Origin of the sequence: Marinobacter sp. VGCF2001, assembly GCF_049943275.1 — a bacterium.
Classification (GTDB): Bacteria; Pseudomonadota; Gammaproteobacteria; order Pseudomonadales; family Oleiphilaceae; genus Marinobacter.
Window position 1 is genome coordinate 113,711 of sequence record NZ_JBNFVX010000005.1, and the last position, 44,182, is coordinate 157,892.

Genomic DNA, 44,182 nt, shown 5'->3' on the forward strand with positions numbered 1-44,182 from the left:
GGAGGCCACGGAAATCAGCAGCAGGATTTTCAGAACGGCGCTGATCAGGCCGCACAGGAAACTGTTCAGTGTCGGATCTTTTTTGCCCAGGCGACTATCGAGGACACGAACAAAACGGTTGATCAGCCAGAGGCCGATGACCAGGGTAATAATCGCCAGCAAGACTTTGGGAGCGTAAGCCATAACCAGTGAAACAGCCTGGTCGGCCCATTCGGAGGCGCGTCCGTTAGCACCGAATAAATCTTCCATAGTGAAAAAGCTCCTTTCTCGTTCGTTTTTATGAGTGAAATCGATTCAGGTTTTATTTTATATAGCAGACAAAGCCATGGTCGGCACTGCCTGTTTGTGTCGTGACTACGTATCGGAATGGCTGCCGGCCCAGGTTCTGAGCGTGTCGGGATTGCCCCGAACCAGGATTTCCCCCTGTTTTCGGGTTAACTGGTAGTCGTACATCGGGTCGTAATAATCGGTCAGCAACGACTCGATCCAGCTGTGGTGGCCCTCAAGGTTGCCGTTCGCTTCCTGCTGATCCAGTGCTTGCAGCATGAGGTGCCGGAGCTTCTGGTAGCGATCGCCCCCCAGGCGTTTGCGAATCCGCTCGAGAGCGCTCAGCAGGTAGTCCCGGAAATTCAGCCAGCCGGCTTCCTCGCCGTCCCGTTGACAGTAACTGGCTATCATGTCTTCGACGTAGTCGGCGCGGATAATGCGGATGCGTTCCGGCATGGGCTGTTCGAGAATGAGCAGCGGTGCCTGCGCCATCCTTGCGCGCAGGCTTTCCGGCAGGGCACAGCGGCCCACCAGACGGCTTTCGTCTTCAAGGTAAACGGGTCCTCCCACCTGATGCCGGGCCTTGAGCATGGCAACGGCCAACCGGTTTTCGAAGTCAATCTGGGAGGGTTGCGGCGTGACCTGGCGACCGAAACTGGAGCCCCGGTGATTGGCCAGACCTTCGAGATCGACCGGATTGGGGAGATCCATTAAAACCCGGGTTTTGCCGGTACCGGTGCGGCCGCTGAGGATTCGGAACTGGCCGGATTCGATCTGGGCCTCCAGGCTGTCGATCAGGAACCGGCGCAGGGCTTTGTAGCCGCCTTTGACCAGCGGGTAATCGATGCCGGATTCCTTGATCCACTGCTGGGTCAGCCGCGAGCGCAGGCCGCCCCTGAAACAGAACAGATAGCCGTTCGGATGGTTTGCGGCAAAGCGCTTCCAGGCTTCGATCCGTTCGGCTTTGATGTCGCCGCAGACCAGTTGATGCCCCAGCTTGATGGCTTCGTCCTGGCCCTTCTCTTTGTAGCAGATGCCCACCTGGTGCCGTTCCTCATCGTTCATGAGCGGCGCATTCTCTGCCGTTGGAAAGCTGCCTTTGGCGAACTCCACCGGAGCCCGAACGTCCATCAGCGGAACGTCGCTCAGGAACAGATTGAGGTAGTCGTCGGTATCGGGTCTGCTGGCCATATCAACGGGTCGCTGTTGCTCAGGATGAGGCGGCAGTATACCGAACCGGCGATACCCCGACATCCCGGACAAGGGTACAATCCGGCTCTTTCGGTGCTGGCGAAGGAAAAATTATGTGTCCGGACAGGCTTAACCGGCATTTACAGAAAACCCTCAGTCGTGGCCGGGTGGCGGTGTCGGCGCCCGCAGGCTGCCCGGAGATTCGGCTTTATCTGTTTGACCCCGGCGTGCTGGAGGGGCCTCTGAGCCATGAAGAGGCCCAGGCGGTGGTGGCCGAACCGGCCTATTGGTCGTTCTGTTGGGCAAGCGGACAGGTGCTGGCCCGGTGGATTTTGCAGCATCCGGAGCAGGTGGCAGGAAAGACGGTTCTGGATTTCGGGGCGGGTTCCGGTGTTGTCGCCGTCGCATCGGCATTGGCCGGTGCCGCACGATCCATTGCCTGCGATATCGATCCCGGGGCACTGGCCGCGGTGAGTGCCAATGCCCGGCTGAACGGTGTCGAGGTCGAGTTGTGTGATGACTGGGACAAGCGGCCCGGGGGCGTAGACCTGATAACCGCTGCCGATGTTCTCTACGACCCCGACAACCGGCCGTTACTGCGCGCCTTCGAGCGAGCGGCGCCGGCGGTACTGCTGGCCGATTCGCGGGTAAAGCATCTGGGGCATCCCGGGTATGTGCGGAAGGCAGTTATTGAAGCCCGAACCTGGCCGGACCTGAACGAGTTTGAGGAGTTCAATCAGGTGAGGATTTATCTGGCGGGGGATCATTAACCGGCTCGCCAAAAAAATAAAGGGTAGCCCACAGGCTACCCTCTAACAGGTACCGAACCGCCGTCCCGGGCAGTTCAGGGTCGGAACAGGTTGGCGCCTCCGTGCGCGGTGGGCAACTGCCGTGTTGCCAGTCCTTATGCCGTTCCCTGGTGCCGGCATCCTAGCCGGCAATCCGATTCGTTATCCCTCAAGCGGTGCTTCCTTGAGTCCTTGCTTCTCCCCGCGATCCTTGCCGGGGTGCATCCCGTGCGTCGTCCTTTTCCCTGTCATCCTTGACGTTGAATATAGTACCAATGCTGCGCGTGGCCTGAGTGTGATCTGTGCACGGTAGGTGTGTTTCCGGGCCCGGGAAAAATAAAAATATAACTATAAATCAATAATTTGGTTATTATTTTGAAGCGTGAAGCATGGAGAGCGTACGAAGCCTGCTGACGGGTTCCTACATATTTGTAGGAAATGTCTCACACAATATCAGGCGGTTTTCGCAAATCCGCTTCCCGAGCCAGGCGCAGTCCCGGCCAGGGCAGCAGGCCAAGTCCGATGCCGATGGCATCGGCGCCAAGGTCCGCGAGGGAAAACTCCCGATAGGGCAGGTTGGCTTGAACCAGTTCGAGCATCAGACCAAACCCGAGCAGCGCCGGGACGAACCACAGTGGCGACAGTCGCGGCCAGGCCAGGCGGCAGACCAGGGTAAGCTCGAGGAATGCAATCAGATGGTTGATTTTGTCATTGGCCGACGCCGGTATCGGGTAACTGTTGCTGGTAAAAGCGAGGTACAAGATGGCCACGACGGAGACTGCCAGCATTGTCTGCCAGAGTCTTTGCATGGTCAGTAGCCTGGTGATCATCGACCGGATTCGGGACATGGTGATATCCGAAACTCCTCGCGGGCTGTGGGAATGGTTCCGACATGATATGCTTTGCGCCCCGTTATTGTCATGGCAGCGGAGGATCACCAGGAATGCTCAAGGGTAACTTTTTTCGTGGACTGGGCTATCTGGGGGAAGGCTTCGGGCTGATTCGCCAGCCGGGCCTCAGATTGTTTGTTGTCATCCCTCTGATTATCAACATCCTGCTCTTTGGGCTGTTGTTCTATTTTCTGGCCGAACTGTTCACCGCCATGATCGCCGCGGCCATGGCCTTCCTGCCGGACTGGGCGTGGCTGCAGGCCCTCGACTGGTTGTTCTGGTTGCTTTACGGCGTGGTTATTCTGCTGATGCTGGCCTACGGGTTTGTGATTGTGGCAAACCTGATCGGGTCTCCCTTCTACGGGTATCTGTCTGAGCTCACGGAAAAGCAGCTGACCGGCCAGGAGGTTTCTACCGACGACAGCTGGTCGGCCATCATCAAGGATATTCCCCGGGCGCTCTGGCGCGAGCTTCAGAAGATTGCCTATTACCTGCCAAGGGCGCTGGGCCTGTTTATTATTGGCCTTATTCCGGTGGTCAACCTGGTGGCCGCCGTGCTCTGGTTCCTGTTCAACAGCTGGATGATGGCGCTTCAATACGTGGATTATCCGGCCGATAATCACAAGGTGAGCTTCCCTGCACTGCGTAAACTGCTGGCAGACACCCGCCTGTCTGCACTGGGCTTCGGTTTGCCGGTGGCCCTGGCAGCGATGGTGCCGGTACTGAATCTCTTTGTAGTGCCGGCGGCGGTGTGCGGCGCGACCGCCTATTGGGTTCGGGAAAACGATTCAAACACTCAGTAAACAAGCTCTGGAGGCTTCTTGGAAACATCGGAATTTGTCATCGGCCAACGTTGGGTCAGCCACAGCGATACCGCCCTGGGGTTGGGAATCGTAACGGATATTTCGGGCCGTAGGGTGACCCTGGGGTTTCCGGCTGCCGATGAGGAGCGCACTTACGCTATCGATAACGCGCCTTTATCCCGGATTGTTTACCAGCTGGGCGAAGAAATTGAGACCTTTGACGGTGAGCGATACACCGTGCGTGCGGTGGAAGACCTTGAAGGTGTTCTGGTGTACCACGCCGATGACGGTGACAATATTCAGCCGATCTCGGAAGTGAAACTGGCCGGTTCGGTAAACTTTTCCGCCCCGCATCAACGCCTGTTTGCCGGGCAGTTTGATCGCAATGGCGCTTTCCGCCTTCGCGTGGCCACCCTGAACCATATGGATCGCCTGCGCGCCTCTCCGGCCCAGGGGCTGATCGGTGCCCGTACCCAGCATCTCAAGCATCAGTTGTACATCGCCCACGAAGTTGCACGCCGACACGCGCCAAGAGTCTTGCTGGCGGATGAAGTGGGGTTGGGCAAGACCATTGAGGCCGGGCTCATCCTGCATTATCAGTTGCAGACCGGGCGGGCCCGGCGCGCGCTGATCGTGGTGCCGGATTCGCTTATCCATCAATGGCTGGTGGAAATGCTGAGGCGTTTCAACCTGCGTTTTTCCATCGTCGATCAGTCCCGTTACGACGATCTCAAAAACGAGGAAGACGATGTCGATGCACTGGTTAACCATATCTTCGGCGATGACGATGCGGTGAATCCGTTCGAGGCAGACCAGTTGGTGCTGTGCAGTCTCGATTTTCTGGTGAGCAGTGAAAAGGCCCGGAACGATGCAATGGCGGCGGGCTGGGATTTGATGGTGGTTGATGAAGCCCACCACCTGGCCTGGTCCCCGGAGCAGGCCAGCCCCGAGTATGAAGTGGTCGAGCAGTTGTCGGGTGCCAGCCAGGGGTTGTTGCTTCTGACCGCAACGCCGGAGCAGATCGGTGTGGCCAGTCATTTTGCCCGCCTGCGTTTGCTGGACCCCGCCCGTTTCCACGATCTGGCGGTCTTTCAGGACGAAGAACAGCATTACGAGGCCATTAATCAGGTGGTCCGGCGCCTGCAACAGGCGCCCGATACGCTCTCCGCGAACGATCGTGACGCACTGGCAGGATGGCTTGGGGACGAGCTGGATGAATTGCTGGCGCCGGACGATGCCGGCCAGGCCGTGATTGATGCGCTACTGGATCGCCACGGCACGGGCCGGGTGCTGTTCAGAAACACCCGGGCAGCCATTCAGGGCTTCCCGGAGCGCCAGCCGCTGCCTGAACCCCTGCCGTGCCCGGATCTGTACGATAACAGCCAGCGTTATGGCACGGTTGGGCTGGCGCCTGAACAAACCGTGGCAGAAGAGGACTGGCTGGCGCAGGATCCCCGTGTGAACTGGCTGGAGAAAAAGCTCGCAAGCCTGCGCCCGGCCAAGGTAGTGGTGATCTGCGCCAGTGCCAGCACTGCCATGGCCCTGGAGCATTACCTGCAATTGCGGGCGGGCATTCGCAGTGCGGCTTTCCACGAGCATCTGAGCCTGATCGAGCGTGACCGGGCCGCGGCCTATTTTGCCGATAGCGAACAGGGGGCCCAGGCGCTGATTTGTTCGGAAATTGGCAGCGAGGGGCGTAATTTCCAGTTTGCCCACCACCTGGTGCTGTTCGATCTGCCCGCGAACCCGGATCTTCTGGAGCAGCGCATTGGCCGGCTGGATCGCATTGGCCAGACCGAGGCGATTCGACTGCATATCCCCTATCTTCAGGGGACCAGCCAGGAAGTCCAGTACCGCTGGTTCCAGGACGGTCTGAATGCGTTTGCTGAAAGTTGTGCGGTCGGCGTGGCGGTACAGGAACACGTCCATAGCCAGTGGCAGCAGGCCCTGGATGGTGACGAAGGTCAGCTGGAACCCCTGTTGGCGGCCAGTGCTGAGGACACCGCCCGGCTGAAAGAAATGCTTCATAACGGTCGGGATGCCCTGATTGAGTTGAACTCCTGCCGGGCAGACGAGGCGGCGGAGCTGATCGAAAAGATTGAGGCGGAGGAAAATGCTGCCGAGGTTCGCGACTACATGGTCCAGGCCTTTGATATTCTGGGCGTTGACCTGGAGGATCACAGCGAACACGCGGATATTCTCAAGCCCGGGGAACAGTTCCGGTCAGGCCTGGTGGCAGAGCTTCCGGAAGACGGCCTGACGGTCACCTGGGATCGCCAGCAGGCACTGCAGCGCGAGGATATGGCGTTTATGAGCTGGGAGCACCCGATGGTGACCGGGGTTATGGACTCGGTAACCAGTTCCGGGCTGGGTAAGGCGGCACTGGCCAACCTGTCGGTCAAAGCGTTGCCACCCGGAACCTTGCTGTTGGAGGCGGTGTTCGCGGTGCATTGTCCGGCGCCGGCCGCTTTGCAGCTGACCCGATACCTGCCAGTGTCTCCTCTGCGCCTGGTGGTGGATGTGAATGGTCGTGACCTGTCCAAGGCGCTTCCTCATGAAAGGCTGAACGAGCTTTGCTCCAATATTCGCCGGCGCACTGCCCAGGCCGTTGTGCCGAAAATCCGGGCCGAGGTGGAAACCATGGTCGATCACGCCGAGACACTGGCTCAGCCGCATCTTTCGCCGTTGCGGGAGCAGGCACTGGCCGGGGTGGACGATAGCTTTACACCCGAGATCCGGCGTCTGGAGGCGCTTCAGAAAGTAAACCCGGCTATCCGTAACGAAGAAATCGATTTCCTGCGCGATCAGTACGCGGCGGCCCGGGGTGCCGTGGAGCGCGCCTCTCTGGCACTCGAGGGTATCCGGGTTATTGTAACTTCGTAAGGCAGGTGCGCCGTTTTTGCGCCCGCGTGAACACGGACTGTGATCTGGCGGGCGGACATCTGTTAGGGTAAGTTAAACGTAACAAACTGTAGTCAAAGGGCTTCGGCGGTGACCAGAGGCTCCAATCCATGGAAGACAGAGAGATCCTGAGATGACTTTGATTCTTTTCCTGCTGGCTCTGGCAGGCTTGCTGTATGTTCTGCGCCGTGAAGCCGGCGCCAAATCCGCTATCGGCGTCATGCTTGTGTTTGGTGTCTTGTCGCTGTTTATGGCGTCGGGCTGGCTGGCATTTGTCCTTCTGGCCGGTGCGGCCGTCACTGCGCTGGCGGGACTCCCGCAGCTGCGACAGAGCTGGCTGACCCCGCGGGTGTTTGCCATGTTCAAGAAAGTGGCGCCGAAGGTGTCCGATACCGAGAAAGTGGCCCTGGAAGCGGGCACCGTGGGATGGGACGGCGAGCTCTTCTCCGGCCGGCCCGACTGGCACAATCTGCTGATCAACCGTCACACTGGCCTGAGCGAAGAAGAGCAGGCGTTTGTGGATAATCAATGCACCCAGGCCATCTCCATGTGCAACGCCTGGGATGTGGCCGTTGAGCGGGCCGACCTGCCGAAGGATTTGTGGGATTTTCTGAAAAAAGAAAAGTTCTTTGGAATGATCATCCCGAAAGAGTACGGTGGCCTGGAGTTCTCCGCCAAGGCGCAGACAGCAGTGCTGCAGAAGTTGGCCGGAAATGAAATGCTGATGGTCACCGTGGGCGTACCTAACTCCCTCGGGCCGGGCGAGTTGCTGGTGAAATACGGCACCGACGAGCAGAAAGACTACTACCTGCCCAGGCTGGCGGATGGCCGCGAAGTGCCCTGTTTCGGCCTGACCGGTCCGCGCGCCGGGTCCGATGCAACCTCGCTGCCAGACACCGGTGTTGTCTGCAAGCAGGAAGTAGACGGCAAAGAAGTAGTGGGTATCCGCCTGAATTTCGAGAAACGCTGGATTACTCTGGCCCCGGTGGCGACCGTGGTAGGCCTGGCCTTCCGTATGTTTGACCCGGATGGCCTGCTGGGCGACACCAAGGATTACGGGATCACCTGTGCCTTGATCCCCCGGGATACCGATGGCATGGAAATCGGCCGCCGGCACTGCCCGATTGGAACACCGTTCATGAACGGCCCCATCAAGGGTAAAGACGTCTTCATTCCGCTGGATTACATCATTGGTGGTCAGGAAATGGCCGGCCAGGGCTGGCGTATGCTGGTGGAATGCCTCTCGGTTGGCCGCTGCATCACCTTGCCGTCCGGCGCAGCGGGCGGCGCGGCCTATGCCGTTGGCACGGCCGGTGGCTTCACGCGTATTCGCCGGCAATTCAATACCCCGGTCGCCGACATGGAGGGTGTCCAGGCACCTCTGGCGCGGATTGCTGCCAAAACTTATATCGCGCAATCGGCGGTGAATCATACGGCCAACATGATTGACCGGGGTGAGAAACCGGCGGTGCCTTCGGCGATTCTCAAATACCACCTGACCGAATTCCAGCGCGATATTCTGACCGACGCGATGGATGTGCACGGCGGCAAAACCGTCACCCTCGGCCCCCGCAACTATCTTGGTATCGGGTTTAGTGGCTCAGCGGTCTCGATTACCGTAGAAGGGGCCAACATCATGACCCGGAGCCTGATGATCTTCGGCCAGGGCGCGATTCGCTGCCATCCCTATGTGCTGAAAGAACTGGCGGCCAAGGATAACGACGACATCAAGGCCTTTGACGAAGCCTTCTTCGGCCATGCCGGCCTGATCTTCGGCAATGCCGCCCGCGCTTTCACCCAGGCTCTGGGGCTTGGCAAGGCAGACGTTCCGTTCGACAGTGCCTCTCGCAAATATGCTCAGGCGCTGGCACGGTTCAGCAGCGCCTTCGGCTTATGCGCCGATGCCGCGATGACCACGCTGGGTGGTGAGCTGAAAATGCGTGAGCTTATCTCGGCCCGTCTGGGGGATATGCTGTCGAACCTCTATCTGGCCTCGATGGTGCTGAAAAACTGGCACGAAACCCAGCCGGCGGAAGGCGAAAAAGAGCTGATGCAGTACAGCATGGCTTACCTTCTGAACCGCACCGAGCAGGCTCTGGACGAATTCCTGCAGAATCTGCCGAATCGTCCGGTGGCTATGGCCCTGCGTGCGATCACGCTGCCATTGGGTTGTCGCTGGGATGCGCCTCATGATGATCTGGCGCGCAAGCTGGCCCGGTCGATCAGCACCGACACGCCCATTCGCCACAAGCTTATGGCGGGGGCCTGGACCACCGATGGCGAAGGTATCGCGGAGAACCCGGTAGCGCGCTATAACGGCCTGTTGAAGGACTATGGCAAGGCCGAGCAACTCTACCGCAAGGTCACCAAAGCCTACGCCAAGGGCGAATTGCCAATGACCGCACTGCATCCGGAAGAGCGCTTCGAGGCGGCTCTGGAAGCGGGAGTGTTCAGCAAGGAAGAGGCAGACTTCATGCGTCAGTATGAAACCGTTGTGCTCGAGATGCTGACGGTGGATGACTTCCCGTTTGACGAGTTTGCCCGCAATCGGGAAACCCTGATCGACCACAATCCGGCCTGAGGCGGCCGGATACCATGTGGCTATCGGTTCTCGCCGTGAGTGTTGGCGCCGTGATCGGCGCTAACCTGCGCTGGGCCCTTGGGTTATGGCTTAATGCCAGCTATCACGCCATTCCCTGGGGTACGCTGGTGGCCAATCTCAGCGGGGGCTGGCTGATTGGACTGCTCATGGGATTCTTCATGAACAACAGTGCGCTGGCGCCGGAATGGCGCTTGTTCGCCGTCACCGGTTTGTGCGGCGCCCTGACCACGTTCTCGACGTTTTCGCTGGAGATGTTTGCGGCCCTGCAGGAAGGCAAATGGGGCATGGCAGTGGTCGGGGTTACGGCCCACGTTGTGGGCTCTATATTGATGACCGCACTGGGTTTTTTAACGTTTTCTCTGGCCCGGTGGTAAGCGGCGTTCGAACCCGTTGAATGCTGTGTAATACTACCTATACAAATTGTTGAAAATACCCTTGGCAAGGCCGGTATTCCAGAGTACAGTGAAGCGGTAGGAAAGAATCAGCAAAGCAGTTCATGAATAAGACGTACCTCCGCAGTTAGTAGTGACCGTCCTGTTTTTGATCCCGCGAGTTCTGTTTTTCCGTAACACGCTGACCAGCACCACCTGGGTGTGTGGCAGCAGATAATATGATTGATTTCAGGAAGTTTAAGTATGTCTACTACTACCGGTACTGTTAAGTTCTTCAACGAAGCAAAAGGCTTTGGCTTTATCACTCGTGAAGGCGGCCCGGACGTATTCGTTCACTACAGCGCCATTCAGGGCTCTGGTTTCAAGACCCTGGCCGAAGGCCAGCAGGTCGAGTTCACCGTGACTCAGGGCCAGAAAGGTCCTCAGGCGGAGAACGTTGTTGCTCTGTAATCCTTGAAGGATTCAGCAATAACCGAAAAAAGGCAGCCATGGCTGCCTTTTTTATTGTCCGTTTATTCTCCGAAAATCTCTTCATAGAAGCGCAGTGTGCCCTGCCATGAACGCTTCGCCGCGGCTTCGTCGTAGGCAACCGGCATTCCAAACTGTTCCGCAATCTGGTCGGCATTGGGGTTGGTGAATGAGTGTTTCACGCCGGGAAAGCTGACCAGCGTCAGATCTACCTCGGCGTTCTGCATTTCCCTGACCAGCCCGGCAACCTGTTCCGAGGGCACCATGGCGTCTGCGCCGCCAGTGTAGACTTGTACCCGTGCTTTGACAGCCCCGGCTTCCGCTTGCAGAGGGCTCCCCAGCGCCCCGTGATAACTGACCACGCCGGCCAGATCCACGCCCAGGCGCGCCATGTTCAGCACAACGGCACCGCCAAAGCAGTACCCCTGGGCAGCGATGCGATCCGGGTCGACGCTTTCATGATTCTGCAGAAGGGTTTTGGCTTTCAGAAAGCGCGCTTTCACCTGCTCCATATCGCGGGTCGCTTCCTGCATGAATTTTTGCGCGGTTTCCGGATGCTCGGCCTGCTTGCCGGAACCGTACATATCCAGGGCGAGGGCGGTGTAACCCGAGGCGGCAAGCCTGTCTGCCTGCTCACGGGCAAACTCGTTGTGGCCCCACCACTCATGTACCACCAACACGCCCGGGCGCTTCCCGTCGGCTTCGTCATCCCAGGCCAGGTAGCCAGTGAAATTTTCGCCATCAACAGAGTATTCAATGGTTTTCGATTGCATATCCGCGAACGCCTCTGGGCTGGTGAAAAGGGCTAACAGCATTGCCGCAGGTGCGGCTGTTCTGAAGTGCATCATCGCGTTTATTTCTCCTTTCTGGCGATCCTGATAACGAAAAAGCATCAAGACTGACTTTCCTGAATCTCATTCTTGACTATAGTTAAATTCAGGAACGGTTTTAAGTCCGAAACAATTCGGGCGCCGTATCCACCCATAACTACAACAGTAATAAAGGGGGTGGTTTATGCTTCTTTCCCATGCGTTTGGTCTCTTCACCCACCCGGATGACGAGTGGGCATCCATCAGAAAAGAACACGAACATCCAACCAGGCTCTACGTCGCCTATGTGTTGATACTGGCGGCCATTGCGCCTGTGTGCGCCTATATCTCGACGGCGCATTTCGGCTGGACGGTCGGCAACGATCGCCTGATCAAGCTGACTGAAATCAGCGCCTTGCAGATGAGCGTGCTCACCTATCTGGCCATGCTGGTCGGGGTGTTTGCCCTGGGTTACGCGATTAACTGGATGGCCAGAACCTACGGAGCGAGGGAGGAGCATGTCCCCTCCAACGGCATCGCCCTGGCCGCGTATTCCTGTACGCCCCTGTTCCTGGCGGGTTTTGCGTTGCTGTATCCGGTGCCCTGGTTTAACGCCGTCGTGTTTCTTGCCGCCGCCTGTTATGGCGCCTGGCTGATGTACGATGGCCTGCCGATTGTCATGGGTATCGAAAAAGATCGCGCGGTCATGTACGGCGGGGCGCTGCTCACCGTGGCCCTGGTGATTCTCGTTTCTACTCGTGTGGGCTCCGTCATTCTCTGGAACCTGGGCCTGGGGCCAGTGTTCATCAGCGGATAATAGAGGCGTCTAATAACACAACGGGAGCTTCGGCTCCCGTTTTTTGTGAGCGAAGTCCGCTTGCCGCGCTCCTGTCGGAATTTGCCATACCCGTGTCGCAATCCGGCAACGCGAAGTTCATCTCTCTGGTCTAGCTTCTCAGAATGCCGGTTAACAGGCCGGCAAAGGTAACGGCTAATAATTAGACATCAGGGGTGAACCATGGCCAGATTGACCAGACGGGATTTTCTGAAAGCATCGGCGCTCGGGATGGGCGCGGTGGCTGTTTCTACCGGCCTCGCAGGTTGCGTGCTGGATAGTGACAGTGACGATAAACGGCGAGTGCAGTTCACGCATGGGGTGGCCAGCGGCGATCCGCTGCAGGACAGCATTATTCTGTGGACCCGGGCATTCCCTGAACGTGGCAGCAAAGTAAAGGTAGGCTGGGAGATCGCGACCGATGCGGATTTTACCTCTGTTGTTCAATCTGGCACCACAGAGGCCTCTGAAGCGCACGACTATACCCTCAAAGTCGATGCCCGGGGCCTGCTTCCCGGCCAGCGTTACCACTATCGTTTTCGGGCCTCCGGTGCCACGTCACCCGTTGGCACCGCATCGACCTTGCCGGAAGGCAGTGTGGACCAGGTAAGGCTGGCGGTGGTGTCCTGCGCCAACTATCCGGCGGGCTATTTCCATGTCTATCGCGAGATAGCAAACCAGACCGATCTGGATGCGTTAGTACATCTTGGTGACTATATTTATGAATACATCAGTGAGCCGGGCAGTTACGGAGCCGAAGATGCTGAAACCATTGGGCGCACCTTCCCGGACGATAACAATCTGGAAATTCTGAGCCTGGCGGACTACCGGCGTCGGTATGCGGTCTATCGGGAAGATCCGGATCTTCAGTTAGCCCACCAGAGGCTGCCGTTTATCATTGTCTGGGATGACCACGAGGTAGCCAACGATACCTGGCGGAACGGAGCCGAGAACCACAATACTGGTGAGGGTGAGTTCGAACAGCGGAAGCTGGATGCACTGCGTGCGTTCTTCGAGTGGATGCCGATAAGGCCGGCGGCAGAGGATAATGAGGAGATCATCTATCGCAGTTTCCGGTTCGGTAATCTGGTGGATCTGCATATGCTGGATACCCGGGTGATCGGCCGTGACCAGCAACTGGATTACCTGGATTATCTGAGAAAGAGCGGGCTGAATATCGAGCAATTCAAGCAGGCCGTCGGTGATCCCAACCGAACGCTGCTTGGGGCCGAGCAACGCCTGTGGTTGCAGAATAAGCTGGCGACCTCTACCGGCCAGTGGCAGGTGCTGGGCCAGCAGGTTTTGATGGGGCGCATGAACCTGCCTGCCGAGTTGTTGCTGGCGATTGCCACCGAAACGTTCGACAACCTGCCGGCAACGCTGCAAGAGTTGGCGACCCTCAAGGGAATGCAGTTGCAGGGCATGCCCCTGACCGAGCAGCAGCAGGCCCGTCTCGATACTGCCGCGCCCTATAATCTGGACGCCTGGGACGGCTACCAGGCCGAGCGGGAGGTGGTGCTGGGGACGGCCCGGCAGCGTAATCACAACCTGGTGGTGCTGGCTGGAGATACCCACAATGCCTGGGCCAATAACCTCAAGGACAAGGACGGCAACCAGGTCGGTGTGGAGTTTGCGACTGCATCGGTGTCCTCGCCCGGGCTTGAGGAGTATCTGCAGTTACCGGAAAGCCAGATTGCCGGCGCAGAGCAGGGCATTGGCCTGCTGGTGGATGACCTGGACTACCTGAACATCAATCAGCGGGGATATATGGTGGTTACCTTCACCCCGGAAGAAGCCCGGGCGGATTGGTATTTCGTGGACACGGTCAAGCAGCAGGAGTACCGGCTGGACGATGCGCGGGAGGCCGCGCGGAGGACATTGCCAGGCTCCGGCCAACGAACCGTGTTACCGGTTACCGGTGTCTGACGGCAGGATCAGCACCGTGAATATTTGATCGGGCTCATTGATCCTGCCGCCGGGATGCTGTGTTGTTAATCCGGAAATGGAGCAGGGAGCATGACAATGTCGAAAGCGAGGGAGCCGGATACAGGTCGAGCGCCTACAGGCGCTGAAGCGCCTCATCTGTGGCATACGATAACGGCAGATCAGGCGCGGGAGAGCATCAAGGCGCCAGAGCCGTTGACCGGAGAGGATGTGCGGGCGAGGTTGGTGGATTTTGGTGCCAACCGATTGCCCGAGGGGCGTACGACCGGTCCTCTGGCGCGCCTGGGGCGCCAGCTGCGCAATTTCCTGATCTATGTGTTGCTCACGGCAGCCGCGATAACCGGGGCTCTGGGCCACTGGGTCGATGCCGGTGTGATTCTGGCCGTGGTGGTGGTCCAGACGCTGGTTGGCTTTATTCAGGAGGGGCGGGCCGAGCAGGCGCTTTCCGCGATTCGCCATATGCTCGCACCCCGTGCCCGGGTCATACGCTCCGATGGCCAGCAGCAGGTGGATGCGGGTGAATTGGTGCCGGGTGATACCGTGTTGCTGGAGGCCGGAGACCGGGTCCCGGCGGATATTCGTCTTGAGAAAACCAATAATCTCAAGATCGAGGAAGCCATTCTGACCGGCGAGTCTGAGGCGGTGGATAAATCTTCGGATGCCGTGGCTGAGCTATCGGCGCTGGGTGACCAAACGTGCATGGCCTTCTCCGGAACCATGGTTGCCACCGGCACCGCACGAGGCGTGGTGGTGCGCACCGGCATTCATTCTGAAATTGGCCGTATTTCCGGCTTGCTGGCCGATACCACCAGTTTGAAAACCCCTCTGCTGGAGCAGATGGACCGGTTTGCGCGAGTGCTGTCGCTGATTGTCATTGTCACCGGCGTTCTCATCTTTTTCGGTGGTCTGGCTTTCAGTGGTCTGGCGTTCCGGGAACTGTTCATGGCCGTTGTCGGCCTGACGGTGGCGGCGATTCCGGAAGGTCTGCCAGCCATTCTTACCATTACCCTGGCCATCGGTGTGCGCCAGATGGCCCGACGGCAGGCAGTGGTCCGCCGTATGCCGGTGATTGAAACCCTGGGTGCAGTCTCGGTGATCTGCTCGGACAAGACCGGCACACTGACCCGCAACGAGATGATGGTGACTGCTGTAGTCGCCGGCGGGCAACGCTATGAGGTGACGGGGGAGGGATACCGTCCTGATGGCAGGGTTTGTTGCCAGGGTGAGCCGATCGTCAGCCAACCCGGTTTGATTGAGCTGGCGCGCGCCGCGGCTCTATGCAATGACGCCAGTATCCGTTCGAGTGACGGGAGCACGACGATTCAGGGCGACCCGATGGAGGCGGCGCTGAAAGTGTTTGCCGGCAAGGCAGAATTTGATCTGGTAACCAGTGCTTCCGCCTGGCCGAGGGTGGATGAGGTTCCCTTCGATACCCGCAACCGCTTTATGGCGACCTTGCATCATGATCACCACGGCCACGGTATTGCCTACCTCAAGGGCGCCCCGGAGCGGATTCTCGCCATGTGCCAGCAGCAGGTGTCGGCCAGCGGCGAGTGCGAGCCGGTGGATGCGGACTACTGGGGCCGGGTAATTGCGGACATGGCCGCAGAGGGCTTGCGGGTGCTGGCGCTTGCACGCCGACCCATGGTCAAAGGCAGCCGGGAACTGGTGGTAGAAGAGCTGGAGCAGGGTGCTGAACTGCTGGGTGTGGTTGGATTGCTGGACCCGCCGAGGCAAGAGGCCATTCGGGCGATTCAGGAGTGTCACGATGCCGGCATTCGGGTCAAGATGATTACCGGGGACCATGCCCTCACGGCTGGTGCGATCGCCCGCAAACTGGGCCTGCGCAATACCGACAGGGTGCTGACCGGTAAAGAACTGGATGAACTGGACGAGGCCCGGCTCCGGGACCTGGCTGGTGAGGTCGATGTCTTTGCCCGCACCAGCCCGGAGCATAAGCTGCGCCTGGTAAAAGCGCTACAGGCCAGGCACGGCGTGGTCGCCATGACCGGCGATGGCGTTAACGATGCGCCGGCACTCAAGCGAGCGGACGTTGGCATTGCGATGGGCGTCAAAGGTTCGGAAGCCGCGCGGCAGGCTTCATCCGTGGTCCTGCTGGACGATAACTTCGCCAGCATCGCCGCTGCGGTTCGGGAAGGTCGCACGGTCTACGCCAATCTGCGCAAGGGTATTGCCTTTATGTTGCCGATCAACGGCGGTGAATCGGTCAGTCTGATCACCGCCTTGCTGCTGGGGCTGGCCTTGCCGATTTCTGCACTGCAGATTCTCTGGGTCAACATGGTCAGTTCGGTGCTGCTGGCGATGACTCTGGCGTTTGAGCCGCCCGAGCCCGGGGTTATGCAACAGCCCCCGCGCCCGCGGGAGGAATCCTTGTTGCAGGGCTTTGTTATATGGCGCGTGGCGTTTGTGTCACTGCTGTTCCTGGCCGGTATCTTTGCCGCCTGGTTCTGGGTGATGGGTCGCCATCAGGACCCGGTGCTGGCCAGCACCCTGGCGGTGAATACCCTGGTGGCGATGGAGGTTTTCTATTTGTTCGCCGTGCGATATCTCGACAGCGCCTCCATCACGCTGCGCGGCGTGCTGGGCACGCCGGTGGTCCTGGTGGCGATCGTGGCCGTGGTGGGTTTGCAGCTGCTTTTCACCTATCTACCCTGGTTTCAGCAGACTTTTGCCACCGCCGCCCTGAGCCTGGAGCACCTTGGGTTCGCGGTTTCGGCCGGGGTCCTGGTGCTGGTGATACTCGAACTGGAAACCGCGCTTCGAAACCGGCTCAGGACAGCCCGCGGGTAATCACGCTCGGGTCGCCCCGGCCCTCCACTGCGGCCAGTTCGGCGCTGGAGAGCCATTCCCCGGGCGGTTTATCCAGTACCTGGGCACAGGCGGCCAGCGTATGACCCCAGGAGCAGCGGTTGGCAAACAGCATACCCGCCTCGTTCAGGGTGCCGCCGCGATTGATGTAACCCAGTACCCGGGAATGAACGGGCTGGGGGAACAGAGTATGCAGATGCCCGCGGAACACTTCCGGGCGCATATGCGTGAGGGCAACGCGCCGGTGCATCCGGTGAGGGAAGAGCCGCTCCCGTTCGAACTCGGTCAGGCAGGAGGCAGCTTCCATTGGGTCTCTGGGCTGGCGGAACCGCCCCGGCTCCTGCAGGTAGACCAGCCGGAAGGGCGTTCCGGTTTCCCGCAGGCGCTCGCAGGCCCTGATGGCCTCGGAAAGCTGATAGGCCCCATTGGCAATCAGCAAGAGGGGTTCTTCGCCGGCAGACGTATCCTCGTCGACCACCAGCGCACCGTGTCGTGCCAGGGTCTCGGCCTCGCTGGCGTTAAAAACGCAGGGGCGCTCCCGTTTGGGGATCACCAGACAGCTGATGCGCCCCCGCTCCCGGTATATGGATGGCATCACCGCCAGGGTGCTGTTGTAATCGGCCGGAAAGAGAACCCGTGAGACATCACTCATTTCGCCCAGCATGGCCTCACAGAAGCTGGTGTCCTGGTGGGATTGTTCGTTTTTGCCGTTTTCCCAGGTATGGGAGGTGGCAATTACCGGGAATCCCAGCCACCGGGGCGGCCGGCCCACGTCTTTCTGGTGGCGCGCGAAGATCAGTTCCTGGCGAACGGCGCCCAGCATTTTGACGCAAAAGGCCTCATAGCTTGCAACCAGATTCAGGCCCGCTTTGTTGGCCAGGCAGGCGGACACCACCGCCTCTTCGTTCAGGGCCGTGATAATTTTGCCGTGGACCGATTCCGAGTCGTTTTCCGGATCATTTACCCGGTGTTTGAGGCTGTCGAGCACGCCTTTGAGGCGATTACTCGCCAGTTCGTCGGGGTTTCCGACCCGTGCCCGGAGAGTCGGGTTGTCCGCTACCAGCGCCCGGAAGAATTCATCAACTGCGGTCATCGGTGAGCACGGGTTCTGGCCCCAGGGCAGCACTGGCATCAACGGCTCGGCGGGCTGTCGCTGCGCCAGCGGGTGATCCCGCTCCAGAGGGCGGCCCTGCTGGTCGTGCTCGTTGAGCTTTGACACGGCCAGGTGCAGTTCCTGGGGTTGAACCCAGAGCCGGGCCGCGTGTTCATTGAACAGCTCCCGCGAGCGCGCATCCAGGCGTGGGTTGCCCGGCAGTGGCAGGTTGTGCGCCGTATTTTTACCGGCACCGAAGAAGCCGAAGCCCTTAACCGTCTCGGCTATGCCGTAGGGGATGCGAACCGGGTAGGCGGTTTCGCCCCGTTGTGCGGCTGCACCCCGGGCGGCGAGGGCCTCTTCCATGTCGTAGAGCGCACAAACAAAGGCGGCGGGATCGCGACCGTCAAAGCGACGCGGATCAAAACCGCGGTGCTGCAGGTGGTCTTCAAATCGTTCCAGGCCTTCGCGAGTGCCCAGCTCGGTGCGTTGCTCGATGCGGCGACCGTTCGCGATCATCACCGGCAGTACCAGCCCGCAGTCGTCGGCACGCCACCAGCGGGGAACCCAGTCACTGCCACGCTGCTCTTCTGCTGCGCCATCGGACAGAAAGGCCACCAGCGACTCGCCCGGCAAGGGCATATGCGCGTATTGCAGCTCGGCAAAGCCGAGATAGCCGCCTTCGATAATACCGCCGGCGGTATGGGGGTTCACATGGCTGCCCAGGGGAGCCGCCATACGGCCTTCCGGTGTCTGGCGATAACTGTAGAAATCGCTGGCCAGTCTCGATAGCCCTTCCGCTGCCTGATAGCGCGCGCGTTGTTCCGGGTGCAGGTTGCCGGTCAGCACATTCAGGGCATCCACGGCGGCGACACAGTGCCCTTGGCCCATCAGCCAGCTGCGGGTGTTTCCGGTAAGATTATTGAGCGCAAGGTAGGCTGAGTAAGCTGGCACCATGTTGAGGGCGCCGCCCGTATGGCCCTCGGGCGATGCCTTGAAATCCTGGCCGGTCAGCGGGGCGCCCGCGATATCCACGCGGTTGCAGTAGGTCATGTGCACGACCAGCCAGAGGCCGGCGCTGGTCAGGCGGTCCAGGGCAATGAGCTTCTGGTAAACCGAGTCTTCGTCGGGCTGGTGTCCGGACTGTACCAGTTTGCCGGCCAGCTCCCGGACACGGGCCGAGGTCTGTTCGGAGTGCCGGATAACGCCATAGCCCTGTTGCCAGCACTCAAAGGCGGAACCTGGCGTTGCCTGGCTGGGCGCCGGAGCTGATTCTTTGGGCGATGACATGACGGCCTCCATGGCAGATGAGTGTTAAAAGAGTGTAAAACGTACCGGCAGGATCCCCCTTGATGCAGGTCAGTCGGATTTGCATCTTTTTCCGGCGTTGCGGATGAGAGGTTTTTGGGCCTGGGTTCGTTTAGGTATACACCTCATCTCGGGGCCATTGCCGCTGGCTCTGGTCCAGCCTGAACGGGCGGCCCCAGTAATAGCCCTGCCCCTGCAACCCCGGGAACTGGTGCAGCCAGAGGGCAACGGCTTGATCTTCAACGCCTTCGACCACAACCTCCAGGTCAAGGGCGATGCCGATCTCCAGCGTGGCCCGCAGAACGTTCTGGCGGGAGGGATAATCCAGAACGCCGTCCAGAAAGCTCCGGTCAATTTTCAATTCGTCCAGTGTGAACTGCGCGAGCGCGCCCAGTGACGAGTGACCAGAGCCGAAATCATCCAGGGCAATGCGGAACCCCATGGCACTGAGCGTGCGGATAGTGGCGCGGGCCGTTTCCGGATCGGTCATCATCGCGGTTTCGGTGATTTCCAGGCAGATATCAGAGGGTTCCAGCTTATGGCGGCGGACGATGGCCCCGGCCTCCTCGGCGAACAGACGGTGCGCCAGGTCCATGGCCGAAATATTCACGGCAACACAAACCGTGTGTCCGTATTCCGCATACAACCGGTGGCTGTCTTGGCAGGCTCGCTCGAGCACCCAGAGTGTGACGGTATGAATAATGCCCACTTCTTCAGCCAGTGGTATCCATTGCCCCGGCGCTACCCGGCCGAACTCGGGGTGTTGCCATCGGATCAAGGCTTCGACCGAGCCAACACGGCCATCGCGGATGTGGACCTTGGGCTGATATTCCAGCCACATTTCATCGGATTGCAATGCCTGTTCCACGTCCAGCATCAGTATCTGCTGGCGGTACTGCCATTCGGCGATGGACGGGTCATATATTACCAGAGGCATACTTTCATCCAGTGACGCGAATCCGGCACAGGCCAGTACATCGGCTGTTTCCGTGCCATGTTCGGGGGCGTTGGCGACACCAACAGACGGGGCCCAGGAGAACGAAAAACGGCCTTCACGGAAGCTTTCGGATAACCAGCGGTTGATGGTGAGCAGGCGCTCCCGCTCCTGATTTTCATCGGGATCACGAAGCAACGCGAAAGCGTGGTTCACGGTGTCCAGCGTGGCGATACCGTAGCCATTAATCATAATCAGCTGGTCGCCCAGGTTTTTTTTCAGAAACCGGTTGAGGTGCCTGAGGTACTGTTTCAAAAGCTCTTCGGCTGCGCGATATCCCAGTGCCTGTTCCACTTCGTTGAACCGGGCCAAACGAATCATACACAGGGTATAGGGGGTTTGATGGCAATCCACGGCGCCGAGGGTGTCCTCAAGCATGGGGCGGTTGGGCTTGCCGGTAACCCGGTGGGTTTTCAGCAGGCGATCGTAATCGCGCTCGATACTGGCTCGAAGGTTCTGTTCTTTGCGCACCTGGATGTCAGAACTCATCCGCTTTCTGCGCTCGTTCAGCAGCAGTTTGCTGACCCCGCTGGTGAGGATCAGGGAACCGGCCGCTGCGCCAAGGAAAAATGCCGAGTCGGTCATCACGTTGACCGGCAGCCAGCCGACGGTTCGGAGGGACGAAACCACGGCGCCGAGCAGAATTGCCAGAACAGAGAGCGCATAGTAGCGGGCATACACATGATTGCTGAATTTTCGCAGATTGAGCACCAGGATAAACAGCCCGCCTGTAGCGCTGGTGATCAGAAAAGCTTGCTGTCCGAACAGGTGAAGGTCCAGAGGGGCGGCCAGCAGATGCAGCGTTGCCAGTAAACTGAACCCCCTTAGCAGCCGTGCCTCTACTCTCTCCACCCGCAGGAAATGCGGCGTAAATTCACACAAGGCAATCAGGCACAGTGGCAGACTGATGTTAAGCAACGCGTTGAGTTCCGGCAGTGCCGGCCAGAGCAGCCAAAGACCAAGACCATCCATGACCAGTTGGCTGTAGATCACACTGATCATCAACACGCTTAACCAGGCCAGTCCCGGGCGGCGTAACTTGGCCACCATGATCAGATTCAGTAACAGGGCAAACACCAGCAGACCGGTAATAAACGATTTCCATGCGGTGATGGCGGTGCCTTTGCCCAGGGCCTCGGTGCTGTCCGACAGGGTGGCCGGCAACATGACGGGGCCGTGATTTCGCACTTCCATCAGCAGGATGGTGGTGCCGGGTTGCAGCGTAACCGGCCAGATCCATTGCGGCAGCGCAAGATAGCGCTGTTCGAAAGGGTACCGGTCGCCCATGGCCGGTAAGCGTTCGACCCGGCCGTCAGGATGAATCAACGCGGGTTTCAGGTGGTCGAGATAGGGCGCCGGCACGGTCAGCTGGCTGGCCACCGTCTGGGCTCGCGGGTTTTCGAGTTCCAGCCGGAACGTCACGCTCTTGTAAGGATAGCCAATGCCGGAAAATCGGGTATCGACGCTGAGCCAGTCGTTGGCTTGCCAGCGTTTCTCAGACAGAACGGTGTCCAGCGGCTGAAGCCGGTATTCGGCCCGCCCGGTGATGCCGGGCGCGGTTCCGGAGAATGTGGACACGGCAGGAAAGGCCTGGCGTGTGGGCTGTTCCTGCCAGAACGTGGTCGCCAGCCCGTAAAGCAAGGCAAAGACCAGAATGACGAACGGAAAGGAGTGCTGCAGCCAGACAGGCAGGCGGCCTGCGGGGTCGGTCTTTGAAACGGGCTGGCCGGGCAGTGAAGGGTCCATCCTGAACGTATCCTGAATCGGAAAGCGACGTTGTTACACTTCTGAAACAAAAGTTTAAGAGATGTAACGATCTGATTTACATAGATTTTACAGCAGTTTATAGAATTTTGCATTTGCTGTTTAAAACGCATGATTGAAAATGAGACCTGCGCACGGCCCGAAGGCGCTGATATAGTGCGCGCAAACGATTGTTACTCATTGATGGTGTCAGCAGCAGGTAGGCCCCCATGCGTTATTCTTTCCTTGTCAGCGTTATGATTTGTCTTCTGGTGATAGCCGGCCCGAGTTCCGCGGCTGCGGAAGACGGGCTGTCACTGGCATCGGTGCAGGCGGCCGCCGCCGAAGTCGGCAAGGAGGGGCTGTTATTCGAAAAGAATGCCCACCGGCCGGTACCGGTGGCGTCGATCACTAAACTGATGACGGCGCTGGTGGTGGTCGAGTCTGGCCAGGACATGGACGAATGGCTGACTTTCGAGGAACGGCACGTGGAAGCTGCCGCAAATGCCTGGACCCGGATTCGGGTGGGCTCCCAGCTTCGTCGCAGGGACGCACTGCGGATTGCCCTGATGTCGTCCGAAAACTTTGCAGCCTACACTCTGGCGCGCTCACACCCTGATGGCTTCGAGGGCTTTGTGGCGGACATGAACGCCAGGGCCAAAGCCCTGGGCATGGCGCAGACCCGCTTCGTCGATCCCACCGGGCTGTCCGCCGGTAACGTTTCCACGGCTGCGGATCTGGTGATTCTGGCCCGTGCCGCGCTCCGGCATCCGGAAATTCGCAACGCATCGACGACCGGTTATTACCGGGCCGAGTTTCGCCAGCCACGGTATAGCCTGTCCTTTGGCAATACCAATGCACTGGTACACAGAGACAGTTGGGGCGTAAAGCTCAGCAAGACCGGGTATTTGTCGGAAGCGGGGCGGTGTCTGGTGATGGTGTCAGAGATGAATGGCAAAGCGGTGATTACCGTGTTGCTGGACTCTCTGGGAACCCGATCGCCGATGGGTGATGCCGGCCGCATCAAGCGCTGGCTCGCCACCGGTCAGTCGGGCTCCGTGGCCCCGGCCGCGAAGCGTTACCAGCGCGAGAAAAATGCAGCCCTGATGGCGGCAGAGGCGGAGCGGTCTCAGGCTGTCCGGGCGTCTTCACAGTGAGGTTTGGTTGAAAAGATGATCGAGATACTGACCACCGGTGGCACCATCGACAAGGTTTACTTCGATGCCAACAGTCAATTTGAAATCGGTGAAAGCCTGTTGCCGGAACTCCTGGCCGAATCGAATATCCACGATGGCTATGGCATCCGGTCGCTGATGCGCAAAGATAGTCTGGAGCTGACGGATGCCGATCGTCAGGTCATTCTGGCGGCGGTGCAGGCCTCGGCTAGCGAGCGATTCCTGATTACCCACGGTACCGATACCATGGCGCAAACCGCCGAGGTGCTGAAAGCGGTTGCGGATCGTACCATCGTGCTGACCGGTGCCATGCAGCCTGCCCGGATGCGGCGCAGCGACGCCATCTTCAATATCGGTTTTGCCTGGGCGGCGGTCTCGTTACTACCGGCGGGAGTCTATATTGCCATGAACGGAGAGGTGTTCGAGGCCGGTTCCGTGCGAAAGAACCTCGAGGCCCAGCGATTTGAGCGGGCCTAGGCGGACGTTCAGCCGGATATCGAATGGATTTCCTCGGATGTCAGCGCCCGGAAGGAGCCGGGGGCCAGGCTGTCGTCCAGCACAATCGGGCCGATACGGAATCGGTGCAGACGCTCCACCCGGTTGCCGACAGCGGCCAGCATTCGCTTGACCTGGTGGTAGCGGCCCTCGCGGATGGTCAGGTCGATCACCTGGCTGCTTTGCACATGGACTTCGGCGGGCCTGGTTGCCGTGCTTTCACCGTTGAGCATGACGCCTTGCTCGAGTGCCCGGCAGGCCTCCTCAGGGATGGCCTCTGCAAGCCAGACCCGGTAACTTTTGCGGCATTCCCTCCGTGGTGAGGTGACTGTGTGGGACCATTGGCCGTCACTGGTCAACAGCAGCAGGCCGGTGGTGTCCTTGTCCAGGCGCCCGGCAATATGCACCTGACCGGCCAACTCGCCGGGCAACAGGTCGAGTGCCGTGGGCTGGCTGCTGTCGCGGGTAGCGCTCAGAACGCCCGCCGGTTTGTGCATCATCAGGTAAACGTCGCCGGGTAAGGCGATGGCATGGCCATCCAGATAGATCGCTTGTGTGGCCTCCACCTGGCGATTGGCTTGCCGGCAGATGTCTCCCTCCACCGTCACTCGGCCAGTCGACACCGCTTTTTTCGCATCTTTACGGGAAAGCGCAGTTGCGCTGGCCAGATATTGATCCAGTCGCATCAGCAGGAGCTCCCCGGGTTGGGTGCGGACAGAGTGGCGAGACACAACACGGGTACCTGCCCTGTCATCCGTTCCCACAATAGCGGCAGTGCGGCCCGGTTAAGGGCCGGTCGCGGTAATCGACCACTGATGAGTGGTTGAACTCTGCCGTCTTCTGTTTCAGCAAGAAGGAAGGTGAAAGGATGCGCACCGGGAATGCCCAGCCGGATATCCGTTGCGGTTATCTGATTGCCACGTTGCTGGTAGTCCAGAAAGCCTCGAGTGAACCATTCCAGCCTTTGCGCCTCCGGCAATCCGGCGACCATCTCGGCAAGCGCCGGCTGGCGCGGAAAATGCTCCAGCACCAGTTCGTCGCTGGTGTCCAGAAAGCCGGTGACGATCTCGACCCGGTGTTCTGCATTTATTGCGGTCGCACGCCATAGAACGGTATTGAACGGCATGGGTTGGACCAACAGGGCTGCCGGCTCCATGCCGGCCTGGGCCAGGGCCGGTTTTACCCGGTCGGTGATGATCTGTTGGGCACTGACCGACCAGCCCAGGTAGAGGCTGGACAGAAACAGGCCGGTGACAAGAGCTTTGGCCGCCGGCGGTCGATACAGAAAGGCCAGGCACCCGGCCAGTAGCGGCAGTGTGTAAAGCGGGTCGATGATAAAAATGCTGTTGATCGCTACGGGGCGTCCAAAAGGCCAGAACAGTTGGGTTCCGTAGGTGGTAAAGGCATCCAGCAGGGGATGCGTGATCAGGATAAGGCCTGTCAGTGCCAGCCACCGCGGGTAAGAAAGTTGCGGCTTCCAGCGCCATAGTCCCCAGGCGATAAGGAGTGCCAGTGGTGCCAGCACAAACAGGGAATGGCTGAACCCCCGGTGTTGGGTGAAATTGGCGACCGCGCTGCCGTAGTCAATAACAACGTCCAGGTCTGGTAAGGTCCCGAGCAGGGCTCCGGTCATCAGGGCGGAGCGTCCAAGCGTTTTACCGGCAACTGCTCCGGCAATGGAGGCGCCAAGGGCAATCTGGGTAATGGAGTCCATAATATCCCGCATTCTGGGGTGACTGGGCGATACCCATATTATGCGCGGATTCGGAATTCAGATCACGGGAAGGGGCAAGAAAAACCGGCAGCACGGGGTGCTGCCGGTGGGATATTACCATTCAGACCTTGCGGCGACGGGTCAGCCCCAGGCCTGCCAGGCCAAGACCCAGCAAGGCCAGCGTGCCAGGCTCGGGAACCGAGCGAACGTTCAGCTTTGCCAGCAAGTCGACCGAGGTCGCCTTGCCTTCTCCGGTAGTAATTTCGTTCAGCCCGTTGGCAAAGCCGAGCAGAGACAATGAATAAATACTTGAGCCGAACTGGAACTCGGAACTCTCGATCACGTTATCGAGCCGCACCACATCGTCTACATCCCGTTGTGAACAGCCAAAGAGGAATGAGAGAGGCCCGCAATGGACGTTGGGAGTTTCAATGTGTGAAAACTCGAACGTATAGGGCCCTGTCACCGTGCCATTGCTGGCAGTTGTCGAGAATGTCGCGAATACATCCAGGTTGACTCCGGTAATGCTGTCGCCGGTGATGCGGTTGTTGAAATGTGTAAAGTTTCCCAACACAAATTCAGCATCGGAGGTGATGGTTTGTGGCAGGCTGGCGGGGCCCTGAAAGCTGAAGCCGCTTTGCGGCCCGTTTGAGCAGGTCCTCCACCACAAGATGCCAGAGCAGGTTTCCTCTCCGGTGCCCCAGCGCAGCGTGTCAGTCCCTACGCCCTGAACGTTGCTGCCGTTGGTCGGTGTGCCCCAGGCCCCTGACACCGTGTCAAGATCGACCGGGAAAGCCCAGGAAGTCGACGCAAACCCAAGCGTTGCCGCCGCTACGATTCCTTTCATCCATTGACGCATTGTCGCCACCTCTACTGCTCGCTGTTTTAGGTAATCCCGAATCAGACCGGGCTCTGCGAGTATGTGTAGCTAAATGCGTGCCAATATATTAATCCTTTAAAAACAGGCTGATAGCATTATTAGGTTGGTGTGGTGTAAAAAACATGGACACTTTTACGTGCCGGTGTACACGCCCAGCGACGACAGAACCTCGGATGATGGAAAGCCATCGGCCACCAGCCCTTCGGCCTGCTGATAGGCGCGAATGGCATTGCGGGTATTGGAGCCCAGGATGCCATCCGGCTCGCCACTGGCATAGCCTCGGGCATTGAGCGCCTGCTGGAGCGTCAACACCTGATCCCTCGACAATGCCGGGTGGTCTTCCGGTGGCGGGTTCTGCAATTTGCCCGCCCCGGCAATTCGGTCTGCCAGGTGGCCAACGGCAATCGCATAGAACTCGGACCGGTTCCAGCCCATGATGACCCGGAAGTTGCGGTAAACCAGAAACGCCGGCCCCTGGTGTCCGCTGGGGACAATCAGCGCTGCCTCAATGGGCTCTTTCGCCAATGGTTTGCCGAAGGCATCGGTAATCTCCATGTCACGCCAATCCGACAGCGGGCGTCGGCTCCCGTCGGCGAGGCTGAAGTCGAAGTTGTCGGGTAACCGCACCTCCCGGCCCCAGCGATAGTCTCCGTCCCAGCCCATGGATTGCAGAAACCGGCCGGCTGACATCATGGCATCCGGCAGGCTGTTCCAGAGATCCCGGCGGCCATCGCCATCAGCATCGACAGCGTGTTGCAGGAACACCGTGGGCATGAACTGTACGTGCCCCATGGCCCCGGCCCAGGAGCCTTCCATTTTGTCGGCGGGTATGGCGCCCTCATCGATAATGCGAAGTGCGGCAATGAACTGTTCTGTGAAAAAACTGCTGCGCCGGGCATCGCAGGCCAGCGTTGCCAGTGCGCTGGGCACCTGCATTTTGCCAAAGTAGCTGCCGTAATTTGTCTCCAGCCCCCAGAACGCCGCCAGATAGGGCGCTGGAACGCCGGTTGCTTCAGTGACCCGAGCCAGAAGCTCACGGTGTTTTTCCAGCAGCTGACGCCCCTTTTCAACCCGGCTGTCGTTAACACGCCGGTTCAGGTAGTCGGCAAAGGTGGTGGTGAATTCAGGTTGTCGGCGATCCAGTTCGATCACCCGGTCGAGATGCACGACCTCGGCCATGACCGGTTCTACGGTCGATTGGCGGACGCCGGCATCCATCGCTTTTCCGGCAAGTGCCTGCTTGCACTGCTCGAAGGAGGGCATTGTGGAATCGGCATCGGCCCGGGCGACGAGCGCCAGCGTGCTCAGGGAAATCGTTACCAGGGTGCGGCCCAGGGTCGACCGGAAGATCAGTTTGGACACGGGTATCCTCGCATTAGGGTCGTGACAACGTGGACTGCCATGGTAGCGCGTTTTTCCGGTTGGAAAATACCGCTATAACCGACAGTGTCACGACTTTAATGAGGCCAATGCCAGCGTTTTATCCGGGTTTGTGGTCTTTTTGTAGCCCCCCGGTCACGACCGGACCGGGATGTTCTATAGTTGCAGGGTTGGTGGAATCCGGAGCAAATGTCGTTATGGCAACACTGAAGGCGCTGGTGGTTGATGATGCCAGTTTTGTGAGAGACCTGGTTAAACGGACGGTGCGTCAGCGCTTTCCGGTGATTGAGACCACGGATGCCCAGAACGGGCGAAGAGCGCAATCCTTGATGTCGCGGGCCCGCTTTGACCTGGTGCTGTGCGACTGGGAGATGCCTGAAATGTCGGGGCTTGAACTGTTGCAGTGGATGCGGCAACAGCCTGATTATCAGAACGTGCCATTCATTATGATCACCAGTCGAGGCGATAAGGATCATGTGATTGAGGCGGTCAGGGAAGGTGTGTCGGAATACCTGGGCAAGCCATTCAGCCCGGAGGGGTTGAGCAAGAAAATCATCAAAGTCATGGGCCGACGTTTGCACGACGCCATGGCCGGCAGCGGCAAGTCGCTGGAGGGGCCGGCCGATGCGTTCAAGGAATCTGCGGCACTGCTCACCCAGAAGCGTGAAACACCGGCGCCAGCGCCTGCGTCAGGGCCGGTGGCGGCTGATAACCCGTTACTCAGTGCCGGTCGCGCGACCTCGGCGGCAAAAAAGCCCCAGGCCCGCGGGGCGATGAGTATGGCATCGGTACGATTTTCTGATAGCACCCTGAAGTCGGTGGTGAAAGATATCAATCTGACGGAAGTGCGGGTGATCGCCAAACGCGACCAGGTGTTTCCCGGTATTCTGGATCAGGCGGTGGTGGATATCGATATGGGCGATGGCCAGATGGCGCGCCTGAACGGCTATGTGCATCAATTGCAGGCCGTGGACAAACGGCAGGATACCGACTTTGTCAGCGTGACCATCCGGTTTGTCGACGAAGACCCCAAGAAGCTGGAGGACTTGTCCCGGTTTGTCGCCAGATTTCGGGCCTCCAATCGCTGAGCGGCGGCATTTCAGCGTTTGTTGAGCTCATCCGGTACGCGCTCCACCAGGCGTTCCCTTGGAAAATGGCAGATGAATTCACTGCCTTCGCCAATGTTGCTGCGGATTTCCAGATTGCCATCGTGATTGATCAGTACGTGCTTGACGATGGCCAGACCCAGGCCGGTGCCGCCTGTGTCCTTGTGCCGGCTGGGGTCGGCACGATAAAAGCGTTCGGTTAGCCTGGGAATATGCACCGGATCGATGCCGATGCCGCTATCTTTCACGGAAAGATGCGCGCCATCGCGATTGGCGCTCCAGAGTACCGTGATGCCACCACCGGCCGGCGTGTATTTCACCGCGTTGAATATCAGATTCGAGAAGGCGCTACGCAGCTGGCTCTCATCACCCTTCAGCAGGCGGTGGTCGCCAATCTGCAGGTCGATCTGATGCCCCTTGTCGCCACTGAGCGCCCGGGCATCGTGGGCGATCTGGTTGAGCAGAGCGTCGACATCGGTCAGGGCGTCGTCGACCGTGTGTTCGCCGGTTTCGATTCGGGATAGCAGTATCAGATCGGTAATCAGTGCTTCCATCCGGGAAGCCTGAGTGGCCATCGTGTCGACGGCCCGTCGCCATTTGGCGGGCAGCTCGTCACTATGGTCAACGAGTGTTTCCAGATAGCCACTGATCACCGTTAATGGCGTTCGCATCTCGTGCGAGACGTTACCCACGAAGTCCCGCCGCATTTGTTCGAGCTGGTACAGCCGTGTGACATCCTTGGCGACAATCAGCCGGTCGTCGTCCCCGAACAGACTGATCTGGATCTGCAGGTGGATGTGCGGTTTGGCCGGTGAATTGAGTTCCAGAGGCTCGCGGTAATCCCGGGCATCAAAATAGGCTTTGAACGCCGGTGTGCGGATCAGGTTGTGAATAAATTGCCCGCGATCGGTGCTGCGGCGAAAGCCCAGCAGGTATTCGGCCGAGCCGTTCCACCACTCCATGGCGCCGCGGGCGTCGGTCATGATCACACCGTCGCGCATGGCGTTGGTGGATTCCTGTACCCGGTTGATGCGGGCACGAAGCCGGTCCTGGGCCAACAGGTGATTCTGGTTGAGTTTGTGCAGGCTGTCGAAAATGTCGCCCCACATTCCCACACTTTGCGGTGCCTCGTCTGAAGCCCCGGGGTTTCCCAACCATTGGTACAGGCGGCGTGCCTGCAGCAGCGTCCACCAGAGATAGGCGACCAGGCCGGCCAGCAGGCCGTACACCGGCTCGCCAACGTAAAGGCCGGCCAGAGTGGCGCCGGCGAGGGCGGTAATGATCAGTCTGAGGTAACGGGACCAGCTATGTTGCATCCGCTACTGCCTTGTTTGTCTTGCTGGTGTTGAAGTCCCTGGTACCGGGCGTTGCGACTCTCCGGACGCCGCGCCCAGTGAAGGACATCAGGCGGCCCGGGTAGAAAAACGGTAGCCCGTACCCCGTACCGTTTGAATCAGGTGATCGTAGCGGTCACCCAGTGCTTTGCGCAAACGCCGAATATGCACGTCGACGGTACGTTCCTCTACGTACACGTTGCCGCCCCAGACCTGATCCAGCAATTGGGAGCGGGTATACACCCGCTCCTGGTGGGTCATGAAAAATTGCAGCAAGCGGTACTCGGTGGGGCCCATGGTGATGGCGCCGCTGGCTGTTGTTACCCGATGCCCGACCGGGTCCAGTGTCAGGCCATCCACTTCAATTGGGCTGTCAACGCCTGGTGGTGTGGCCCGCCGGAGCACGGCTTTCAGCCGGGCCACCAGCTCACGGGGGCTGAAAGGCTTGGTGATGTAGTCGTCGGCACCGACTTCCAGGCCCTGGATTTTGTTGTCTTCTTCTACCTTGGCGGTGAGCATGATGATGGGAATGTCTGCCGTGGCCTCATCTTTCTTTAGCCGGCGCGCCAACTCAACGCCGCTGGTACCCGGCAGCATCCAGTCCAGCAAGACCAGATCGGGGTGTTTGTCGACGATCAGGGCGTGGGCCTCCCGGGCGTCTTCAGCCTCAAGATAGTCGTAGTCCGCCATCTCAAGCGCGACGGCAATCATTTCGCGGATCGGTGCTTCGTCATCAACGATCAGGACAGTTTTTCCACTCATAGACATCAACCTGTATCAGACTTCGGGAGCTCTCCGATCGACGGTCTGGTTACACTCCCTGTAATGTTGCCGGGCCATTACACCGCGTCTTCATTACAAGTATATGACACCGGAGGCAGGTCAGAGCGCGAGGTCCAGTGCCAGGCCGATAAAAACCGCGAAACCGGCCCAGTTGTTGTTCAGGAATGCCTTGAAACAGCCGCTTCTGGTGCGCTCCCGTGCCAGATACTGGTGGTAGACAAAGAGTGTGGCCATGGCCACGACACCCAGGTAGTAAGGCGAGCCGAGTTCGGCGCGCTGGCCCACGATGACCAGAATCAGCACCACCAGAGCCTGCAGAACGCCAATGATGGCCCGGTCTGCGTCGCCAAACAGAATGGCGGTGGACTTGATGCCGATTTTCAGGTCGTCATCCCGGTCAACCATGGCGTAGAGCGTGTCGTAGGTGACGGTCCAGAGCAGATTGGCGGTAAACAGCAGCCAGGTAATCTGGCTGAGCTGGTTTGCTTCCGCCGCCCAGGCCATGGGAATGGCCCAGGAGAATGCGGCACCGAGAAACAGCTGGGGCAGATGGGTGTAACGTTTCATGAACGGGTAGATAAAAGCCAGCAGTGCGCCACCGAAGGACAGATAAAGGGTCAGTGAGTTAGTGAAAAACACGACCATCAGAAAAGAGACCAGACACAGCCCGACAAACAGAGCAACGGCCTCCCAGGCGCGCACGCGGCCTGTTGTCAGCGGGCGGTCCTTGGTGCGTTCGACGTGCCGGTCCCAGTCCCGGTCGGCAAAATCGTTAATGGCGCAGCCGGCAGCCCGCATGAAAAAGACCCCGAGGGTAAAAATTACCAGATTGGCAAGTGAGGGCGCACCCTCCGCTGCCAGCCAGAGAGACCAGTAAGTGGGCCACAGGAGTAAGAGGGTTCCGATCGGCCGGTCGATTCGCAGCAGCTGCGCGTAATCGGCCAGGCGGGTATGAACGTGATCAGGCAGGGCGTTCTGCAACATAGAATCCGGTGTCCACGGGTAGAGGGTTGGCAGTGCTCCGATTATAGCCAGTGGCAGCGGGCGGGGTTAACCCCGGTTGGTGGATTGATAAAGCCGGGGCAACAGATATTCACCGACCATCAGGGCGCAGCCGCTCCGGTAGAACAGGGATCTTCGGGCCAGCCGGGGTGCGCTCGCATCCCGGGATTTGCACAGCCCCGTTTCCAGGGGGCCGCGTTGCCATTCGGAGCTGCTGAACAGATAGGCGCCCAGGGGTTTATTGCCAAGATTGCGCAGCCGCCGGCCCTGGCCACGCAGGCAGCTCTGAGGAATAACCGTGCGGGCCAGCACCCAGGGCTGGCCGTCGCCGCACAGGCGAACCTCCCGGATCCAGGCAAGCTGCCTGGCGGGCAGGCCCAGCCGGCGCGCTTCTTCCGGAGCGGGGGCGGCAAACCCTTCCCGTACGACGTCAACCTGGAAGTGTTCGCGGCATATATGCTGCAGCGCCCGGGTAAACGAGCCCTCCACTGTCAGCCAGTACCGGGCGGCACCATGGGCCTCGGGGCAGTGCAAACCGGCCGCGGACAGCGACTGGTACCAGAGTGTCGGAGGGATGCCGGGGCCTGTCAGCCGATCACAGTCCTTTAACGGCATAGATTCCCGGGGCGTTGCGCCAATAACCTTTGTAGTCCATGCCATAGCCGAACAGAAAGCGGTCTTCGACCGAGAGGCCGGTAAAGTCTGCTTTCAGATCCCGGCGGGCCTTGCGATCGTGGTCCTTGTCGACCAGTACCGCCGTCAGGACTTCACTGGCACCGTGGGCCAGACAGTAATCCGCGATTGCACAGAGCGTCGTACCTTCGTCCAGAATGTCGTCGACAATCAGTACGGTGCGGCCTTTAATGTCGGATTCCGGCTGCAGTTTCCACTCCAGAATGCCGCCGGTGGTTTCCTGGCGATAGCGCGTGGCGTGGAGATACTCTGCCTGGATCGGGAATTTCAGCCTTGGCAGCAACTGACCGGTCAGAATCAGGCCGCCGTTCATGACGCAGAACAACAGCGGGTTGCGGTCTTTAAGGCGATCGGTGATGGCGCTGGCCATAATGTCAATGGCGGCATTCACCTGTTCTTCCGAGACCAGGCAGTCTGCTTCTGCCATGACCTGGTTCATTTCAGCGACGGTATCGGTCATAACGATCGGGTCCTGTCCAAAACCGCGGATTATACCGAAGTGCGGCGGTCGAAGGGAGAGGCGAGGCGGCAATGCGATGTCTGTAATTATGGCTATTGGCAGAAAACCCCGTGGCCCGATGTCGGAGCTGGCATTGGTAAGGGCTCGTGTCGCGGTTATCATGTCAGTCAATCAACGGGACAATCGCCTGGAACCCGGTCGCATTTTGTGATCATTGGTCTTGATTGCAGTATTGTCCGACAATAATATCTTGGCAAGTTTAACAGTGGGAGCGTTCGATGAAGAAGTGGCAGTGTGTGGTGTGTGGTCTGATTTACGACGAGGCTGAGGGCTGGCCCGAGGATGGTATTGAACCCGGAACCCAGTGGGAAGATGTCCCGGAGGATTGGGTGTGCCCGGATTGCGGTGTGGGTAAAGAAGATTTCGAAATGATTGAAATCGGCTAAGGGCGGAGCGCAACCATGACCGAGCAGACACCGATTGTGATCGTTGGCACCGGCTTGTCAGGCTACTCGCTGGTGCGGGAGTTTCGCAAACTGGACAAAGAAACACCGGTCATCATGGTGACTGCGGACGACGGCGTCAGCTACTCCAAGCCCATGTTGTCGACCGGTTTTACCAAAGACAAGGATGCAGAGGGTCTGGCGCAGGCCGACCCTGAAGCCATGGCTGAGCAGCTGGGTGTTGAAATCCGCCCCTGGTCCACGGTAACCGGCATTGATGCTGATGCCCGTGAACTCAGGCTGGGTGACCAGCGCCTGCCATACCGCAAGCTGGTTTTGGCCTGGGGGGCGGATGTTATTCGCCTGAGTTTGGCCGGTGATGGCCTGGATCGGGTGTTTTCGATCAACGATTTGATGGATTACCGTGCTTTTCGCAAGGCGCTCTCGGGCGGCAAGCGGGTTGCCGTCATGGGCGCGGGCCTGATTGGGTGTGAATTTGCCAACGATCTTCGCAATGGCGGCTACGAGGTTGACGTGATTGCGCCCGATACGGCCCTGATGCCCAGTTTGTTGCCCAGGGCAGCCGCGGATGCGGTGCAGTCAGAGCTGGAAGCGTTGGGTGTGAATTTCCATCTCGGGACGGTGGTTGAGCGGGTGGAGCACCGGGGCGATGGCGTCGAGGTGTTCCTGGCCAATGGAGACCGGCTGCCGGCAGATCTGGTGGTGTCGGCGGTGGGGCTGCGACCGCGCACGGAGCTGGCCGCCGGTGCGGGCCTTGATACTGGCCTCGGAATCCGGGTGAATCGGGCGCTGGAGACTTCTGCGCCGGATGTTTATGCCCTTGGCGACTGTGCCGAGGTGGATGGCAGGGTGCTGTTGTATGTGCTTCCCTTGATGGCGTGCGCCCGGGCGCTGGCAAAAACCCTTGCGGGCGAGCGCATGGAAGTGTCCTATGGTGCCATGCCGGTAATGGTCAAAACACCGTGCTGCCCCACCGCCGTTTGTCCGCCCGCTGCGGATGCCGAAGGGGAGTGGCTGGTTGAACAGGAGGGCTCGGATGTGAAAGCAACGTTCCGTCATCCTTCGGGTGACACCCTCGGGTTTGCTGTGACCGGCCGGTTTGCGGTGGAAAAGCAGACGTTGGCGCGCGAGGTTCCGCCCATTCACAACGATTGACCCGTTGTTGGCTGCCGGCCGGAGCGTCCCGGTTGGCAGCGCTCCTTTCGCGCTCTGGCGCTTTTATCCGTTGCGAAATTATCCTGCCTGGGGTAGAAAACCCGTTCGTGAGCTAACAAAAAGACAGGAGATGGCATGCTGGATGTGACCCGGAAGCTGGTGGAGTTGCTGGATCTTTCCCCTATCGGAGATGATCATTTTCAAGGGGATAGCGAAGACCTGGGGTTTCCGCACGTGTTCGGTGGCCAGGTTCTGGGCCAGGCCCTGATGGCAGCAAGCCGAACGGTTGAAGACCGCCTGTGCCATTCGCTGCACGCGTACTTCTTGCGCCCTGGCAACCACAGTATGCCGATCGATTATGAGGTCCAGCGCGTGCGTGATGGTGGCACTTTTTCTGTGCGCCGTGTTATTGCCCGTCAGGACGGCAAGGAAATTCTCACCGGCTCCATGTCGTTCCAGGTTGCCGAAGACGGCCTGGATCATCAGTTCGAGCTGCCAGAGGCACCAGACCCCGATACCCTCGCATCCGAGCAGGACCTGGGCCGGCTGATTGCCGACAAGGTGCCAGAAAAGATGCGGGATATGTTGACCCGTGATCGTCCGATCGAGATCCGCCCGGTGGACCCGATGGACCCGTTCAATCCACAAAAATGCCCTCCCCACCGCCAGAACTGGTTCCGGGCGCAAGGGCCCTTGCCTGACGACCCGGTGTTGCATCGGTGCCTGCTGACGTATGCTTCGGATTTTTCTTTTCTGGGGACGTCTCTCAACCCCCACGGCCGAACCTTCATGAGCAAGAATATGCAGGTTGCCAGCCTGGATCACGCCATCTGGTTTCATCGGGATTTCCGGATGGACGAGTGGCTGCTCTACGACAAGGACAGCCCGAGCGCTTCCGGGGGCAGGGGGTTTAATCGGGGTAACTTCTTTACCCGGGAAGGCGTTCTGGTGGCGTCTACCACTCAGGAAGCACTGATTCGGGAGCGAAAAGGCTGACGCTGATAGGCGTCCAGCCACTCGATCAGCTCGTCGTAGGGCAGGGGTCTGGTCAGGAAGTAGCCCTGCACCAGGTCACACCCCATGTCCTCGAGGAGTGCCAGGGTTTGTTCATCCTCTACCCCCTCCGCCACCACGGTGTAACCCAGGCTGTGGCACATATCAATGGTGGTGCGCACGATCACCCGGTCCTGCTCCCGTTCCGGCAGATCGGTGATCAGCGAGCGGTCAATCTTGATTTCGCTGGCGGGCAATTGCTTGATGTACGACAGCGAAGAATAGCCGGAACCGAAGTCGTCGATCGACAGCGGGATACCTGCCTCATCCAGGGCATTCAGCGCCTTCAGGGAATTGGTCGGGTCCTGCATCATTGAGGTTTCGGTCACTTCGAACGTGATGGCCCCGGCGTGCTCCTGGTAGCCTTGCATCAGGCGGTGTACGAAGACCGCAAAATCCGGTTCCCGCAGATTGTTGGGTGAGATGTTCACGGCAATACCGGCGGTCAGGCCGGTGTCCAGCAGTCGGCTGCGCATTTCCAGTGCCTCTTTCAGCACCCAGCGCGTGAGGGGTTTGATCAGCCCCGTTTGTTCGGCGATGGCGATAATTTCGTCGGGCCAGACGGGCTGGTCCCGGCCCGGCCAGCGAATCAGCGCCTCAAATCCGACGATGGTGTGGGTGCGCAGGCACAGTTTGGGTTGGAGATACAGCGTCAGCGCGTTGTTATCGATGGCCTGGCGCAGATCGGAGACCAGTGTTAGCCGCTCGGCGCTGTAGGAATCCCGTGAGGATTTGTAGTAGGCAATGCCGCGCTCCCTGGCCCGCTCAGACCCCTCGGCAATGACCGCGCGACGAATCAGTGTGTTGGCATCGTGACCGTGGGTGGGATAGAAAGCCACACCCAGTTGCGGGTTCAGGGGAACCTGCATACCCAGGAAATCTACCGGGTAATGGATTTCTTCGATACTGCGCAGGACGATCCTGGGAACCGCCAGAGCGTGGTCGGCATCTACTACAAAAGCGAAGGTCTGCGGATCAAGGCTGGCCAGAAAGAATGTCCGGGTATCCGTTTGTTCCAGCGGGATGGCCCCGGGAACATCTTTAATCACGGCATTGTAGTGGTTGGAGGCCAACTCAAGCACGCGGTCGGTATTGCGGTGGCCCAGGGTTTTGGTCACCGGATACAGATTGTTGAGGTGAATGATCACCACGCCGAAACGTTTACCGCGCTGGTTCCGGGTCAGTTCGTTCAGGCGCATTTCATAGCTGCTGCGGTTGGGCAGGCCGGTCAGGGGGTGGTGCAAGGCCTGCTCCATCAGCTGGAGTTCTGCCGTCCGCCGAGCTTCCAGCGCGTTCAGTTCGGCCTCCTGGGCAAAGACCTTGTCCTGACGCTCATGATAGATGCGGATGGCAAGCGCCAGACTGAGCAGAATAGCCTGTAGCGCCGAACCGAGTTGCATACCATAGACAGAGAAAAAACTGGTGGGGATCAGACCATATTTGTTGGCGGCGGTAATCGCGCTGCCCAGAGTGACAGCCCCCCAGGCCAGCGTGTAGTAAACGGCCTGGGGGTTGCCCCTGGCCCACTGCAACGGTCCGGAAATGGTCAGCAGCAGACAGCTCGGCATGGCAAGGGCAACGGTCACGCGGATCCCGGTGCCGTAATCGATGATCAGCGTCGACAGCGCCACTGCGCCGTTCAGGGCCATCATGGTCAGCATCAGGCGATCAAGGCGGGGACTGGCCTCGTGCAGTCGCAGGAATGACCGGGCGAACATGATGGTAAACAGCATGGCCAGGGGGATCGACAAGACCATGGCATTGCTCTGTACACCAGGCATGGTCGGCCACAGAAACTGATAGGTAATGCCATTGAGGGTGCCAATCAGAAGCAGGTAACCGAGGGTAGAGAGCACGTAGTAAAGGTAAACGGATTCCCGCAGAGCCAGGAAAACAAACAGGTTGAAGCAGATCGCGGTGATCAGGATGCCGTAATACAGCGCGTGGATCTGGCTTTCTACCGAGGTTTCCTCGAAAAAATTGCGATTGTTCCACAGCCTGAGCGGAACCTGTACCGCACCGTCGGTAGCGATCCGCAACAGCACGCGATAGTCGTGGCCGGGGTCAAGCTGGAACGGGAACAGGAAATGCGGATGTTCCACCGGGCGCTCGGCGAACGGCTGGCGGTCGCCGGTGTGGTAGCTCAGCTGGATCTGGCCATCTCTGAGCAGGTAAAAATCTATCTGGTCCAGATGCGGGTAGGTGATCTCCAGCAGGTTCGTGCTTTGGGGGTGGCTGATCGGAAACTGCAGCCAGATCTGGTCGCGGGTATAACCGAAATTCGGGGTTTGCTCATTCAGGGCCCGCCAGTTGTCGTCGCCCAGGGCCTGTAGGGGGCTACGCTGGTCGTCCGACGCGACTCTCAGGTAGTCCATGTCGGGAATATAGCCATCGGTAGCGGCTACGGCAGGCAGCGATAGCGCCAGAGACGTCAGCAGGGCTGCCAGGAGTCGGAGCAAATGCATCAAGGTTGAAGCTTACCGTTTTTGTCGTTATGGCCCGAGTATGGCGTGTCGCCCCGGAGTGCTCAAGCCATAGCCGACAGACTTTTGGTAATTTGTGTAAATATTGGTCAAATTCCGTTAATCCACTCCAGTGCCCAGGGCACGGCCTCCGCCTCGGGTTCCATGGTCTCCAGAGCATCAATCCGCAGGGTGTCACCCACCTTGCGGGCGCCGGTTTCATAGAGTGTCTCTTCCAACAGGTCGCCGGCACCGCAAAAGGTATCACCGTAGGAACTGTCGCCAAGCACAACGATGCCGAACGGTCGGCCAGGCTGTTGTGGGAGCTGCTCGCGAAGATCGGCATAGAACGGCAGCAGGTTATCCGGAACTTCGCCCTGGCCAGTGGTGGAGGTGCACACCAGCAGGGCATCGTCATTACCGGTGATGTCATCCAGGGTGGGATGTTCCAGAACGGTAACGGTATGATCCCGGGACTCAAGTTCCTGTTTGATCCGGCGCGCGGTCAACAGGGCGCCCCCGTAAACGCTGCCGGTCAGAATGCGGACTGCTGCCATAACGACTGCCTGTGTTGATGGTGTAAAACATTAGAGTGGCGATAGTAATGGCGTGGCCGGCCGGGCTCAAGCCGGCGTCTGTGGGTTGGGCCCGGCGTCCTGGCTCCTTACCCGGGGGGAAATTCGATTCCGGCCGCTCTCCTTGGCGTTGTACAGCTGAACATCTGCTTGCTTGAGCAATTCGTTGATCGATCCGGATTTGGAAATCGAGCATACCCCGGCACTGATGGTGACCGGCAGGCTCTGTTTCCGGTGGTGAAAACGGGTGGCCGCTACTTCGGCGCGCAGGCGCTCAGCCAGGGTGAGCGCCTGCAGCAAGGTGGTGTCGGGCAGTAGCAGCAAAAACTCTTCGCCGCCCCAGCGGGCGGCCACATCCGACTGGCGGACCATTTGCCGAACCAGATCGGCGAACTGGCGCAAGACCTCGTCGCCGGCATCATGGCCGAAGTCATCGTTAATGCGTTTGAACAGGTCCAGATCGATCAGCACGACGGAAAAATGATGGCCGGAGCGCTCGAAACGCGAGAATTCGGTGTTTAGCCGGCTCTGCATCTCCCGCCGGTTTGCCAGCCCGGTCAGTTCGTCCGTGCGGGCGGCGTGTTCGTGGGCCTGGGCCAGTGCCACCAGTTTGTTGCGGGCACTCAACCGACCAGCTTCCAGCACGAAACAGAAGATGGACTCGAACGTAAGGGTGGCAAAGAAACGGATCTTGAAGTCGGTGCTGTATTCGGCACTGACGCCGGGCATTTCGGGAAACTGAAAAACCAGGACGGCCAGCAGGTAGCAGAACAGCAGGATGGCGGTGCCACCCTTGAGGCTGGTCAGGTAGAACAGCAGCGGTGGGAACACATAGAACCAGAGTGGGCCAGTGTTGCCCTCGCCGCCGGAGGCAATCAGGTAGGTAAACAGCAGGCCGACAATGACCAGCAGGCCTCTCTTCTGAACCGTTCGATCCCGGCGCCAGGCATACCAGCCTATATTGGCGAGAATTGGAACAACAAATGCCCAGAGCACCCATGCGTGCATATAGTGCTCGGCATACCAGGCCTTGGCCCCGATACCGGCCAGGAACAGGATCGCCATGGCTGAAAGGCCATTGAGCAGCCGGGAGATCTGAAGCTCTTCATGCTCGCTGGACTGGATTTGGCTGGTATTTGGCATTAACTGTTGTTCTTTTTGACATATTTTCCACGATTATGCGTCAAATCCTCATAAGAGTGCAGTGCTAACTGCAAACTTTGTGATCGCTTCCGGGTCGCGGGATTTGTTTCAATTTGATGGCAAAAAATTTATAGTTCGCCTCGGCAAGTTGCCCAAACCCCTTCTGTCCACAAGACAAGAGAACCGATTGCTATGGCCCGTTCCAGCAGCTTTCTGGATAACCTTTTAACCAGCCCCTCCACGGAACGGTACAGGGTCGGCCTGAGTGTGCTTTTTCTACTCTGTGTCTGGCTTGTGGTTGGCTCCTTCAGTCAGGGATTGCCTAACAGTATGTTGTTGATGGCCGCCGCCGTTATCGGTGGTTACATGGCGATCAATATCGGCGCAAACGATGTCGCGAACAATGTCGGCCCCGCGGTGGGCTCCGGCGCTTTGTCCCTGGGCGGAGCGGTACTGCTGGCGGCCATTTTCGAGGCGGCCGGGGCATTGATCGCCGGTGGCGAGGTGGTCTCGACCATCAAAGGCGGCATTATTGATCCGACCACCCTGGAAGATCCCCGTGCCTTCGTCTGGCTAATGACAGCAGCGCTGCTGGCAGGAGCCTTGTGGCTGAATCTGGCGACCTGGATGGGAGCGCCGGTGTCCACCACACACTCTATCGTTGGTGGTGTTCTTGGCGCCGGTATTGCCGCTGGCGGCTGGGGCATTGCTGACTGGGCGGTGATGGGTAAAATCGCCGCCAGCTGGGTGATTTCGCCGGTGCTTGGTGGTGCGCTGGCGGCCCTGTTCCTGCTCGCCATCAAGAAAACCGTGCTTTATCGGCAGAACCTGGTGTCTTCGGCCCGCACTTTCGTGCCCTGGCTGGTGGCGATCATGGCGTGGGCGTTTGCCACCTACCTGATGATCAAAGGCGTCAAAAAAATCGTCAAGGTGGATATGGTCGAGGCGTCGGTGATTGGCCTGGTGGTTGCGGGCCTGGTCTTTTTTGCCATGCGAACCCTGGTTGGGCGCAAGGCCTCCACCATGGAAAACAGCGCCAAGGGTGTTAATACCCTGTTTACCTGGCCGTTGATTTTTGCCGCTGCGCTGCTGAGCTTCGCCCACGGTGCCAACGACGTGGCCAACGCGATTGGTCCGCTGGCGGCCATTAACGATGCCATTCAGGCCGGTGGCGGTGTTGTCACTTCAGCGAGCATTCCCATCTGGGTGATGATGGTCGGAGCCCTGGGGCTGGCGGTCGGGCTGATGTTGTTCGGGCCGCGTCTGATCAAAACCGTGGGCTCGGAGATTACCGAGCTGGACAAGACCCGGGCCTTCTGCATTGCGCTGTCAGCCGCCCTGACCGTGATTCTGGCCTCGCAGCTTGGTTTGCCGGTCAGTTCCACCCACATCGCCATTGGCGGTGTCTTCGGGGTCGGTTTTCTGCGGGAATACCTGAAATCCAATTACGCTACCCAATTGCATAAGATCATCGAGCAACACGAACCGTCCGACCAGGAGCGGCTCAAGCCGTTCCTCGACGACTTCCGTAATGCGTCGGTAGAGGAAATGGAAAGGCTGCTTAAGCAGGCGAAGAAGAAAAAGCAGCAGGTGCCGTTGTCCAAGTCCGAGCGTAAGCGGCTGAAGAAAATCTATCGCGAGGAGATGGTCAAGCGTTCCCATCTGGTGAAAATCGCCGCCGCCTGGATTATTACGGTACCGGCTTCGGCTGTGATGGCGTCCTTCCTGTTCTTCACGCTCCGTGGCCTGATGGTCTGAATGGGCCGCCGGGCTGGCCGCGGCCCGGCGCTTTGTCCATACTGTAGCAACGCATCGGGCAGGCCTGGCCTGCCGACATCCATTCTGGGAGTACAAAATGAGTTCATCTGTAGAAAGCCGTCAGGCGCGGATGATTGACGAGCTTCGGGTCTTCATCAAGAAAGTGATGAGCGATCCGACCATTGCCGTCAAATCCATGGAAATCGCCCGCAAATACAAGGGTGAGGCCAACGCCGATGAGCTGATCGCCCGCGAGATCAGCGCCAACACCACCATCCGCATTCCGGAAAGCTGGAGTGAGGCCGACAAGATGTTCCTGGAGATCCTGCACGACGTGCTGGATGATGAAGAGGCGCTTTACTGATTGAATTTTTGAGCCGCGAACTCTGAGCAAGGCGATGGGAGCTTCTCCCCACCGCTTTGCGTCCCCGCCGCTGACTCAGGCCTGCCTGGCCTCTTTCCGGGTTTGCGTCAAAACCGCCTCGGCCATCTGGTGCAGGATGGTCATTTCATCGGCAATGCCTTCTTCCTGAGACAGCTCACGCTGCTCGCTGAGGATGTCTTCAAGGATGTCCGGCGTAGTCAGCGGATTGGCCAGGACCACCCGGAACACAATGCAGGGGAAGTGATAATACCGGGCTGGTTCAAGGCGTGTCCGGGAAACGAATGCCTTGCCGCGTTCGCGCTGAGTCTTCTGAATGAACTTGGTGATGCGGTTCAGGCAGGCGTTCATTTTTTCTGCCTGCAGTTCATCGGCTACGGCCAGTGCCTCCCGCACCTCTTCCGGGCAGTACCGGTAAGTAAGAATGTTCAGTTCCGGGCGGGTAATCAGTTCGAAATCCGGCTGTTCATCGATCATCCCGGCAAACGTGGCTGCTTTTTCGATGCCCTGGTCAATCAGTATTTCATAGCCCTCGCGGGCCAGGATTTTCAGGCCGGAGTGGATCAGCATGGACATACCCGGGCGGGAGCCCTCGAGGGTAGTGCTGCCCAGATCCCGGGAGCCTTTGCGGATGATGTACTGGGCGTGGTGTTCCACCGCGCTGGCCAGACTGGGGTCTCTGAAGACCACCAGGCCGGCGCCCATCGGCACGTATAGCTGCTTGTGGGCATCAAAGGTAACGGAGTCGGCTTTTTCGATGCCGCGCAGCAGGTGTCGATAGGTTCTGGAAAACAGGGTAGGCCCACCCCAGGCAGCGTCTACGTGAAAGTGGGCGCCGAACTCCCGGGCAATATCGGCCATGGCATCCAGTGGATCGACGTTTCCGGTTTCGGTGGTGCCGGCCACACCACAGATCGCCATGATCTTGATTTTCTGCTTCTGCAGTTCCAGGCACTTGTCGCGCAGGGCGTCGGTCTGAATGCGGTTGAATTCATCAGTTTCCACCGGCACCAGGGCATCGCGGCCCAGGCCCAGGACATCGGCGGCCTTGCGCAGGGAGTAATGACCGCGTTTGGAGACAACAATGGCCGCACCCTCATGGCCGTAGTATTTCAGGGCACGGAACAGGCCTTCCTCGTGCAGGCCCCGGAAGCTGCCTTCGGCCGGGAAAGCGCGGTTGCGAGCCACCCAAAGTGCGGTGAGGTTGGCGACGGTGCCGCCCGAGCACATGGCACCGAGTGCGTGCCGGGGGTCGTGCATCCATTTGCGGTAGTATGCGCCATCTTCCTGATAAACCAGGCGATGTATCTGGCCCAACACCTGCCGTTCCATGGGCGTGAAGGCCTTGGAGGTTTCGGTTTTGACCAGATTCTGGTTCAGGGCAATCATGATTTTCGACAACGGCAGCATGAAATACGGCAGCGCCGAGGTCATGTGGCCGATGAAGGCCGGTGAGGCCGTGTGCACCGAGTTAGCCACCAGTTTGTCCAGCAGGAACTGGGTCTGTTCGGAGACAAACACCGGTTTCTCCGGGATCACGGAATCGGAGAAGTCTTTTTCAACGTCGGACAGGTCCCGCTCAACGGCGACAATGTGTTCCTGCAGAAAGCCGGCCAGATTCCGGGAGATATCCTGGTCGATCCGGCTCAGGGTCGACTCCGGCGCTTCGGGCACCGTGAACACGCGATACATTGCCTCCAATGAGGCCTGGGCGGATTTTTTCTTTCCGGTCATAGCACCACACACATTCAGTGGTATCCGAGGGGTTGGTTCCGGAAACTCCTCGAACGGAGCCGGGCGTGGCCCGGTTTAAAGTGTCTGCCATCCGCTGGGCGGGGCATTGGTTCCCTGAGGCTGCGTAGTATAAGGCCTGTCAGGACATGACGCCATGCCTGCCGGGTGCCCGGTTTTTCAGAGAATTTCCCGGTGTACGTCGAGAATGGCGGCGTCGATTCGGTCCTGGATGTCTTTTTCGACCAGATCGAGGCGCTGGGTAATCTGTTGGGCGCTGGCACCGAGCGCGGCGACGGTCCAGGTGGCGCAGTCGAGGGCTTCGTGGTCGGCGGTTTCGGCGACGGCCAGGTCGGGTTCTTTGCCCCAGACGGCTTTCATCGCGGTGAAGGCTTTACGTTTGGCTTTGAGGTCTTCGCAGCCGTAGAGCTGGAAGTGCAGGGTGAGCACGCCTACGTGAGGGGTAATATCCTGGTGCTGTTGTGGGGTTTTGCCTTCTTTCAGCAGTTTTCTGAGAGCTTCTGACATGGTCTGATACCGCGTGTTGGTGCAGGAACCGGCGGGGGACGGCTTTCCAAAA

General features: G+C 59.3%; 37 protein-coding genes (1 of these 37 only partly in view). 17 read left to right on the forward strand and 20 right to left on the reverse strand.

The annotated features are described in order from the left end of the window. Positions 1-249, reverse strand: partial view of a mechanosensitive ion channel family protein gene (locus ACP2AU_RS07920; RefSeq protein ID WP_426375573.1) — the 5' portion only. It extends 585 nt beyond the left edge of the window; 249 of the gene's 834 nt are visible here — the first part of the coding sequence; it begins with the start codon at positions 247-249; its stop codon lies beyond the left edge, outside the window. Positions 250-354: 105 nt separating this feature from the next. Next, positions 355-1,458: a tRNA 2-selenouridine(34) synthase MnmH gene (gene mnmH / locus ACP2AU_RS07925; RefSeq protein WP_426375574.1), complete on the reverse strand. Its 1,104-nt coding sequence runs from the start codon at positions 1,456-1,458 to the stop codon at positions 355-357. Positions 1,459-1,571: 113 nt separating this feature from the next. Here mnmH and ACP2AU_RS07930 point away from each other — a divergent pair, with 113 nt between their 5' ends. Beyond that, on the forward strand, positions 1,572-2,228 hold the full coding sequence (locus tag ACP2AU_RS07930; protein ID WP_426375575.1) for a class I SAM-dependent methyltransferase: 657 nt from the start codon (positions 1,572-1,574) through the stop codon (positions 2,226-2,228). Positions 2,229-2,689: 461 nt separating this feature from the next. Here ACP2AU_RS07930 and ACP2AU_RS07935 read toward each other — a convergent pair whose 3' ends face one another. Further along, positions 2,690-3,094, reverse strand: a complete 405-nt coding sequence (locus ACP2AU_RS07935) for a VanZ family protein (protein WP_426375576.1) — start codon at positions 3,092-3,094, stop codon at positions 2,690-2,692. Between the two features lie 95 nt (positions 3,095-3,189). Here ACP2AU_RS07935 and cysZ point away from each other — a divergent pair, with 95 nt between their 5' ends. The 5 genes from cysZ to ACP2AU_RS07960 all read left to right on the forward strand — a co-directional run bounded on the left by cysZ (position 3,190) and on the right by ACP2AU_RS07960 (position 10,284). Further along, positions 3,190-3,939 (forward strand): sulfate transporter CysZ, encoded by a 750-nt coding sequence (cysZ, locus tag ACP2AU_RS07940; RefSeq protein WP_426375577.1) that lies wholly within the window; start codon positions 3,190-3,192, stop codon positions 3,937-3,939. An 18-nt stretch (positions 3,940-3,957) separates the two neighbouring features. Continuing rightward, entirely contained in the window at positions 3,958-6,822 is a 2,865-nt protein-coding gene (gene rapA, locus ACP2AU_RS07945; RefSeq protein WP_426375578.1) for an RNA polymerase-associated protein RapA, read from the forward strand. 151 nt (positions 6,823-6,973) lie between these two features. Next, positions 6,974-9,421, forward strand: coding sequence for an acyl-CoA dehydrogenase (locus tag ACP2AU_RS07950; RefSeq protein WP_426375579.1), 2,448 nt, complete (start codon positions 6,974-6,976; stop codon positions 9,419-9,421). A gap of 14 nt (positions 9,422-9,435) precedes the next feature. After that, positions 9,436-9,816 (forward strand): fluoride efflux transporter CrcB, encoded by a 381-nt coding sequence (gene crcB, locus ACP2AU_RS07955; RefSeq protein ID WP_426375580.1) that lies wholly within the window; start codon positions 9,436-9,438, stop codon positions 9,814-9,816. Positions 9,817-10,077: 261 nt separating this feature from the next. Next, entirely contained in the window at positions 10,078-10,284 is a 207-nt protein-coding gene (locus ACP2AU_RS07960) for a cold-shock protein (RefSeq protein ID WP_008172950.1), read from the forward strand. A 62-nt stretch (positions 10,285-10,346) separates the two neighbouring features. Here the strand turns inward: ACP2AU_RS07960 and ACP2AU_RS07965 are convergent, their stop codons facing one another. Further along, positions 10,347-11,150, reverse strand: a complete 804-nt coding sequence (locus ACP2AU_RS07965) for a dienelactone hydrolase family protein (RefSeq protein ID WP_426375610.1) — start codon at positions 11,148-11,150, stop codon at positions 10,347-10,349. A 166-nt stretch (positions 11,151-11,316) separates the two neighbouring features. On the opposite strand from ACP2AU_RS07965, the gene ACP2AU_RS07970 reads away from it, so the two are divergent. The 3 genes from ACP2AU_RS07970 (at position 11,317) to ACP2AU_RS07980 (ending at position 16,701) form a co-directional block, all read left to right on the forward strand. Then, a complete protein-coding gene (locus tag ACP2AU_RS07970) occupies positions 11,317-11,928 on the forward strand; it encodes a Yip1 family protein (RefSeq protein ID WP_426375581.1) in 612 nt (203 codons plus the stop codon). A 201-nt stretch (positions 11,929-12,129) separates the two neighbouring features. Continuing rightward, positions 12,130-13,872 (forward strand): alkaline phosphatase D family protein, encoded by a 1,743-nt coding sequence (locus ACP2AU_RS07975; protein ID WP_426375582.1) that lies wholly within the window; start codon positions 12,130-12,132, stop codon positions 13,870-13,872. Between the two features lie 96 nt (positions 13,873-13,968). After that, positions 13,969-16,701, forward strand: a complete 2,733-nt coding sequence (locus tag ACP2AU_RS07980) for a cation-translocating P-type ATPase (RefSeq protein ID WP_426375611.1) — start codon at positions 13,969-13,971, stop codon at positions 16,699-16,701. Here the strand turns inward: ACP2AU_RS07980 and ACP2AU_RS07985 are convergent. Together ACP2AU_RS07985 and ACP2AU_RS07990 are read right to left on the reverse strand one after the other, a co-directional pair. Next, positions 16,682-19,102: a xylulose 5-phosphate 3-epimerase gene (locus ACP2AU_RS07985; RefSeq protein WP_426375583.1), complete on the reverse strand. Its 2,421-nt coding sequence runs from the start codon at positions 19,100-19,102 to the stop codon at positions 16,682-16,684. The genes ACP2AU_RS07980 and ACP2AU_RS07985 overlap by 20 nt on opposite strands. Before the next feature lie 130 nt (positions 19,103-19,232). Beyond that, positions 19,233-21,860 (reverse strand): EAL domain-containing protein, encoded by a 2,628-nt coding sequence (locus ACP2AU_RS07990; RefSeq protein ID WP_426375584.1) that lies wholly within the window; start codon positions 21,858-21,860, stop codon positions 19,233-19,235. 227 nt (positions 21,861-22,087) lie between these two features. On the opposite strand from ACP2AU_RS07990, the gene pbpG reads away from it, so the two are divergent. Both pbpG and ACP2AU_RS08000 read left to right on the forward strand, forming a co-directional pair. Further along, positions 22,088-23,014 carry a D-alanyl-D-alanine endopeptidase gene (gene pbpG, locus ACP2AU_RS07995; RefSeq protein WP_426375585.1) on the forward strand — a complete coding sequence of 309 codons (927 nt, stop codon included), beginning with the start codon at positions 22,088-22,090 and terminating at the stop codon, positions 23,012-23,014. 15 nt (positions 23,015-23,029) lie between these two features. Beyond that, a complete protein-coding gene (locus ACP2AU_RS08000) occupies positions 23,030-23,509 on the forward strand; it encodes an asparaginase domain-containing protein (protein ID WP_426375586.1) in 480 nt (159 codons plus the stop codon). An 8-nt stretch (positions 23,510-23,517) separates the two neighbouring features. Here the strand turns inward: ACP2AU_RS08000 and ACP2AU_RS08005 are convergent, their stop codons facing one another. The 4 genes from ACP2AU_RS08005 to ACP2AU_RS08020 form a co-directional block, all read right to left on the reverse strand. After that, positions 23,518-24,213: a pseudouridine synthase gene (locus ACP2AU_RS08005; RefSeq protein ID WP_426375587.1), complete on the reverse strand. Its 696-nt coding sequence runs from the start codon at positions 24,211-24,213 to the stop codon at positions 23,518-23,520. Continuing rightward, positions 24,213-25,241 carry a metal-dependent hydrolase gene (locus tag ACP2AU_RS08010; RefSeq protein ID WP_426375588.1) on the reverse strand — a complete coding sequence of 343 codons (1,029 nt, stop codon included), beginning with the start codon at positions 25,239-25,241 and terminating at the stop codon, positions 24,213-24,215. The genes ACP2AU_RS08005 and ACP2AU_RS08010 overlap by 1 nt, the downstream gene beginning before the upstream one ends. A gap of 121 nt (positions 25,242-25,362) precedes the next feature. Beyond that, positions 25,363-26,100: a THxN family PEP-CTERM protein gene (locus tag ACP2AU_RS08015; protein WP_426375589.1), complete on the reverse strand. Its 738-nt coding sequence runs from the start codon at positions 26,098-26,100 to the stop codon at positions 25,363-25,365. A 153-nt stretch (positions 26,101-26,253) separates the two neighbouring features. Then, a complete protein-coding gene (locus ACP2AU_RS08020) occupies positions 26,254-27,483 on the reverse strand; it encodes a lytic murein transglycosylase (protein WP_426375590.1) in 1,230 nt (409 codons plus the stop codon). A 215-nt stretch (positions 27,484-27,698) separates the two neighbouring features. On the opposite strand from ACP2AU_RS08020, the gene ACP2AU_RS08025 reads away from it, so the two are divergent. Beyond that, positions 27,699-28,589 (forward strand): response regulator, encoded by an 891-nt coding sequence (locus ACP2AU_RS08025; protein WP_426375591.1) that lies wholly within the window; start codon positions 27,699-27,701, stop codon positions 28,587-28,589. 11 nt (positions 28,590-28,600) lie between these two features. On the opposite strand, the gene phoR is transcribed toward ACP2AU_RS08025, so the two are convergent. From phoR to ACP2AU_RS08050, 5 genes are all read right to left on the reverse strand, one after another. Next, positions 28,601-29,923 carry a phosphate regulon sensor histidine kinase PhoR gene (gene phoR / locus ACP2AU_RS08030; RefSeq protein ID WP_426375592.1) on the reverse strand — a complete coding sequence of 441 codons (1,323 nt, stop codon included), beginning with the start codon at positions 29,921-29,923 and terminating at the stop codon, positions 28,601-28,603. 87 nt (positions 29,924-30,010) lie between these two features. Next, on the reverse strand, positions 30,011-30,703 hold the full coding sequence (gene phoB, locus ACP2AU_RS08035) for a phosphate regulon transcriptional regulator PhoB (protein ID WP_426375593.1): 693 nt from the start codon (positions 30,701-30,703) through the stop codon (positions 30,011-30,013). A 120-nt stretch (positions 30,704-30,823) separates the two neighbouring features. Next, positions 30,824-31,708 carry a 4-hydroxybenzoate octaprenyltransferase gene (gene ubiA, locus ACP2AU_RS08040; RefSeq protein WP_426375594.1) on the reverse strand — a complete coding sequence of 295 codons (885 nt, stop codon included), beginning with the start codon at positions 31,706-31,708 and terminating at the stop codon, positions 30,824-30,826. A gap of 66 nt (positions 31,709-31,774) precedes the next feature. Further along, the gene (locus ACP2AU_RS08045; RefSeq protein ID WP_426375595.1) at positions 31,775-32,341 is read right to left on the reverse strand and encodes a chorismate--pyruvate lyase family protein; all 567 of its coding nucleotides are present in this window, start codon (positions 32,339-32,341) and stop codon (positions 31,775-31,777) included. Beyond that, positions 32,322-32,879: a hypoxanthine-guanine phosphoribosyltransferase gene (locus ACP2AU_RS08050; protein WP_426375596.1), complete on the reverse strand. Its 558-nt coding sequence runs from the start codon at positions 32,877-32,879 to the stop codon at positions 32,322-32,324. Before ACP2AU_RS08050 ends, ACP2AU_RS08045 begins: the two co-directional genes overlap by 20 nt. Before the next feature lie 278 nt (positions 32,880-33,157). Here ACP2AU_RS08050 and ACP2AU_RS08055 point away from each other — a divergent pair, with 278 nt between their 5' ends. The 3 genes from ACP2AU_RS08055 to tesB all read left to right on the forward strand — a co-directional run bounded on the left by ACP2AU_RS08055 (position 33,158) and on the right by tesB (position 35,494). Then, positions 33,158-33,325, forward strand: a complete 168-nt coding sequence (locus ACP2AU_RS08055) for a rubredoxin (RefSeq protein ID WP_426375597.1) — start codon at positions 33,158-33,160, stop codon at positions 33,323-33,325. Between the two features lie 15 nt (positions 33,326-33,340). Beyond that, positions 33,341-34,498 (forward strand): NAD(P)/FAD-dependent oxidoreductase, encoded by a 1,158-nt coding sequence (locus ACP2AU_RS08060; RefSeq protein WP_426375598.1) that lies wholly within the window; start codon positions 33,341-33,343, stop codon positions 34,496-34,498. Positions 34,499-34,633: 135 nt separating this feature from the next. Beyond that, on the forward strand, positions 34,634-35,494 hold the full coding sequence (gene tesB / locus ACP2AU_RS08065; RefSeq protein WP_426375599.1) for an acyl-CoA thioesterase II: 861 nt from the start codon (positions 34,634-34,636) through the stop codon (positions 35,492-35,494). Here the strand turns inward: tesB and ACP2AU_RS08070 are convergent. From ACP2AU_RS08070 to ACP2AU_RS08080, 3 genes are all read right to left on the reverse strand, one after another. Beyond that, entirely contained in the window at positions 35,461-38,016 is a 2,556-nt protein-coding gene (locus tag ACP2AU_RS08070) for an EAL domain-containing protein (RefSeq protein WP_426375612.1), read from the reverse strand. The genes tesB and ACP2AU_RS08070 overlap by 34 nt on opposite strands. Positions 38,017-38,123: 107 nt before the next feature. Beyond that, a complete protein-coding gene (locus ACP2AU_RS08075; RefSeq protein WP_426375600.1) occupies positions 38,124-38,570 on the reverse strand; it encodes a flavodoxin in 447 nt (148 codons plus the stop codon). Between the two features lie 66 nt (positions 38,571-38,636). After that, on the reverse strand, positions 38,637-39,731 hold the full coding sequence (locus ACP2AU_RS08080; protein WP_426375601.1) for a GGDEF domain-containing protein: 1,095 nt from the start codon (positions 39,729-39,731) through the stop codon (positions 38,637-38,639). Between the two features lie 192 nt (positions 39,732-39,923). On the opposite strand from ACP2AU_RS08080, the gene ACP2AU_RS08085 reads away from it, so the two are divergent. Both ACP2AU_RS08085 and ACP2AU_RS08090 read left to right on the forward strand, forming a co-directional pair. Then, a complete protein-coding gene (locus ACP2AU_RS08085; protein WP_426375602.1) occupies positions 39,924-41,489 on the forward strand; it encodes an inorganic phosphate transporter in 1,566 nt (521 codons plus the stop codon). A gap of 97 nt (positions 41,490-41,586) precedes the next feature. Next, positions 41,587-41,853, forward strand: a complete 267-nt coding sequence (locus ACP2AU_RS08090) for a hypothetical protein (RefSeq protein WP_426375603.1) — start codon at positions 41,587-41,589, stop codon at positions 41,851-41,853. A 75-nt stretch (positions 41,854-41,928) separates the two neighbouring features. On the opposite strand, the gene panP is transcribed toward ACP2AU_RS08090, so the two are convergent. Together panP and ACP2AU_RS08100 are read right to left on the reverse strand one after the other, a co-directional pair. Continuing rightward, a complete protein-coding gene (panP, locus tag ACP2AU_RS08095) occupies positions 41,929-43,605 on the reverse strand; it encodes a pyridoxal-dependent aspartate 1-decarboxylase PanP (RefSeq protein WP_426375604.1) in 1,677 nt (558 codons plus the stop codon). A 177-nt stretch (positions 43,606-43,782) separates the two neighbouring features. Then, positions 43,783-44,130: a DUF503 domain-containing protein gene (locus tag ACP2AU_RS08100; protein ID WP_426375613.1), complete on the reverse strand. Its 348-nt coding sequence runs from the start codon at positions 44,128-44,130 to the stop codon at positions 43,783-43,785. Between the last annotated feature and the right edge of the window lie 52 nt (positions 44,131-44,182).

Coding starts and splice junctions, on each gene's coding strand:
- ACP2AU_RS07980 (WP_426375611.1), top strand. CDS start 13,969: ATGTCGAAAGCGAGGGAGCCGGATACAGGTCGAGCGCCTACAGGCGCT.
- ACP2AU_RS08050 (WP_426375596.1), bottom strand. CDS start 32,879: ATGACCGATACCGTCGCTGAAATGAACCAGGTCATGGCAGAAGCAGAC.
- ACP2AU_RS07985 (WP_426375583.1), bottom strand. CDS start 19,102: ATGTCATCGCCCAAAGAATCAGCTCCGGCGCCCAGCCAGGCAACGCCA.
- ACP2AU_RS08000 (WP_426375586.1), top strand. CDS start 23,030: ATGATCGAGATACTGACCACCGGTGGCACCATCGACAAGGTTTACTTC.
- ACP2AU_RS08005 (WP_426375587.1), bottom strand. CDS start 24,213: ATGCGACTGGATCAATATCTGGCCAGCGCAACTGCGCTTTCCCGTAAA.
- ACP2AU_RS08085 (WP_426375602.1), top strand. CDS start 39,924: ATGGCCCGTTCCAGCAGCTTTCTGGATAACCTTTTAACCAGCCCCTCC.
- ACP2AU_RS07965 (WP_426375610.1), bottom strand. CDS start 11,150: ATGATGCACTTCAGAACAGCCGCACCTGCGGCAATGCTGTTAGCCCTT.
- ACP2AU_RS08025 (WP_426375591.1), top strand. CDS start 27,699: ATGGCAACACTGAAGGCGCTGGTGGTTGATGATGCCAGTTTTGTGAGA.
- ACP2AU_RS08090 (WP_426375603.1), top strand. CDS start 41,587: ATGAGTTCATCTGTAGAAAGCCGTCAGGCGCGGATGATTGACGAGCTT.
- ACP2AU_RS08100 (WP_426375613.1), bottom strand. CDS start 44,130: ATGTCAGAAGCTCTCAGAAAACTGCTGAAAGAAGGCAAAACCCCACAA.
- ubiA (WP_426375594.1), bottom strand. CDS start 31,708: ATGTTGCAGAACGCCCTGCCTGATCACGTTCATACCCGCCTGGCCGAT.
- ACP2AU_RS08075 (WP_426375600.1), bottom strand. CDS start 38,570: ATGGCAGCAGTCCGCATTCTGACCGGCAGCGTTTACGGGGGCGCCCTG.
- cysZ (WP_426375577.1), top strand. CDS start 3,190: ATGCTCAAGGGTAACTTTTTTCGTGGACTGGGCTATCTGGGGGAAGGC.
- ACP2AU_RS07935 (WP_426375576.1), bottom strand. CDS start 3,094: ATGTCCCGAATCCGGTCGATGATCACCAGGCTACTGACCATGCAAAGA.
- ACP2AU_RS07960 (WP_008172950.1), top strand. CDS start 10,078: ATGTCTACTACTACCGGTACTGTTAAGTTCTTCAACGAAGCAAAAGGC.
- ACP2AU_RS08060 (WP_426375598.1), top strand. CDS start 33,341: ATGACCGAGCAGACACCGATTGTGATCGTTGGCACCGGCTTGTCAGGC.
- crcB (WP_426375580.1), top strand. CDS start 9,436: ATGTGGCTATCGGTTCTCGCCGTGAGTGTTGGCGCCGTGATCGGCGCT.
- phoR (WP_426375592.1), bottom strand. CDS start 29,923: ATGCAACATAGCTGGTCCCGTTACCTCAGACTGATCATTACCGCCCTC.
- panP (WP_426375604.1), bottom strand. CDS start 43,605: ATGACCGGAAAGAAAAAATCCGCCCAGGCCTCATTGGAGGCAATGTAT.
- ACP2AU_RS08055 (WP_426375597.1), top strand. CDS start 33,158: ATGAAGAAGTGGCAGTGTGTGGTGTGTGGTCTGATTTACGACGAGGCT.
- ACP2AU_RS07950 (WP_426375579.1), top strand. CDS start 6,974: ATGACTTTGATTCTTTTCCTGCTGGCTCTGGCAGGCTTGCTGTATGTT.
- ACP2AU_RS07970 (WP_426375581.1), top strand. CDS start 11,317: ATGCTTCTTTCCCATGCGTTTGGTCTCTTCACCCACCCGGATGACGAG.
- ACP2AU_RS07975 (WP_426375582.1), top strand. CDS start 12,130: ATGGCCAGATTGACCAGACGGGATTTTCTGAAAGCATCGGCGCTCGGG.
- ACP2AU_RS08080 (WP_426375601.1), bottom strand. CDS start 39,731: ATGCCAAATACCAGCCAAATCCAGTCCAGCGAGCATGAAGAGCTTCAG.
- pbpG (WP_426375585.1), top strand. CDS start 22,088: ATGCGTTATTCTTTCCTTGTCAGCGTTATGATTTGTCTTCTGGTGATA.
- ACP2AU_RS08010 (WP_426375588.1), bottom strand. CDS start 25,241: ATGGACTCCATTACCCAGATTGCCCTTGGCGCCTCCATTGCCGGAGCA.
- ACP2AU_RS08045 (WP_426375595.1), bottom strand. CDS start 32,341: ATGCCGTTAAAGGACTGTGATCGGCTGACAGGCCCCGGCATCCCTCCG.
- ACP2AU_RS08015 (WP_426375589.1), bottom strand. CDS start 26,100: ATGCGTCAATGGATGAAAGGAATCGTAGCGGCGGCAACGCTTGGGTTT.
- ACP2AU_RS08070 (WP_426375612.1), bottom strand. CDS start 38,016: ATGCATTTGCTCCGACTCCTGGCAGCCCTGCTGACGTCTCTGGCGCTA.
- ACP2AU_RS07990 (WP_426375584.1), bottom strand. CDS start 21,860: ATGGACCCTTCACTGCCCGGCCAGCCCGTTTCAAAGACCGACCCCGCA.
- tesB (WP_426375599.1), top strand. CDS start 34,634: ATGCTGGATGTGACCCGGAAGCTGGTGGAGTTGCTGGATCTTTCCCCT.
- mnmH (WP_426375574.1), bottom strand. CDS start 1,458: ATGGCCAGCAGACCCGATACCGACGACTACCTCAATCTGTTCCTGAGC.
- phoB (WP_426375593.1), bottom strand. CDS start 30,703: ATGAGTGGAAAAACTGTCCTGATCGTTGATGACGAAGCACCGATCCGC.
- ACP2AU_RS07930 (WP_426375575.1), top strand. CDS start 1,572: ATGTGTCCGGACAGGCTTAACCGGCATTTACAGAAAACCCTCAGTCGT.